The organism is Methylobacterium sp. J-048, assembly GCF_022829515.1.
Lineage (GTDB): Bacteria > Pseudomonadota > Alphaproteobacteria > Rhizobiales > Beijerinckiaceae > Methylobacterium.
The window spans coordinates 55968-98725 of sequence record NZ_JAKSYL010000084.1; the positions used below are offsets into that span (position 1 = coordinate 55968).

General features: G+C 67.7%; 42 protein-coding genes and 1 tRNA gene (1 of these 43 only partly in view). 22 read left to right on the top strand and 21 right to left on the bottom strand.

The window, feature by feature from the left end:
• On the top strand, positions 1 to 12 hold the 3' portion of the coding sequence (locus MKL09_RS05740) for a mechanosensitive ion channel family protein (protein ID WP_244018789.1). The gene continues 1113 nt to the left of window position 1, outside the view; only the last 12 of its 1125 coding nucleotides appear in the window; its start codon lies off the left edge, out of view; its stop codon occupies positions 10 to 12.
• 130 nt (positions 13 to 142) lie between these two features.
• Here the strand turns inward: MKL09_RS05740 and rlmN are convergent, their stop codons facing one another.
• From rlmN to recQ, 7 genes are all read right to left on the bottom strand, one after another.
• The gene (gene rlmN / locus MKL09_RS05745) at positions 143 to 1417 is read right to left on the bottom strand and encodes a 23S rRNA (adenine(2503)-C(2))-methyltransferase RlmN (protein ID WP_244018791.1); all 1275 of its coding nucleotides are present in this window, start codon (positions 1415 to 1417) and stop codon (positions 143 to 145) included.
• A 165-nt stretch (positions 1418 to 1582) separates the two neighbouring features.
• Positions 1583 to 1921, bottom strand: a complete 339-nt coding sequence (grxD, locus tag MKL09_RS05750) for a Grx4 family monothiol glutaredoxin (protein WP_243939722.1) — start codon at positions 1919 to 1921, stop codon at positions 1583 to 1585.
• Positions 1922 to 1963: 42 nt separating this feature from the next.
• A complete protein-coding gene (locus MKL09_RS05755; RefSeq protein WP_244018794.1) occupies positions 1964 to 2458 on the bottom strand; it encodes a DUF29 domain-containing protein in 495 nt (164 codons plus the stop codon).
• A 24-nt stretch (positions 2459 to 2482) separates the two neighbouring features.
• The gene (locus MKL09_RS05760) at positions 2483 to 2719 is read right to left on the bottom strand and encodes a BolA family protein (protein WP_007568343.1); all 237 of its coding nucleotides are present in this window, start codon (positions 2717 to 2719) and stop codon (positions 2483 to 2485) included.
• Between the two features lie 27 nt (positions 2720 to 2746).
• Positions 2747 to 4972: a phosphoribosylformylglycinamidine synthase subunit PurL gene (purL, locus tag MKL09_RS05765; RefSeq protein ID WP_244018796.1), complete on the bottom strand. Its 2226-nt coding sequence runs from the start codon at positions 4970 to 4972 to the stop codon at positions 2747 to 2749.
• A gap of 139 nt (positions 4973 to 5111) precedes the next feature.
• Positions 5112 to 6266 (bottom strand): hydrolase, encoded by a 1155-nt coding sequence (locus MKL09_RS05770; protein ID WP_244018865.1) that lies wholly within the window; start codon positions 6264 to 6266, stop codon positions 5112 to 5114.
• A gap of 211 nt (positions 6267 to 6477) precedes the next feature.
• Entirely contained in the window at positions 6478 to 8319 is a 1842-nt protein-coding gene (recQ, locus tag MKL09_RS05775) for a DNA helicase RecQ (protein ID WP_244018798.1), read from the bottom strand.
• Between the two features lie 83 nt (positions 8320 to 8402).
• On the opposite strand from recQ, the gene MKL09_RS05780 reads away from it, so the two are divergent.
• Both MKL09_RS05780 and MKL09_RS05785 read left to right on the top strand, forming a co-directional pair.
• Positions 8403 to 8639, top strand: a complete 237-nt coding sequence (locus tag MKL09_RS05780; protein ID WP_058193523.1) for a type II toxin-antitoxin system VapB family antitoxin — start codon at positions 8403 to 8405, stop codon at positions 8637 to 8639.
• Positions 8639 to 9040, top strand: a complete 402-nt coding sequence (locus tag MKL09_RS05785; RefSeq protein ID WP_244018800.1) for a type II toxin-antitoxin system VapC family toxin — start codon at positions 8639 to 8641, stop codon at positions 9038 to 9040. The genes MKL09_RS05780 and MKL09_RS05785 overlap by 1 nt, the downstream gene beginning before the upstream one ends.
• A 3-nt stretch (positions 9041 to 9043) precedes the next feature.
• Here the strand turns inward: MKL09_RS05785 and denD are convergent, their stop codons facing one another.
• From denD to MKL09_RS05810, 5 genes are all read right to left on the bottom strand, one after another.
• On the bottom strand, positions 9044 to 10021 hold the full coding sequence (gene denD / locus MKL09_RS05790) for a D-erythronate dehydrogenase (protein ID WP_244018802.1): 978 nt from the start codon (positions 10019 to 10021) through the stop codon (positions 9044 to 9046).
• Positions 10022 to 10048: 27 nt separating this feature from the next.
• Complete coding sequence (gene otnK / locus MKL09_RS05795) at positions 10049 to 11323, bottom strand: 3-oxo-tetronate kinase (RefSeq protein ID WP_244018804.1); 1275 nt, start codon at positions 11321 to 11323, stop codon at positions 10049 to 10051.
• The gene (gene otnI, locus MKL09_RS05800) at positions 11320 to 12102 is read right to left on the bottom strand and encodes a 2-oxo-tetronate isomerase (protein ID WP_244018806.1); all 783 of its coding nucleotides are present in this window, start codon (positions 12100 to 12102) and stop codon (positions 11320 to 11322) included. The genes otnK and otnI overlap by 4 nt, the downstream gene beginning before the upstream one ends.
• Before the next feature lie 29 nt (positions 12103 to 12131).
• Positions 12132 to 13046, bottom strand: coding sequence for an L-threonate dehydrogenase (gene ltnD / locus MKL09_RS05805; protein ID WP_244018808.1), 915 nt, complete (start codon positions 13044 to 13046; stop codon positions 12132 to 12134).
• Between the two features lie 107 nt (positions 13047 to 13153).
• Positions 13154 to 14473, bottom strand: a complete 1320-nt coding sequence (locus MKL09_RS05810) for an MFS transporter (RefSeq protein ID WP_244018810.1) — start codon at positions 14471 to 14473, stop codon at positions 13154 to 13156.
• A gap of 343 nt (positions 14474 to 14816) precedes the next feature.
• Here MKL09_RS05810 and MKL09_RS05815 point away from each other — a divergent pair, with 343 nt between their 5' ends.
• Together MKL09_RS05815 and MKL09_RS05820 are read left to right on the top strand one after the other, a co-directional pair.
• Positions 14817 to 15824: a LacI family DNA-binding transcriptional regulator gene (locus MKL09_RS05815; protein ID WP_244018812.1), complete on the top strand. Its 1008-nt coding sequence runs from the start codon at positions 14817 to 14819 to the stop codon at positions 15822 to 15824.
• A complete protein-coding gene (locus MKL09_RS05820) occupies positions 15821 to 16501 on the top strand; it encodes an aldolase (RefSeq protein ID WP_244018814.1) in 681 nt (226 codons plus the stop codon). Before MKL09_RS05815 ends, MKL09_RS05820 begins: the two co-directional genes overlap by 4 nt.
• 320 nt (positions 16502 to 16821) lie before the next feature.
• Here the strand turns inward: MKL09_RS05820 and glyS are convergent, their stop codons facing one another.
• The 4 genes from glyS to MKL09_RS05840 all read right to left on the bottom strand — a co-directional run bounded on the left by glyS (position 16822) and on the right by MKL09_RS05840 (position 21794).
• Positions 16822 to 19011, bottom strand: coding sequence for a glycine--tRNA ligase subunit beta (gene glyS, locus MKL09_RS05825; RefSeq protein ID WP_244018816.1), 2190 nt, complete (start codon positions 19009 to 19011; stop codon positions 16822 to 16824).
• A gap of 58 nt (positions 19012 to 19069) precedes the next feature.
• Positions 19070 to 19513, bottom strand: a complete 444-nt coding sequence (locus MKL09_RS05830; protein ID WP_244018818.1) for a hypothetical protein — start codon at positions 19511 to 19513, stop codon at positions 19070 to 19072.
• Positions 19514 to 19616: 103 nt separating this feature from the next.
• Complete coding sequence (locus MKL09_RS05835; RefSeq protein WP_244018820.1) at positions 19617 to 20789, bottom strand: Fic family protein; 1173 nt, start codon at positions 20787 to 20789, stop codon at positions 19617 to 19619.
• 96 nt (positions 20790 to 20885) lie between these two features.
• Positions 20886 to 21794 (bottom strand): glycine--tRNA ligase subunit alpha, encoded by a 909-nt coding sequence (locus MKL09_RS05840; protein ID WP_244018822.1) that lies wholly within the window; start codon positions 21792 to 21794, stop codon positions 20886 to 20888.
• A gap of 147 nt (positions 21795 to 21941) precedes the next feature.
• On the opposite strand from MKL09_RS05840, the gene MKL09_RS05845 reads away from it, so the two are divergent.
• Both MKL09_RS05845 and MKL09_RS05850 read left to right on the top strand, forming a co-directional pair.
• Positions 21942 to 22400, top strand: a complete 459-nt coding sequence (locus tag MKL09_RS05845; RefSeq protein WP_244018824.1) for a GNAT family N-acetyltransferase — start codon at positions 21942 to 21944, stop codon at positions 22398 to 22400.
• Between the two features lie 143 nt (positions 22401 to 22543).
• Positions 22544 to 22819 carry a hypothetical protein gene (locus tag MKL09_RS05850; protein ID WP_244018826.1) on the top strand — a complete coding sequence of 92 codons (276 nt, stop codon included), beginning with the start codon at positions 22544 to 22546 and terminating at the stop codon, positions 22817 to 22819.
• A 99-nt stretch (positions 22820 to 22918) separates the two neighbouring features.
• Here MKL09_RS05850 and MKL09_RS05855 read toward each other — a convergent pair whose 3' ends face one another.
• The 3 genes from MKL09_RS05855 to MKL09_RS05865 form a co-directional block, all read right to left on the bottom strand.
• Entirely contained in the window at positions 22919 to 23425 is a 507-nt protein-coding gene (locus tag MKL09_RS05855; protein ID WP_279605692.1) for an MmcB family DNA repair protein, read from the bottom strand.
• A 120-nt stretch (positions 23426 to 23545) separates the two neighbouring features.
• On the bottom strand, positions 23546 to 24331 hold the full coding sequence (locus MKL09_RS05860; protein ID WP_244018828.1) for a cobalamin-binding protein: 786 nt from the start codon (positions 24329 to 24331) through the stop codon (positions 23546 to 23548).
• Positions 24332 to 24353: 22 nt separating this feature from the next.
• On the bottom strand, positions 24354 to 24875 hold the full coding sequence (locus MKL09_RS05865) for a DedA family protein (protein ID WP_244018830.1): 522 nt from the start codon (positions 24873 to 24875) through the stop codon (positions 24354 to 24356).
• 541 nt (positions 24876 to 25416) lie between these two features.
• Between MKL09_RS05865 and MKL09_RS05870 the strand changes: the two genes are divergently transcribed.
• From MKL09_RS05870 to pdxY, 3 genes are all read left to right on the top strand, one after another.
• Positions 25417 to 26727, top strand: coding sequence for a KGGVGR-motif variant AAA ATPase (locus MKL09_RS05870; protein WP_244018832.1), 1311 nt, complete (start codon positions 25417 to 25419; stop codon positions 26725 to 26727).
• Positions 26724 to 28184 carry an ATP-binding protein gene (locus tag MKL09_RS05875; protein WP_244018834.1) on the top strand — a complete coding sequence of 487 codons (1461 nt, stop codon included), beginning with the start codon at positions 26724 to 26726 and terminating at the stop codon, positions 28182 to 28184. The genes MKL09_RS05870 and MKL09_RS05875 overlap by 4 nt, the downstream gene beginning before the upstream one ends.
• Before the next feature lie 433 nt (positions 28185 to 28617).
• The gene (gene pdxY, locus MKL09_RS05880; RefSeq protein WP_244018836.1) at positions 28618 to 29466 is read left to right on the top strand and encodes a pyridoxal kinase PdxY; all 849 of its coding nucleotides are present in this window, start codon (positions 28618 to 28620) and stop codon (positions 29464 to 29466) included.
• A gap of 169 nt (positions 29467 to 29635) precedes the next feature.
• On the opposite strand, the gene MKL09_RS05885 is transcribed toward pdxY, so the two are convergent.
• Entirely contained in the window at positions 29636 to 30115 is a 480-nt protein-coding gene (locus tag MKL09_RS05885; protein ID WP_244018838.1) for an OsmC family protein, read from the bottom strand.
• A gap of 160 nt (positions 30116 to 30275) precedes the next feature.
• Between MKL09_RS05885 and MKL09_RS05890 the strand changes: the two genes are divergently transcribed.
• The 12 genes from MKL09_RS05890 (at position 30276) to MKL09_RS05940 (ending at position 42207) form a co-directional block, all read left to right on the top strand.
• Positions 30276 to 31160, top strand: coding sequence for a PhzF family phenazine biosynthesis protein (locus MKL09_RS05890; protein ID WP_244018839.1), 885 nt, complete (start codon positions 30276 to 30278; stop codon positions 31158 to 31160).
• On the top strand, positions 31153 to 31857 hold the full coding sequence (locus MKL09_RS05895; protein ID WP_244018841.1) for an NUDIX hydrolase: 705 nt from the start codon (positions 31153 to 31155) through the stop codon (positions 31855 to 31857). The genes MKL09_RS05890 and MKL09_RS05895 overlap by 8 nt, the downstream gene beginning before the upstream one ends.
• A gap of 373 nt (positions 31858 to 32230) precedes the next feature.
• On the top strand, positions 32231 to 33202 hold the full coding sequence (locus tag MKL09_RS05900) for an ABC transporter substrate-binding protein (RefSeq protein ID WP_244018843.1): 972 nt from the start codon (positions 32231 to 32233) through the stop codon (positions 33200 to 33202).
• Between the two features lie 260 nt (positions 33203 to 33462).
• On the top strand, positions 33463 to 33702 hold the full coding sequence (locus tag MKL09_RS05905; RefSeq protein ID WP_244018845.1) for a DUF4926 domain-containing protein: 240 nt from the start codon (positions 33463 to 33465) through the stop codon (positions 33700 to 33702).
• 32 nt (positions 33703 to 33734) lie between these two features.
• A complete protein-coding gene (locus tag MKL09_RS05910) occupies positions 33735 to 34046 on the top strand; it encodes a DUF6883 domain-containing protein (RefSeq protein ID WP_244018847.1) in 312 nt (103 codons plus the stop codon).
• A gap of 257 nt (positions 34047 to 34303) precedes the next feature.
• Positions 34304 to 36571: a glycogen debranching protein GlgX gene (gene glgX, locus MKL09_RS05915; RefSeq protein WP_244018848.1), complete on the top strand. Its 2268-nt coding sequence runs from the start codon at positions 34304 to 34306 to the stop codon at positions 36569 to 36571.
• 137 nt (positions 36572 to 36708) lie between these two features.
• A tRNA-Ser gene (locus MKL09_RS05920) sits at positions 36709 to 36798 on the top strand.
• 142 nt (positions 36799 to 36940) lie between these two features.
• On the top strand, positions 36941 to 38122 hold the full coding sequence (locus MKL09_RS05925) for a tyrosine-type recombinase/integrase (protein WP_244018869.1): 1182 nt from the start codon (positions 36941 to 36943) through the stop codon (positions 38120 to 38122).
• Positions 38123 to 38130: 8 nt separating this feature from the next.
• Complete coding sequence (locus MKL09_RS05930; RefSeq protein ID WP_244018850.1) at positions 38131 to 38739, top strand: hypothetical protein; 609 nt, start codon at positions 38131 to 38133, stop codon at positions 38737 to 38739.
• 94 nt (positions 38740 to 38833) lie between these two features.
• On the top strand, positions 38834 to 39061 hold the full coding sequence (locus MKL09_RS05935) for a helix-turn-helix domain-containing protein (RefSeq protein WP_244018852.1): 228 nt from the start codon (positions 38834 to 38836) through the stop codon (positions 39059 to 39061).
• Positions 39062 to 39259: 198 nt separating this feature from the next.
• Positions 39260 to 39505, top strand: coding sequence for a transcriptional coactivator p15/PC4 family protein (locus tag MKL09_RS32300; RefSeq protein WP_409566901.1), 246 nt, complete (start codon positions 39260 to 39262; stop codon positions 39503 to 39505).
• A 245-nt stretch (positions 39506 to 39750) separates the two neighbouring features.
• The gene (locus tag MKL09_RS05940) at positions 39751 to 42207 is read left to right on the top strand and encodes a DUF927 domain-containing protein (protein WP_409566903.1); all 2457 of its coding nucleotides are present in this window, start codon (positions 39751 to 39753) and stop codon (positions 42205 to 42207) included.
• 256 nt (positions 42208 to 42463) lie between these two features.
• Here the strand turns inward: MKL09_RS05940 and MKL09_RS05945 are convergent.
• Positions 42464 to 42758 (bottom strand): hypothetical protein (locus tag MKL09_RS05945; RefSeq protein WP_244018855.1); only part of this gene is annotated, 295 nt, incomplete at its 5' end.

Genomic DNA, 42758 nt, shown 5'->3' on the forward strand with positions numbered 1-42758 from the left:
ATCGCGGCGTGATCCCGGGATTCCAAAGGGCCATGCCCTTTGGTGGGTCGTCAGGGCGGAGCCCGACATCGGGCGAAGCCCGGCAGCTGGGCTTTGCCCTGCACCCACGAAAGGTCTCGGACCTTTCGAAACCGGACCTGCGTCAGTCGTCGAGGCCGGCGTAAAATCCCTCGGCGCCGATGCCTTCCTCCTGCATCAGCCGGGCCCGGGCGCGCAGTTTTTCCGTCTCGCTCTTGAGCTGGCCGCAGGCGGCCAGGATGTCCCGGCCCCGGGGCGTGCGCACCGGCGAGGCGTAGCCGGCGTTGAACACGATCTCGGAGAAGCGCTCGATCCGGTCCCAGTCCGAGCATTCGTAGCGGCTGCCGGGCCAGGGATTGAACGGGATCAGGTTGATCTTGGCCGGGATGCCCTTGAGCAGGCGGACCAGCTCGCGCGCATCCGCGTCGGAATCGTTGACGCCCTTCAGCATCACGTACTCGAAGGTGATGCGGCGCGCGTTGCTCACGCCCGGATAGGTCCGGCACGCATCGAGCAGTTGGGCGATCGGGTATTTGCGGTTGAGCGGCACCAGCTCGTTGCGCAGATCGTCGCGCACGGCATGGAGCGAGATCGCCAGCATGGCGTTGGCCGCCTCGCCGAGGCGGGGAATCTGCGGCACCACCCCGGAGGTCGAGACCGTGATCCGCCGCCGGGACAGGCCGAGCCCCTCCTGATCCGAGATCACGCCGACCGCGTCGATCACGGCGTCGAGATTGTACAGGGGCTCGCCCATGCCCATGAACACGATGTTGGTGACCAGCCGTCCGACCTCGCCGGCCCCGGAGGCGTCGCGGCTGGGCATCTGGCCGGCCCAGTCGCCGAGCTCGTCCCGGGCGACCACGAGCTGCTGCACGATCTCAGCCGACGAGAGGTTGCGCACGAGGCGCTGCGTGCCGGTGTGGCAGAACGAGCAGGTGAGGGTGCAGCCAACCTGGCTCGACACGCAGAGCGTGCCGCGGTCCGGGCCCGGGATGTAGACGCACTCGATCTCGGCGCCGCGATTGTGTTCCTGCGGGTTGGTGGGCGCCATGCGCAGCAGCCACTTGCGGGTGCCGTCGCGGGAGACCTGGCGGCTCGCCACCTCGGGCCGCTCCAGGGTGAAGTGCCGCGCGAGCTCGGCCTTGAGCGCCTTGCCGACATTGGTCATCGCGGCGAAGTCGGTCGCCCCGCGGAAATTGACCCAGTGCCAGATCTGGCCCGCCCGCATGCGGCTCTCGCGCTCGGGCACGCCCATGCCGATGAGCTGTGCCTTCAGCGCATCCCGGGTCAGCCCGACCAGCGACGGCGGCCGCCCGGGGAGCAGCGCGGGTTGGAAATCGGGCACCTTCTCGATCGCGGGTTCGGCCGCGCGGGCGCTGTCGAGCGACGGCGTCGCCATGATGATCGGTCTATCCATAGCTGTGGAACGGTTCTGATATAGGCGATCGTGCCGGCGAACGCGAATGCGCCCCGCCCACGGGTGACCCGACCGGGCGCGATGGCAGCCGGACATGAAAAAGGGCGCCCGCGGGCGCCCTGATCCATCCTATGAAGTCCGAAAAAATCAGGCAGCGGCGGTCTTCACCGGCACGCCCTTCTCGGCCAGGAAGGTCTGCAGCTCGCCCGACTGGAACATCTCCCGGGTGATGTCGCAGCCGCCGACGAACTCGCCCTTCACGTAGATCTGCGGGATGGTCGGCCAGTTCGAGAACGCCTTGATGCCCTCGCGGATGCCCTGATCGGCGAGCACGTTCACGCCCTTGAACGGCACTTCGAGGTAGTTGAGGATCTGCACCACCTGGCCCGAGAAGCCGCATTGCGGCATCTGCGGCGTGCCCTTCATGAACACCACCACGTCCTGGGAGGCGATCTCGTTCTGGATGGTCGTGTTGGCGTCGGTCATCACTCTATCCTCGGTTATTCGATCTCGTATGTGCGGTCTCGATCAGCGGCGCGCAACCGAGGCGGCGATCACACGAAGCGACTGATCGATATCAAAGCGTTCGATCAAAAGGTCCTCGGCCGCGATCGGGCACGCCTTCGGTAGTCCCGGAAGAATCTGGTTCCCAAAGGCGCCGAGACCAGCCTCTGCGGCCGTGACCGCGGATTTCCAGATCCTGGGCCAGTTCAACCTCTGCCGCATCGACGACTCGTACGCGTTCCAAGCCGTGATCTGGAATGTCGCGATCTCCTCGCGCCAATGCAAGCTTGACGGGGCGAGGGGTGCGGAGGCGCGCTTCAGGAGGTGGGCGAGCGTCTGGATCAGCAGGCCCTCGACCGCCCGCAAATGGGATCGCCCCACGCTCTCGATCTCCTCCGCGACGTTCGCCCAGTCGACCGCATTCGACAGGTCGCTGCGGGTTCCGAGCGCGCGCAGAGCCGCAGCCTGCTCCTCGGCCCAGGTGACGATGTCGTCGTCGTAGAGACTCGGTCGGTCCATCGGGACGACTCTCGCGAACGGGCGCTAATCTTGAGGGACGCCCGTGGTCAGCGCAAGGGCGTGCAGCACGCCGCCCATTCGGCCCTGGAGCGCGCCGTAGACCATCTGGTGCTGGGCGACCCGGGTCTTGCCCTTGAAGGCCGCGGACAGGACGGTGGCGGCGTAATGGTCGCCGTCGCCGGCGAGGTCGCGGATCTCGACCTGCGCGTCGGGCAGCGCTTCGCGGATCATGCGCTCGATCTCGCCCGCATCCATCGGCATCGGGAAACTCCTGGGCGTAAGGGGGGTTCAGGCAGCGGGTGCGGCCGGCTGGCTCGCCATGTAGTTCGGCAGCCAGCCCTCATGGGCCGCACTCAGCTCGGACAGGGATATGGTCTCGCCGCCCGGCAGGGTCAAACGGTCGGAGCCGGTAACCCCGACCACAGCGGCATCGATGCCCTGGGCCGAGGCGCTGTAGAGCAGGTCGGTGGCCGCCTCCGGATCGACCGCCAGCAGGTAGCGGGCCTGGTCCTCGCCGAACAGGTAGGCATGGGCCGGCAGGTCCACCGGCACCTCCGGCAGGGCCGCGCCGATACCGCCGGCCATCGCCATCTCGGCGAGCGCCACGGCGAGACCGCCATCGGACAGGTCGTGGACGGTGTCGACCGTGCCGGAGAGGATCAAGGCGCGCACGAAGTCACCGTTGCGGCGCTCGACCGAGAGGTCGACGGGGGGCGGGGCGCCCTCTTCCCGGCCCTCGATCACCGCGAGATAGGACGACTGGCCGAGCCAGCCCTCGCCGGAGCCGACCAGCACCAGCACGTCACCCTCGCGCTTGAGCGCGATGGTGGCGTGGCGCTCCACGTCGTCGAGCACGCCGACGCCCCCGATGGTCGGGGTCGGCAGGATGCCGACGCCGTTGGTCTCGTTGTAGAGGGAGACGTTGCCGGACACGACCGGGAAGTCGAGGGCCCGGCAGGCCTCGCCGATGCCCTGGAGGCAGCCGACGAGCTGGCCCATCACCTCGGGCTTCTCCGGGTTGCCGAAGTTGAGGTTGTCGGTGATGGCGAGCGGGCGGGCGCCCACCGCGGTGATGTTGCGCCACGCCTCGGCCACCGCCTGCCGACCGCCCTCGACCGGGTCGGCCTCGCAGTAGCGCGGGGTGACGTCACAGGTGATTGCCAGCCCCTTCGGCCCGTCCTCGACCCGGACGATGGCGGCGTCGCCGCCGGGCTTCTGCACCGTGTTGCCGAGGATGAAGTGGTCGTACTGCTCGTAGACCCAGCGCTTCGAGGCGAGGTCAGGCGAGCCGACCAGGCGCTTGAGTGCGTCGGTGAGCGAGGCCGGCGCCGGCACCGTGGCGGCGGCGATCACCGGCTGGTGGGTGTTGGCCAGGTGCGGCCGGTCGTAGAGCGGCGCCTCGTCGCCCAACTCCTTGATCGGCAGATCGGCCACGGTCTCACCGTGCCACTTGACGACGAAGCGCAGCGTGTCGGTGGTCCGGCCGATCACCGCGAAGTCGAGCCCCCACTTCACGAAGATGCTTTCCGCCTCCGCCTCCATGCCGGGCTTGAGCACCATGAGCATGCGCTCCTGGCTCTCGGACAGCATCATCTCATAGGGGGTCATGCCGGCCTCGCGGGCCGGCACCTTCTCGATGTCCAGCTCGACGCCGAGGTCGCCCTTGGCGCCCATCTCGACCGCCGAGCAGGTCAGCCCCGCCGCGCCCATATCCTGGATGGCGATCACCGCGCCCGAGGCCATCAGCTCCAGACAGGCTTCGAGCAGCAGCTTCTCGGCAAAGGGATCGCCGACCTGCACGGTCGGGCGCTTCGACTCGGAGGCCTCGTCGAACTCCGCCGACGCCATGGTGGCGCCGTGGATGCCGTCGCGACCGGTCTTGGAGCCGAGATAGACGATCGGGTTCCCGACGCCGGTGGCCGCCGCGTAGAAGATCGCGTCGGTGCGGGCGAGCCCCACCGCCATGGCGTTGACCAGGTTGTTGCCGTCGTAGCGGCGATGGAATCCTGTCAGGCCGCCGACGGTCGGCACGCCGAAGGAATTGCCGTAGCCGCCGACGCCCGCCACCACGCCCGAGACCAGGCCGCGGGTGCGCGGGTGGTCGGGCGAGCCGAAGCGCAGGGCGTTGAGCGCCGCGATCGGCCGGGCGCCCATGGTGAACACGTCCCGCAGGATGCCGCCGACGCCGGTCGCCGCGCCCTGGTAGGGCTCGATGTAGCTCGGGTGGTTGTGGCTCTCCATCTTGAAGACGCAGGCAAGCCCGTCGCCGATATCGATGACGCCGGCATTCTCGCCCGGACCCTGGATCACGTGAGGGCCCGACGTCGGAAGCCCCTTCAGGTGCTTGCGCGACGACTTGTACGAGCAGTGCTCGTTCCACATCGCCGAGACGATGCCGAGTTCGGTGAGCGTCGGGTCGCGCCCGATCAGGCCGCGGAAGCGCTCGTACTCCTCCGGCGTGAGGCCGTGCTGGGCCACGAGCTCGGGGGTGATCGGAACGTCGTTGCGGAACATGCGAAGGTCTCGGCAGAGAGCGGCCCGTCCCGGAGGACGCGTACCGCGGCGAACCCGAACCGGGCTGAGATCTCAGGCTGCCCCGGCTCTAAAGCGGAAGCGCCCGCGCTGGCAACATCCGCCGGCGCGGGGCTGGGGGTCAGCGCCTGGTCTCGCCGACCAGATCCGCGGGCGGCCCGTCCTCCCGGCAGCGGGCGACCAGGACGTGCACTGGCTCCGGCCCGGTGACCACGTCGAGATAATCGAAGCCGCTGTCGCGCTGGCTCGCCATGAGCAGCTGGAAGTGCATCTGGAACAGGTTCCACTGGCGCCGCCCGACATCGGCGCTGGTGATCAGCTCGTGGATCGCCACCCAGAGCACGGCCGGGCGGCCGGGATCGGGCGGGGTGAGGCCGCAGGCGGCGATCGGGTTGTTCTTGTGGATCGACAGCCAGTCCCAGGTGGCGCGCACGTCGAGCCAGCGGATCTGCGCGGCCCGCCCGAAGCGCAGGAGGCTGTCGCGGAAGCCCTGGGCGGCCGGGTCGAGGCCAAGCCAGGGGATGACGCTGCCGATGCTGACGAACGAGACCGGCGTGCCGCGCCCGCCGAAGCCGGGATCCCGGGCGAGCACAAGGTCCAGCGCCTCGATGCCCAGGAAGCTCGACGAGGAATGGCCGACCACCACCACCTCGTCGGCCTCGCCCTCGGCGGCATGGATGCGCGCCGCGAAGGCGTCGAGCCGGGGGCCCATCTCAGGCGCCTCGCCGGCCGCGTAGGCATGCGTGAAGGCGGTGTCGTCCACGAGGTGGGGGACGTAGAGCGGCTTGCCGCGGGTTGCCCGGATCAGCCCGGCCAGGATCGCGTAGGCGAGCGGCGGCACCGCCAGCAGGGTCCAGGGCTGGAGTTGCGCCGGTGCCAGGGTGGCGAGCCCTGCCGCCGCGGCGAGGCTGAGGAGCGCGAACGCGAGGTAGATGTAGTGGACGCAGAAGATCACCGTGGAGAAGCGCCAGCCCTCCCGGCGCAGGTTCGCCATGTAGCCCGTCCGCCACAGCCGCCAGAGCAGGGCCGGCACACCCCGGAGCCGCGTCCAGTCGGATTGCGGGAACCGGGCTCGGACGATGTCCTCCCAGCGCAGCAGGACGTAGCGGGTCGAGACCCCGCGCGATTCCGCCGTCCAGGCGAGTTCGAGCCCGTCCGCCGAGCGGACCGGATCGCCGACCGCGATCGCCGCACCCCGGCGCGCTGCGGTGAGCCGGGCCTCGCGGCGGAACAGCCCCCAGTAGGTCTCCGGATCGCGCGGGTCGAAGCCCGGCATGTAGAACACGATGCGGGAGGTCAGCGTCCGCGGCGCGTCACCGTCCGGATCTCCGGAGGTGCGCTGGGCCGGTGGGTCGGCGACGGGGGTGCGTGTCGAAATGACGGGTCCGATCGATTCGAGTTGGCGGCCTGCCTACATGAAGCGGTCGGGCGCGCCGAGGGTGAAACTGCGTGGGGCTTGCGCCGGACCGGCCGCCGAGGCGGCAGGCTCACGCCGCCGGCGGCTCAGCCAGAAACGTGCTGATCGCCGCCACGAACTTCTCGCCATAGGCCTCGCGCTTGCGCTCGCCGACCCCGTGGACTGCGCGCAGGGCCCAGAGGTCGACGGGCTTCTGCCGGGCCATCTCGATCAGGGTCCGGTCGGGGAACACCATGAAGGCGGCGATGCCCTCGGCCCGGGCCAGGGTGGCGCGCAGGCCGCGCAGGTGCTGGAACAGCGCCTCGTCGGTCTCGGAGAGCGCGATCTCGCCATCCTCGCGCGGCGCGGTGCGGCGGCGCTCGCGCGATTCGGCCTTCGGCTCCGGGTCGGGGCGCAGCTTGACCGGCTCCCGCCCGAACAGGATCGCCTCGCCCTTCTCGGTCATGGACAGGCCGCCGTAGCCGTCGGCGTTCTCGGCGATCGCCCCGGCGGCGAAGAGCTGGCGCAGGATCGCCCGCCAGGCGGCCACCGGCTTGTCCGACCCAACTCCGAAGGTCTTGAGGCCGGTATGGCCGTTGCGGCGGACCTGCTCGCTCTCCTTGCCGTGGACCACGTCGCAGATATAGGCCGCGCCGAAGCGCTGGCCGGTGCGCACGATCGCCGACAGGATCTTCTGCGCCGCCACGGTTCCGTCGACCAGGGTGACGCCGCCGCGGCAGAGGTCGCAGCGGCCGCAGGGCTCGCTCGCCTCGCCGAAATAGCCGAGCAGCGACTGGCGCCGACAGGTGGCGCCCTCGCACAGGGAGATCATCGCCTCGAGCTTGCGCCGCTCGACCCGGCGGCGCTCGTCCGAAATCTCCTTCTCGTCGATCTGCCGGCGGCGCAATGCCATGTCGTCGAGGCCGTAGAGGGTCAGCGTGTCGGCCGGCAGCCCGTCGCGTCCGGCGCGGCCGATCTCCTGGTAGTAGCCTTCGACGTTGTTGGGCATGTCGGCGTGGCAGACGAAGCGCACGTCGGGCTTGTTGATGCCCATGCCGAAGGCGATCGTGGCGGTCATCACCACGCCGTCCTCCTGGAGGAACCGGTCCTGGTTGCGCATCCGCGTGCCCTGGTCGAGCCCGGCATGGTAGGGCAGGGCGTCGAACCCGTCCTTCTTGAGGGTCTCGGCCAGCTGCTCGACGCGCTTGCGCGAGGAACAGTAGATGATCCCGCTCTCCGCCCGACGGTGCTTCAGGAACCGCTCGATCTGGCGGGCCGGGTTGTCCTTGGGCTGGAACGTCAGCCGGATGTTCGGCCGGTCGAACGAGTGGACAAAGATTTTCGGGCCGCGCCCCTGCGGGAACAGCCGCTCGGCGATCTCGGCCCGGGTGGCGGCATCGGCGGTGGCGGTCAGCGCCAGGGTCTGGACGTTGCCCAGCGCCTGCCGGGCCCGGGCGATCTCCCGGTATTCGGGTCGGAAATCGTGCCCCCATTGCGAGACGCAATGGGCTTCGTCCACCGCGAGCCGCCGGACCCCGACCCCGCGCAGGGCCTCGATGCAGCCCTCCATCAGCAGGCGCTCGGGGGAGACGAACAGCAGCCGCAATTCCCCGGAACGCAGGCTGCGCCAGGTCTCGCGGGACTCGACCTCGGTCACCGTCGAGTTGAGGGTGGCCGCCTCGACGCCGACGCTGCGCATCTGCTGCACCTGGTCGTGCATCAGCGCGATCAGGGGCGAGACCACCACGGTCAGGCCCGAATCGATGAGCGCCGGCAGCTGGTAGGTCATCGACTTGCCCGAGCCGGTGGGCATCACGGCGAACACGTCTTCACCGTCCAGAACCGCGCCGATCACCTCGTCCTGCCCGGGGCGGAAATCCTCGTACCCGAAGGTCTTCTTCAGCGCGGCGCGGGCCTCGTCGAGGCGGGTCATCGGGATCCTTGTTCGGGGTACGCGCCGCGCTTGCGGCTCAGGTGTGTAGGCACTAGCCTCCCTACGTCTACACGGAGGCTGTCGTGCCGCTCAACATCCGCAGCGAAGAGGTCAACCAATTGGCCGAGACGCTGGCATCGCGGGCCGGCGTGAGCAAGACCGAAGCCGTGCGAATCGCGCTCAAAAACGAGATCGCGCGGCGCAGCCGACGCGTGCCGCTCGCGGAACGCCTGAAACCCTTGCTCGACAAGATGGATGCCGTACCGCGCACGGGCCTGGAGGCCGACAAGGCGTTCTACGACAGCCTGAACGACGAGTGATGTTCGTCGACGCCTCGGCTCTCGTGGCGATCCTGACGGCCGAGCCGGAGCGTTCCGTCCTGCTGGACTGCCTCGATGGCGCGATGACGCCGCTCACATCGGGCATCGCCGTCTTCGAGACGGTGGTCGCGGTGGCGCGCAAGAAGGCGATCTCCGTGGCAGACGCCGAGACGGAGGTCGACGCGTTCATCCACATCGCTGGTCTGCGAATCGTGCCGATTTCGGCGGCGGAATCCGCCCTCGCCCTCACCGCCCATGCCCGTTTTGGCAAGGGCCGCCACCCCGCCCGCCTGAACCTCGGCGACTGCTTCGCCTATGCCTGCGCGCAGGTCCACGGCGTGCCCCTGCTCTATATCGGCGACGATTTCCCGCGGACTGACATCCGCTCCGCCCGCGGCTGAATCTCAGCCGCCGTGGAACTCGGCCACGTGCTGCGCCACGATCGCGTCGAAGGAGGCGTCCGCCCGGAAGCCGAGCGCGAGGGCCGCCTCCGGCTCGAACGCCTCCGGCCAGGACGAGACGATCCGGGCGATGGTCGCGTCCGGCTCACGCCGGATCAGCGCCACGGCCTTGTCGCCGGCCACGCGGCGCAAGGCCTCGATCTCCTCGGCCACCGTGGCCGAGACGCCCGGCATGGTCAGGCTGATCCGCGGGCCGATCGCCGTGAGGTCGAGCCCAGCCGCGTGGACCAGAAACCCCACCGCGGCGGCGGGGCTGGCGAACCAGTGGCGCACCGTCTCGGGCACCGGCAGCACGGCCTCCTGGCCGGCAAGCGGCTCGCGGATGATCCCCGAGAAGAAGCCCGAGGCCGCCTTGTTGGGCTTGCCCGGGCGCACGCAGATGGTCGGCAAGCGCAGACCGATCCCGTCGAGGAAGCCGCGGCGCGCGTAGTCGGCAAGCATCAGCTCGCCCATGGCCTTCTGCACGCCGTACGAGGAGGCCGGACGCAGGATGAAGTCGTCCGGGATCACCTTCGGGAAGGGCGGCCCGAACACCGCCAGCGACGAGGTGAAGACCAGATTCGGCCGGTAGCCGTCGGCGGCGTTGGCCCGGCGGATCGCGTCGAGCAGCAGCCGCGTGCCGTCGAGATTGACCCGGTAGCCGAGTTCCAGATTCGCCTCGGCCTCGCCCGAGACCACCGCGGCGAGGTGGAAGATCACCCCCGGGCGCTCGGCGATGGCGGCCTCCGCAGCACCGGGCGCGGTGAGATCCGCGGCCTCGGCCTTCACCGGGCCGGAGAAGCCCGCGGGTGCCGTGGGCGGCACGACGTCGAGCAGGGTGAGGGCGGTGAGGGGCGCGCCGCCGACCGTGCCGTCCGCGACCAGGGCATCGACGAGGCGGCGGCCGATCATGCCGGCGGCGCCGAGAATCAGGGCGTGCATGGGATACCTCTCATCTACGGGCGGTGGTCAGGCCATCATGTCCAAGGCGCGGCCAAAAAAGTCCGGGCCGCCGAAATTGCCGGATTTCAGGGCGAGCAGCATCGGCTCGGGCCGGCCGGCACTGCGCAGGATCGGCACGCCGGCGGCGATCTCGGGGCCGAGCAGGAACGCCCGGAGCCCGAGCCGATCGACCACGGCGCCCGAGGTCTCGCCCCCGGCCACCACGAGCCGGCGCACGCCGCGGGTGACCAGCCCCTCGGCGATGGCCGCCAGCGCGGTCTCGATGGCGTGGCCGACCGCGTCGACCCCGTGTTTTGCCTGGAGGGCGCGCACCGCTTCGGGGGTCGCCGAGGAGGCGATCAGCACCGGGCCGGCGGCCAGCTGCGCGTCGGCGAAGGCCAGGGCCTCGGCCACCGCGTCGGCACCGGCGAGCAGGGCCGACGTATCGAGGTGCAGAACCGGCATCTGCGCCTCCGCGGCTGCAATCTGCTGGAGGGTCGCCTGCGAGCAGCTGCCGGCGAGGCAGGCCGCGGCGCCGCCGACCGGCTCGCCCATGGCCGCACCGGCCGCATCCCGGGTGCCGCGCCCGTCGGCGACGAGGGCGCGGGCGAGGCCGAGCCCCAGCCCCGAGGCGCCCACCGAGAATTTTTTCGCGATGATCGCCCGGCCGAGGGTTTCGAGGTCGCTGTCGAAGATCGCGTCCGCGATCGCCGCCTGCTTGCCCTCCGCCGCGAGGGCGTCGAGCCGGGCCGCCACCGCCTCGGCGCCCCGGGCTACCGTCGCGGTGTCGACCAGCCCGACCGCGCCCGCGCTCTGGCGCGCCAGCACGCGCACGAGGTTGGCGTCGCGCATCGGGTTGAGCGGGTGGTCCTTGAGCGGGCTTTCGTTCAGCGGAACCGAGCCGACGAACAGGTTGCCCTGGTAGACGCTGCGTCCCGTCTCCGGGAAGGCGGGCGTGACCAGCGCGATATGCTCGCCGGCCGCGTCCCGCAGGGCGTCCATCACCGGGCCGATATTGCCGGCGTCGGTGGAGTCGAAGGTCGAGCAGACCTTGAACATCACGTGGGCCGCGCCCCGGGCCCGCAGCCAGCGTTCGGCCTCGCGGGACCGCGCCACGGCCTCGTCGGCCGGGATCGAGCGGCTCTTGAGCGCCACCACGACCGCGTCGGCCTCCGGCAGGGCGCGGTCATCCTCCGGCACGCCGATGGTCTGGATCGTGCGCAGGCCCGCCTTGGTCAGGGTGTTGGCGAGGTCCGAGGCGCCCGTGTAGTCGTCGGCGACGCATCCCAGTGCGAGGCTCATCGGGCTCTCCCTTGATAGGCGGCGAGCCAGCCGAGGCCGGCCACGGTGTCGGCGGCCGGGATGTACTCGCAGCCGACGAAGCCGGCGTAGCCGAGCCGGTCCAGCTCGTCGAACAGGAACACGTCGTTCATCTCGCCGGTACCGGGCTCGTGCCGCTCGGGCACGCTCGCGGTCTGGACATGGCCGACGATCGGCATCAGCGCGCGCAGCCGCAGGGTCACGTCGCCGTGCAGGATCTGGCAATGGTAGAGGTCGAACTGCAGCTTCAGGTTCGGCAGCGCCAAGTCGCGGATGAGATCGGCGGCCCGACCGAAATCGTTCAAAAAGTAGCCCGGCATGTTGCGGCCGTTGATCGGCTCGAGCACGAGGTCGAGGCCCGCCGCGCCCAGGCGTTCCGCCGTCCAGGCCACCGCCCGGCGATAGGCTTCGGCGGCGTGCGGATCATCGTGCGGGGCGAGGCCCGCCATCAGGTGCAGCCGGGCGACGCCGGTCGCCTCAGCGTAGCGGAGCGCCGTGTCGACGCCGGTCTTCAGTTCATCGAACCGCTCAGGAAACGCCGCCAAGCCGCGCTCACCCTTGGCGAAATCCCCCGGCGGCAGGTTGAACAGGGCCTGGGTCAGGCCGTTCGCCCGGAGCCGCTCGGCGATGGCCTCGGGCGGGTGCTCGTAGGGGAACAGGAACTCGACGGCGTCGAACCCGGCCCGGGCCGCCGCGTCGAAGCGGTCGAGGAACGGCACCTCGTTGAACATCAGGCTGAGATTGGCGGCAAAGCGCGGCATTTTCTTCGGACTCCCTGCGCGCGATCCAGTTACTTCTGCCCCGGCAGCTTCGCGCCCGAGACCTGCGCGTAGAGCCGCGCCACGGACGCATCGTCGTCCCGGCCCATGCCGGCGCCGGATGCCATCAAAAACATCTGGAGCGCCGCCGCGGCCACCGGGACCGGATATTTCTCCGCCCGGGCCATGTCCTGCACGATGCCGAGATCCTTGACGAAGATGTCGACCGCGCTCTTCGGCGCATAGTCGGCGTCGAGGATGTGGGGCACCCGGTTCTCGAACATCCAGGAATTGCCGGCCGATTTGGTGATCACCTCGTAGACGCGGGCTAGGTCGAGGCCCTGCTTGGCGGCAAAGCTCATCGCCTCGCAGGCGGCGGCGATGTGGACCCCGGCGAGCAACTGGTTGATCATTTTGAAGGCCGCGCCCTGGCCCGCCGCGTCGCCGAGCTCGTAGAGCGTGCCGGCCATGGCATTGAGGGCGGGGCGGGCCTTGGCGAAGGCGGCCGGCGAGCCCGAGGCCAGGAAGGTCAGGCCGCCATCGGCCGCGCGGGCGGCGCCGCCGCTCATCGGGGCGTCGAGATAATGGCGGCCGGTGGCCTCCAGCCGGGACGCCAGCGCCCGGGCGACGGCCGGATCCATGGTCGCCGAGGAGACGAAGACGGCGCCCTCGGGCATCGCCGCAGCGGCGCCGGTCTCGCCGAACAGCACCGCCTCGGTCTGGGCGGCGTTGACGACCACGCTCACGACCACGTCGGCGCCATCGGCGGCCTCCGCGGGATGGGCCGCGGCGGTCCCGCCCGCCGCCTGGAAGCGGGCGACGGCCTCCGGGTTCACGTCGCAGGCGGCGACGGAGAAGCCGGCCCGCAGGAGCGAGCCCGCCATGCCGGAGCCCATGGAGCCAAGGCCGATCACCGCGGCGCGGCCTGTCTGCGTGGTGGTGGCCATCGGGTTGGCTCCTGCTTTGAAGGTAACAGACTCGGCAGCAAGTGTTTGAAATACCGCGTTTTCCCCTCTCCCTTGTGGGGAGAAGAGGGCGTCGAGGCATACGCGCCTCAGCGGTTGACCATGTTGGCCGGCGTCACGAACACGCAGACCGAGCCAACCACCAGCATCACGGCCAGCGCGTACATGCCGGCCGCGGTGCTGCCGGTGGCGTCGCGCAGCGCCCCGATCACGTAGGGGCTGACGAAGCCCGCGAGGTTCCCCACCGAGTTGATCAGCGCGATGCCGGCCGCGGCACCCGCGCCGCTCAGGAAGGCGGTGGGCAGGGACCAGAACAGCGGCGAGCAGGTCAGCACGCCGGCCGCCGCCACCGAGAGCGCCGCCACGGCGATCGTGGTCGAGCCCGCGCTCGCCGAGACCACGAAGCCGACGGCGCCGATGAGCGCCGGGACGATCAGGTGCCAGCGGCGCTCGCGCATCCGGTCGGCGCTCAAGCCCAGCAGGACCATCACGACGGCCGCGCACAGGAACGGGATCGCGCTGATCAGGCCGATATTGAGGTTGCCCTGCACGCCGGACGCCTTGACGATCGTCGGCAGCCAGAAGGTCAGGCCGTACTGGCCGGTGACGAAGGCGAAGTAGATCAGGCTCATGAACCACACGCGGCCGTTGCGGAACACGGTGGCGATGGAGTGCGGGCTGGATTCCTTGCCGTGGTTGTCGGCGGCGATGTCGCGCTCGAGGACCTGCTTCTCGGCGTCGGTCAGCCACTTGGCCTCGGACGGGCGGTTGTCGAGGTAGAGGAACACGGCGACGCCGATCAGCACCGCCGGCACCGCCTCGACCAGGAACATCCATTGCCAGCCGGACAGGCCCTGGGCGCCGTTGAACGCGTCCATGATCCAGCCGGAGAGCGGGTTGCCGAAGATGCCGGAGATCGGGATCGCGGCCATGAACACCGCGATGACCTTGGCCCGGCGATGGGCCGGGAACCACTGCGTCGTGTACAGGATCACGCCCGGGTAGAACCCGGCCTCGGCCAAGCCGAGCAGGAAGCGCATCCCGTAGAAGGTCCATTCCGAGTTCACGAACACGAAGGCGCCGGAGATCACCCCCCAGGTGATCATGATCCGGGCGATCCAGACCCGGGCGCCGACCCGGTGCAGGATCACGTTCGACGGCACCTCGAACAGGAAGTAGCCCAGAAAGAAAATGCCGGCGCCGAGGCCGTAGACCGTCTCGGAGAACTTCAGCTCCTGGGACATCTGCAGCTTGGCGAAGCCGACATTCACCCGGTCGAGATACGCCACCACGTAGCAGAGCATCAGGAACGGCACGAGGCGCCAGAACACCTTCGCGTAGGTCCGGTCGACGAAGGATTTTTCCTCCGCGAGGGGAGCACCCCGCAGCGGGGCGGCTTGAACCGACATCGGCGTTCTCCCTGGTCCGCACCGCATGGAAGCGCGGGCGGATACTGATCTTCGCCGCTCGTTTCGGCAGCGCTGGCGGCGGCTGTAGCTGTTTTTGGCAGCGCTGCCAATCCTGTTGTGCGGAATAATGCAGGACGCTATGTCGGGGCATCAGGCGCTGCCAAACGCGAGACCTGCCTCCGATCCAACCCCCTCATCCTGAGGTGCGGCGAAGCCGCCTCGAAGGAGCCCCCCAGAGACCACTCCGACATCTGGAAGGCTTCTTCGAGGCCCGCTGGCGCGGGCACCTCAGGATGAGGGCACGGGTGGGAGGTGAGGCGGAGTCGCAAAAAAAGGCCGGGAGATGGACGGATTCCAGCCGCCGGGGCGGCTCGTGACGCTCACCGACGTTGCCCGCGAGGCGGGGGTCGGCGAGAGCACGGTCTCGCGGGTCCTGCGCAACCACGGTTCCTATTCGAAGCGGGCCGGGGAACGGGTCGCCGAGGCCGTGGCTCGGCTCGGCTACGTGCCGAACCGCCTCGCCGGCAGCCTCGCCGGCCCGGGGGCGAGTGCCCAGCTCGCCGGGGTGATCGTGCCCTCGCTCGCCAACGTGGTCTTCCCCGACCTGCTGCGCGGGCTGACCGGCGCGCTGGACGCCGCGGGTATTCGCTGCGTGATCGGGGTCAGCGACTACGATCCCGACCGGGAGGAGGCCCTGGCGGCCGCGCTGCTGTCGTGGCGCCCGGCCGCACTGCTGCTCACCGGTCTGGAGCACAATCCCGGGACGGTGGCTCTGGCGAAGGCCGGGGGCGTGCGCGTGGTCGAGATGATCGACACGGACGGGGCGGGGATCGACGCCGTGGTCGGCTTCTCCAACCGGGCGGTGGGGGCCGCGAGCGCCCGGCACCTCGTGGCCCGCGGATATCGGCGCATCGCCTATCTCGGCCATGACCTGCAGGTGGACCTGCGGGCGGCCAAGCGGCTGGCCGGGTTCGAGGCCGCCTTGGGCGAAGCCGGCCTGTCGCTCCAGGGCCAGGAAATCCGGTCCGGGCCGTCCTCGCCGGGTTCCGGGCGGGCCGGGCTGGAGGCGCTGCTGGCGCGCCATCCGGATCTCGACGCGGTGTATTTCTCCAACGACGACATGGCGCTCGGCGGCTACTTCGCCTGCCTGGCGGCGGGCTTGAGCGTGCCGGGGCGGATCGCTCTGTTCGGCTTCAACGGGCTCGACTTCGCGGCGGCGATGCCCCAGCCCCTGTCGACGGTGCGCACGCCGCGCCTGGAGATCGGCCGGCAGGCTGCGGCCTGCCTGATCGGTGAAGGCCCAAAAACAATCGATCTCGGATTCGAGCTGATCGAGGGAGCGACCGCATGAGCGACGAGAGCCGGCTGCGTGAGGAGATCTGCCGCTACGGCCGCTCGCTGTTCGAGCGCGGCCTGACCCCGGGCTCGTCCGGCAACATCTCGCTGCGCCTGCCCGACGGCGGCTGGCTGGTGACGCCGACCAACGCGTCGCTGGGCTTCCTCGACCCGGCCCGGATCTCGCGGCTGGACGCGGACGGCAGGCTGGTCTCGGGCGACAAGCCGACGAAAGAAATCCCGCTGCACACTGCGCTCTACGAGAGCCGGGGCGAGGCCAAGGCGATCGTGCACCTGCACTCGACCCACGCGGTGGCGGTCTCGATGCTGCCGGAGATCGACCCGCGCCAGGTTCTGCCGCCGCTGACGCCCTACTACCTGATGCGCACCGGCGGCACCGCGCTGGTGCCCTATTACCGCCCGGGCGACCCTGCGGTGGCGGACGCGATCCGGGGGCTCGCGGGCAAGTACAGCGCGGTACTGCTCGCCAATCACGGCCCGGTGGTGGCCGGCGACAGCCTGGAGGCGGCGGTCTTCGCCACCGAGGAGCTGGAGGAGACCGCCAAGCTTTATTTGCTCCTGCGCAACCTCAACCCGCGGCAGTTGAGCCCGGGGCAGGTGGCGGATCTCGTCAGCCATTTCGGGCTGACCCTGCCGGAGGTGGACGATCATGCCGGGCATGATCACGGGTGAGGCCACTTCCGGTCGAAGGGCTCGACCTCACCGTCATCACGAGCGCAGCGAAGTGACCCAGGACAGCGCGCCATTGGAGAACGCGGCGCCACGCTGGGTTGCTTCGCTGCGCTCGCAATGACGGGAGAAGCGCTCAGCGATCGCGTTGAAACCGCACGGCCTCCAACCAATCCCCCTCATCCTGAGGCGGCGGAGCGAAGCGGAGCCCTCGAAGGAGCCCTCCAGCCGGTCGCGCGATCCCTGGAGCCCTCCTTCGAGGCCCAACGATCTTCGATCGCCGGTCACCTCAGGATGAGGGGGGAGAAATGGGATGTCCGGCGCTACCCCTCGATCTTCGAGAAATCCGCCACCGCGCGCGTCGCGGCGCGCAGCGCGTTGAGCAGCAGCAGGCGGTTCTCGCGGAGCTTCGGGTCGGGGGCGTTGACTGTCACGTCCTGGAAGAAGGCGTCGACCGGCGCGCGCAGGGTCGAGAGCGCCCGCATCGCCCCGGCAAAGTCCTCGCTCGCGATGGCTTGCGATGCCGTCGCGGCGGCGCCCGCCAGGGCCTCGGCGAGCGCCTGTTCGGCCGGCTCGCCGGATGCAGCAAGCGCGGAATCGGGCGCGGCATCGTAGGCGCGGCCGTCCTTCTTCTCCTCGATCCGCAGGATGTTCGAGGCGCGCTTGACCCCGGCCAGCAGGTTTTTTCCGTCCTCGGTCTCCAGGAAAGCCTGCAGGGCCTCGACCCTGCGCACCACCATCAGCAGGTCGTCCTGGCCGGGCAGCGCGAAGACCGCGTCGATCAGGTCGTGCCGGGCGCCCTGGTCGCGCAGATAGACTTTGAGGCGGTCGGCGAAGAAGGCGAGGAGATCATCGATCCGCGGATCTGCAAACAGGTCAGTGTCGGGGGGCAGAGCAGCGAGCGCAGCCTCGACGCGCTCGGCCCCCGCCGAGAAATCAAGGATCACCGCTTGCTGGCCGGCGCGTTGCGCGTCGAATGCGTCGGGTAACACAGCCTCGGTGAGCGGCAGTCGGATCCGGTTCTCTAGGATCAGCCGAATCACGCCGAGGGCTGCCCGACGTAGGGCGTAGGGATCTTTGCTGCCGGTCGGCTTCTCGTCGATGGACCAAAAGCCGGCGAGCGTGTCGAGCTTGTCGGCCAGTGCCACCGCGATTGAGACCGGATCGCTCGGCACCCGGTCAGAGGGGCCGACCGGCTTGTAATGCTCCTCGATGGCGGCGCAGACGCTTCCGTGCTCACCCTGAAGCGCCGCATACTTCCGGCCCATCAGGCCCTGCAGCTCGGGGAACTCGCCGACCATCTCGGTGACGAGGTCGGCCTTGGCGAGGCGGGCAGCGCGCTCGGCCAGCACCGGATCGGCCCCGACCAGGGGCGCCAGCTCCTGCGCCAGGGCGGCGATGCGGGCGATCCGCTCGCCCTGGGTGCCGAGCTTTTCGTGGAAGACGATGCTGTCGAGCTTGGGCAGCCGGTCTTCCAGACGGATCGCCTTATCGGTCTCCCAGAAGAACTTTGCGTCCGACAGGCGCGCCCGGACCACCCGCTCGTTGCCGGCAGTGACCGCCAGCCCGCCGTCCGATGCCAAAAGATTCGAGACCAGGATGAAGGCGGGCGCCAGATCCTCCGAGCCGCTCTTGCGCAGGACGAAGCACTTCTGGTTCGCCCGGATGGTCGCCCGGATCGCCTCGGCCGGGATGTCGAGGAAGGCCGCGTCGAAGGAGCCCATCAGCACCACGGGCCATTCCACCAGGCCGGCCACCTCCTCCAGCAGGCCCTCGTCCTCCACGAGGTCGAGGCCGCGCGCGAAGGCGAGGTCGCGGGCGTCGTGCAGGATCACGTCCTTGCGCCGGTCGGCGTCGAGGATGACCTTCGCGCGCTCCAGGGCCTGGATGTAGTCGTCGAACCGGCGGACCTCGATCGGCCCCGGCGCCAGGAAGCGGTGCCCGTAGGTGACGGTCCCGGCCGCGATGCCGCCGACCGCGAACGGCACCACCTCGGGGGTCTCGGTTTCCGGCCCGAAGGTCGCGACGATCGATTGCAGCGGCCGCACCCAGCGCAGGGCGCCGGGCTGGGCCGAGGCCGTGCCCCAGCGCATCGCCTTCGGCCAGGGAAAGCTTTTGATGATCTCGGGCAGGAGCTCGGCGAGCACATCCAGGGTCGCGCGGCCGGGCCGCTCGATCACCGCGAGATAGAATTCCCCTTTCTTGGGGTCGCTGATTCTCTGGGCCTCGTCCAGACTCGCCAGGCCGGCGCCCTTCAAGAAACCCTGGATTGCGGCCTCGGGGGCGCCGACCCGCGGGCCGCGGCGCTCCTCGCGCACGGCCTCGCCCCGGGCGGGCAGGCCGGCGATGTGCAGGGCCAGGCGGCGCGGCGTCGAGAACGCCTTGGCGCCCTCGTACAGGAAGCCGCGCTCGACCAGCGCGTCGGTGACGAGCTTCTTCAGATCCTCCGCCGCGCGCCGCTGCATGCGGGCGGGGATCTCTTCCGAGCGGAGTTCGAGCAGGAGGTCGGGCATGGCGCGGCCATATCGCCGCGCCGCAGGCCTGTCGAGGGTCGAACGGCCGGGGCCGGATTTATTGCGCCTCGCCCTTCAGGATGGTGGAGAGCTGCCACTTGCGATCGCCGATCGCGTGAGCATCCGACACCCGCCAGGCGCCATCCTCGCGCACGAGGTCGTAGACGATGGATTTCGAGCCGTCGCCGCCCTTGCGCTCCACCGTGACCTTCGCTTGGTCCTTGCCCTCGGTAGCCTCCTTGAAGGTCAGGGCCTTCACGGTGTCGGGCTTCAGCGGCTCGCCGTTGAGGCGGTAGTCGAAATCGAGGCTGCCGGTGGCGCCGTTGGCCTGCTTGGCGTCGGCGTCGAACAGGCCCTGGAGGCGCTTGGTGTAGACGGTGGAGTGATTCGGGTGCGGCTCGGCGTAGAGCTTCTTGACCACAGCCTCCGGACCGGGATCGGCCGCGAGCGCCGGGCCGAGGCCGAACGCGAGGACGCCGAGGGCGAGGAGGGTCTGTTTCATCATTAAGATTCCCGCGTCTGCGGACGCGCCGGAGCGCGCCGGTTGGCGGGGGTTGCAACGCGCGAGGGCTCAAGGGGCTCCGTTGGGACGGCGGCCGGATCCGTCAGCGGTCACGATCGGGCGGCCGCTCGATGAGGTCACGGATCCCGCGGGCGATGAAGTATTTCGGGTTTGCGGTGCCGCTCATCTCGTCGAGGATGCCGGCGCGGACCAGCGCCTCTACATTAAGTTGTGCCGACCGGTATTGGACCTGAAGGTACTCGGCGACCTGCGGGATCGTCACCACCTGACGTTGGAACAGCAGGTCAAGGACGGCGACGAGGTTGGCGGACCGCCCCACCGCGCGGATGCGCGCCCGGTAGTCGGTCTGAAGCGCGAGCAGCGCGTCCGCCGTGGCGATCGTGGCCTCACAGGCCTCCGCGACGACATCGAGGAAGAACGCGACCCAGGCGTGCCAAGCTCCGGCGCGCGATACGTCGTACATGCGGTCGATGTACTCGTCCTTGCGGCGCTCGAAGACCGGGCTGAGATACAGGACCGGCTGCCGGATAACTTGTCGCATGAACAGGTGCAGGGTTATGAGCATGCGCCCGACCCGCCCGTTTCCATCCGAGAACGGATGGATCGCTTCGAACTGGTAGTGGATCAGGGCGGCATCCACGATATCGGGAATCAGGCCGCGCTCTTCCCGCTGGATATAGAGCTCCAGCGCCTCCAGGGTGCCCTGTGCCTCCATCGGCGGCGGCGGGACGAAGCGGGCGTCCGCGATCTCGTAGGCGCCGATGAAATTCTGGCTCCGTTTCAGCTCACCGGGCGCGGCCCGCGAACCGCGATGGCGAGCGACGCCGCTTAAGAGATCACGATGAGCGTTGCGTAAGGTGCGCAAGCACAGCGGCACCTCGTCCAGGCTCCGGATCGCCTCGGAGAGCGCCCGACGGTAGTTGCCGACCTCGCGCGTGTCACCGATGCCGCCGCGCTCCTCTGCGCCGGCTTCTAACAGGAGCAGGTCGTCAAGGGTCGTGAACGTGCCCTCCATGCTTGATGAAGTCAGCGCCTCGCGCACCTGCAGGGGGCGGATCAGAAGATACGGGTCCGGCAAGGTCCGGCTGATGCCGTTCAACTCGCCCAGTAGCTGCGAGACACGCGCGACCATGGCGGCGAGCCGGGCGAGATCGAGATCCGGCGGCGGCAACGGATCGGGCACGAAGGCCCATTGGCCTTGGACCGTCGGAACCAGACGGCCGCTCGATGATTCGAGGAAATCGGTGCGTTTCATGAAGTGCAATCCGCCTCCACCGGATTATCACAACAGGCGTGTTTGTGATAATCCGGTGGAGGCGGATTGTCGGTTCTGACAATCGGTTTCCGGCTGCTACGCCCCGCCGGCCGCCGTCCTGAGCCACGCCGCGCCGCAGGCCTTGGCGAGTTCCCGCACCCGCAGGATGTAGCTCTGACGCTCGGTGACCGAGATCACCCCGCGGGCGTCGAGCAGGTTGAAGACGTGGCTCGCCTTGATGCACTGGTCGTAGGCCGGCTGCGCCATGCGGTGCCGCTCGGTCTCAGCTGTGGGCGCACCCGCGTCGAGATAGGACCGGCAGGCGGATTCCGCGTCGGTGAACTGGCGGAACAGCATCGCCGTGTCGGCCGCCTCGAAATTGTGCCGGGAATATTCCTGCTCCGCCTGCAGGAACACGTCGCCGTAGGTGATCCGGTCGGGCCCCTCGGCGCCGTTGAAGTCGAGGTCGTAGACGTTCTCGACCCCCTGGACGTACATGGCGAGCCGCTCGAGACCGTAGGTCAGCTCGCCGGCCACCGGGGCGCATTCGAAGCCCGCCACCTGCTGGAAGTAGGTGAACTGGCTGACCTCCATCCCGTCGCACCAGCACTCCCAGCCGAGGCCCCAGGCGCCGAGCGTCGGGCTCTCCCAATCGTCCTCGACGAAGCGGATGTCGTGGAGCTTCAGGTCGACCCCGATGGCGTCCAGCGAGGCGAGGTAGAGCTCCTGCAGGTTGGGCGGGTTCGGCTTCAGGATCACCTGGAACTGGTAATAGTGCTGGAGTCGGTTGGGGTTCTCGCCGTAGCGGCCGTCCTTGGGCCGGCGCGACGGCTGGACATAGGCCGCCTTCCAGGGCTTGGGGCCCAGCGCCCGCAGCGTCGTCGCCGGATGAAACGTGCCGGCGCCGACCTCCATGTCGTAGGGCTGGAGGATCACGCAGCCCTGCGCCGCCCAGAACTCCTGCAGCGTCAGGATCAGCCCCTGGAACGATTTCTTTTGGGACATAGGCGGCGAAGGCTCGGCGATGCGGGTCGGGGTGTCGGCGGGCCGGTTTAGGTGCGGGCGGCGGGGGGTGCAAGACGAGGGCTTCCCTTGCGCCCGGGTGGCGGACGATGGTCAGCTTCCCCCGACGCAGCACGGGAGAGGCGGATCGTGACCACCAGTTCGGACAGAATCGAAATCCGCCCGATCGGTGCGGGGGACCGGGCGGCGTGGCTGCCGCTGTGGCGGGGCTACCAGGCGTTCTACAAGGTCGACCTCTCCGAGGCGGTCACGGAGAGCACCTGGGGCCGCCTCAACGATCCTACCGAGCCCGTCGACGGCGCCCTGGCCTGGCAAGACGGAGCGGCGGTGGGGCTCGTCCACCACATCCGCCACCGCTCGGCCTGGACGATCGGCGATTACTGCTACCTCCAGGATCTGTTCGTGGCGGATGCTGCCCGCGGCGCGGGAATCGGGCGCCGGCTGATCACGCATGTCTACGAGGCCGCGAAGGCCGCCGGGTGTTCGCGCGTCCACTGGCTGACCCACGAGACCAATACCGACGCGATGCTGCTCTACGACCGCATCGCGGAGCGGTCGGGCTTCGTCCAATACCGGAAAAGCCTCTGACATCATCGCCGGGTGTGCGGGCAAGCACGCAAGCCCGACTGTTTTCGGGGCATAGCGGGAACCGTCAAGTTCGCGGCCAAGTTATCGCCGCAAACAGGGGATTTCGGCAGCGTCAGCGCGCCGAACACGACGGACCACCGATCATGCAACAGGCTCGCACGCGTCACGATTTCGGCCGCAAGAACCTCGCCGTCCTGGCCGCCATCGCCGTCTCGGCCATGGCCGCAACCCCGTTCGTGATGAGCGCCAGCCACGCTCTCGCGACCCCGGAGGAGCCGACCATCACGGCGACCCTGCGGGTCGAGCCGGTGGAGGTCTCCCCCGTGGCGGCCCCCAAGGAAGCGGCCCCCTGCCTGCGCAAGGTGCGGGTCGTCTACAGCGGCTACGGCACCCCGTCGGACACCTGCGCCACCCGCTGAGGGCGCGGTCGTCCGGACAGAGTCGGGGGTTCACCCTGCAAGTCTCGGGGGCTCCACCCCCGAACCCCGCCGAAGGGCCCGGCCTTCGGGAACCCCGTTTTACAGCGCCCCTTCCCGCACCGCGCCCGGATCGGCCAGCGCGTGCAGGATGCGGGCGGCGCTGTGGGCGAAGCGGAGGGTGACGGCCTTGCGGCGGGGGCCGCTGAGCGCATGCTCGGGGGCTTCCCGCAGGATGCCGGCGCCGTAGCCGTCGGCGACGATCAGGCCGCATGCCTCCGGGATCAGGGATTCGGGCACGTCCTCGGGGATCGCGAAGAAGAACCGGTCGCAGAAGTCCTTGTAATCCGGCCACTTTCTGTCGGCGCGGAAATCCGCGACGCTCGACTTGATCTCCACGATGGTGAGCCGGCCGGCGCCGCACAGGGCGATCACGTCGGCCCGGCGGCCGTTGACCAGCGAGAATTCCGGCAGGGTGACGCAGCCCATCTCGGAGAACAGGCGGCGCACGCCGCGCTGGATCCGCAGGGCGGTGGGCGATTGCCGCCCGTCGGGGGGCAGGATCATGGCGCCCGCCTGGAGCGCGGGGAGGCCGAGGGATGCGGACATGCGGTTGCGGGATGCGCCTGTGTCGAATCGGGACATCCTGCCGAATCGCGGCCGATCCGTCACCTGCGGCGCGGCATCGCCCCCGGTCCGCGGCACAGAAATCCGTTTCCCACCAAACCCTTAACCCAAAAAACTCTGGATCGCGGCAAAGCCGTCGGTGAGCGCGGCGGGCCCCGGCTGAAGGATCAGCGGCGCCTTGATCTCGTGGATCCGGCCGTCGCGCACCGCCGGGATCGCGTCCCAGCCGGGGCGGGACCGGATGCGGTCGATGTTGACCTTCTTGCCGCACCAGGAGGCCAGGATCACGTCGGGGGCGGCGGCGATCACCTGGTCGGCGGTGACGATCCGGTCCTTGGCGGCCGGCTGCCGGCTGAGCTCCGGAAACACGTCCCGGCCCCCGGCATAGCCGATCAGGTCGGAAACCCAGCCGATTCCGGAGATCATCGGCGCGTCCCACTCTTCGAAATACACGCGCGGGCTGGGCGAACCCTGCGCGCCGCCCGCAGCCGCCGCGGCGTCCCTCAGCGTTCCCGCGAAGCTGTCGGCCAGCGCCGCGGCCCGCTCCGGAACCCCGACCAGCGCCCCCAGGGTGCGGATCATCGCCAGGCAGCCCGCCACATCCCTCTGGTTGAACAGGTGGACGGCGATACCCGCGCGCGCCAGGTCGGCGACGATCCCGGCCTGGAGGTCGGAAAACGCCAGGACGAGGTCCGGCGCCAGCGCCAGGATTTTTGGGATGTCGGCGCTGGTGAAGGCCGAGACCCGGGGCTTCTCCCGGCGGACCCGGGGCGGCCGCACCGCGTAGCCCGAGACGCCGACGATCCGGTCCTCCTCACCCAGCAGGTACAGGGTCTCGACGGTCTCCTCGGTGAGGCAGACGATGCGCTCCGGGGGGAAGCAACGCATCAGCGGGCGCGCCCGAAAACCATTATTGATCGAGCCAGGCGAGCAGCCCGGCCCCGGGGGCGAGCAGCACGAAGGCCCAGACCAGCGCCGAGGCGCCATTGGCCAGCTGGAACGGCAGCCGCGCCAGCCCGAGGGTGCCGGCCAAGAGCGGCACCAGAGCCCGGGCCGGCCCGAAGAAGCGCCCCAAAGCCACCGCGGCGATGCCCCAGCGGCCGATGAAGGTTTCCGCCTTGGCAACGAGATCGGGATAGCGCCGCAGCGGCCACTTGGTGCGGGCGCCCGGCCCGACCCAGCGCCCGACCTCGTAGGAGAGCCAATCCCCCAGGGCGGCGCCGAGCGCCGCCGCGCCGATCACCGGCCAGAGCGGGATGTCGGCCCCCCCGACCAGGGCGCCGATGCCGATCAGGATCACGGTGGCCGGCACGAACAGCGACAGGATCGCGATCGACTCGCAGAAGGCGAGCCCCCCGGCGATCAGCGGGGTCCAGACCTTGTGCGCCTCGACGAAGGCGAGGGTCGAGCTGCGCAGGGCTTCGATGTCCATCGGTCTCGGGGGGCGGCGGGGCGACCCGACCCATCTGAGGCGGGGGCGGGCGGGGGACAAGGGTTTGCGCCCTCGCCCGAGCCTCGTGAATTCCGTCGCTACTCCCGCCTTGACCTTCGCCATTCGCCCGAGGAGAAAGCCGAGGTGGAGATCTGTGCGTGCCCGAATTCTTTGACCAATCCGCCTTAAGGCATTTCGAAGACGCCGAGACGCTGACGAGCAGCGGCCGGTTCGACGGAGCAGGTCACCTATTGGGCTTCGCTGTCGAATGCGCGATCAAACACGCGGTAATGTCGCTGCGACCATCAACGGATGCTCCCCACGTCCATCTGCCGCAGCTCGTAGAGAAGGCAAAGAAAACAATCCAAGGCCGCCGGAAGCATTCTATCCACAAATTGTTAGAACGTCCTGACTTTATGTCTGGATGGGAGGTGGGCCACCGCTATTCAGCAGACGGCACTGTCAATGAGGTGCAATTGCGCGCATGGCGAGATGACGCCAGTCGGACGATTAGCGCAGCGGGCCTTCGGAGGACGAGCCGATGACCAAAGAATTGCGATACGACGATGCGCTGCCTCATTTTGCGGCCTTGGTTCAAAAGGCGATGGGGTCTGAAGCCCTCGCTCGAAACTGCTTTCTGCGCGATGCCAGTGGCCGCCTAACATTCGTAGCACTTGAACAAATCGATGCAGCGACGCTTACTGCCCTTGAACAGGACGCGAGGGCGCTTGCGCCATATGTAGAGCCCAACGGAGGGGCCATCTCCAGTCCGGACGATCTTTTTGACCCAAGCCTTGCTGATCCGAATACGGGCCTTCCCGAATGGATCGACAACGAAGTTTTCCGAGGCTTTGTCCGCCTCGTAGAGCGGCGCATAGTAGGTCAGGATTGGCTACAACCGCCCCGCGATCCCATCGAGGGCGTTCCGCCGATAACGGTGTTCGCAAGTCACAAGGGCGGCGTTGGCCGCTCGACCGCCCTTGCGGTTGCCTCGGCCGCCCTGTCTGATCAGGGGTTTAACATACTGGTGATCGACTTGGACCTCGAAGCCCCAGGGCTTGGAGAGATGCTACTAGACAATCCTCCGCGATTTGGAACTCTCGATTTCTTCGTGGAAGATGGGTTAGCGGATTTAGATGACGATTTCATTGAACAGATGGTCGCGGCCAGCCCGCTCTCTAAGAACGGCCTAGTTCATGTCGCACCAGCGGTAGGATCACTTGGAAACAAATATCCCGAAAATATTCTCGGAAAGATCGCGAGAGCGTATCTAGAGAAGACTGCCGCCGATGGCTCGACGATAACGTTCCTGGACCGCACAAGAGAGTTGGTTCGGCGTCTTTCTCAGCAGACCCGGTACGACGCGATCTTTGTGGATGCTCGTGCAGGGCTAAACGAAGCCACCGCAGCGGCGGTTCTCGGCCTGGGCGCCGATGTGCTTTTATTCGGCGTAGATACTCCGCAAACTTTTGCAGGCTACCGCTACTTCCTCTCGCATCTGCAACGCTTTAGACCGTCCGCATCGGGAGAGACTGACTGGCGATACCGACTTCGGATGGTGCACGCGAAAGCCTCTGCGGACGCCAAGAAGCAAGCTGATTTCCGAACTGAGACGTTCGAGGTATTTTCCGATACCCTTTACGATATCGAGGATGGGATAGAAGAAGAAGCCTTCAACTTCGATTACGACGACCCTCCGGCCCCTCACTATGCATGGCCGATTTTGAACGACATCAACTATGCGGAATTCGATCCGCTTTCATATCGAGATCAGTTCGCATCGCATATGTTTGATCGAACGTTCGGCAGTTTCATAGCGGCGCTGCGTGATAATTTGAGGTTGAAGCGATGAGAAATCCCAGCGCTACGCGGCACGCTATTTCAACTCTACGCGACACACTTGCAAGCCTGCCGCCGGGCTCCGCGCATCAAGCATCTATTCCACCCGATCCGGCTGCAATCTTTGCACCTCAACTCCATGCTTCTGCCTTGGATCCTCAACGCGTGCTTGTTATTGGCAACCGAGGAGTTGGCAAGAGTTTCTGGTCAGCAGTTCTGACACACAAGCAAACTAGAGATGCTGTGGCGCAGTATTATCCAAGGCTTGCCTTGCAGGATATTGAGGGCGTCTTAGGGTTTCACGAGGATGCAGGAAAAGACGAGGGGCCATCACCTTCTCCAGCTGTCCTCAAAAAACTTCTTAAAGCGGGAAACGATCCGCAGGACATTTGGCGTGCGGTGCTGCTCAAGGCCCTAAGCAGCATCATGCCTATCGATCTTCCGCCCTCACTGTCCGAGGTTATTCAGTGGTGTGCCGCTGACATCGATCGCATGGAACGCACGCTGCGTCAGGCCAACCGTCACTTCCAGCAGCAGAATAAAAGTTTTCTGCTCGTGTTCGATGCTCTTGATCGCCTGGGAGAAGATTGGGCTACCATTTCCCGGCTGACAGAGGGGATGCTGCGGCTTGCGCTCGACATGCGTGGTTATCGCTCGATGAGGGCTAAAATCTTCATCCGCACCGATCAAGCAAATGACGACACTCTTTTTAGGTTCGCAGACGCTTCTAAAATTCGAGCCGATGCTGTAAAGCTGTTCTGGAATCGAAGCGAGCTGTTCGGATTACTGCATAACTTCATCTTATCTCAGCCCGTCTCGAGAGACGCTTTCTTGGTTTTAAATAGAACATCTAGTGTGGACGATTTTGTAGAACAAATCCAGAATAACGATTTGCTTCAGGAGCAGGTGTTTTATCGCATCGCTGGGGAGTACATGGGCGCAGGCGCAAAACGCGGCAGAACTTATACTTGGATATACGATCATTTGGCAGACGCATTTGGCGAGACTAGCCCACGCAGTTTTCTGACGGCGATACAAAAAGCAGCTGTTTTCAGGCCGCCTCCGACTGACACAGTGATTGATCACAACGGTATTCGAGCAGGCGTCCAAGATGCCTCAGAAGTTCGCGTGCGGCAGCTAAAGGAAGATTACGATTGGATCGATGAAGTATTGAACGCACTAGCTGGTTTAGAAGTACCTTGCGAGCCCCAAGTGTTTATGGCTCGGTGGCACGAGAGAGGGACAGTTTCAAAAATACGGGCGGCATCTGAAAACTCCTCTCGGTTGCTGCCTTTGGAGCTTGAGAAAGCTCGCTCCGACCCAGAAGAGACGTTGCTTCAGGCCCTGAACAACATCGGCGTGGTTGAATACCGTAGTGAGACGAGGATCAACATGCCGGATATTTTCCGGGTAGAAGCGAGAATCAAACGGCGCGGTGGTGTGCGTCCTCCGAATACCAGGCGCAGTTGAGAACGTCGCGCTTGAGCCTATTATCCTGCTGTTACTGCCAAAACAAAACCATCCATACGGCATAGCCTGGCGTCCCGCGTCTCAAACGGGCTTGTCGCACTCCCATCGCGGGGCAGCAGTTCGACGTTTCATTGGACAAGGTTGCGAAAGCCAAACGCGCGGCGAAGGCAACTGCGAGCAAAGACACCCTAAAGTTTTGCGCTGCGGGCTCGAACGGGTAATTGAATTTCTTAAATCACTCAGGATCGCAGTGAGTGCGATGGGCGGCATCCGCTTTTTTCAACTGTCACTCGGAATCGGGCCGTCGCCAATCCACCCTTGCAGACCGTCCTTTTAGGCGCCAACCGTCTAACCTGCGCCCCCCCGCGCTTGCGCCCGCGCCCCGGATCGCCGACAGCTTCGGCTCTCCCCACGGAACCGGGAATCACCCGCGTTGAACGTCCTGTCGATCCAGTCCCACGTCGCCTACGGCCATGTCGGCAACGCGTCGGCGGTGTTCCCGATGCAGCGGCTCGGGGTCGAGGTCTGGCCGGTCCACACGGTGCAGTTCTCCAACCACACCGGCTACGGGGCGTGGCGCGGCCCGGTCTTCGAGGCGGGGATGATCCGCGACGTGGTCCGGGGCCTCGGCGAGCGCGGGGTGCTGGGCACCTGCGACGCGGTGCTCTCGGGCTATATGGGCTCGGCCGAGATCGGGGCTGCGATCCTGGAGGCGGTGGCCTCCGTGCGGGCGGCCAACCCCCGGGCGCTCTATGGCTGCGATCCGGTGATCGGCGACGTCGCCGGGGGCGTCTACGTGCGGCCGGGGATCGAGGCGTTCCTGCGCGAGCGCGCCGTGCCGGTGGCCGACATCCTCACCCCCAACCAGTTCGAGCTCGGCCTGCTCACCGGCCTGCCGAGCCGCACCCTGGCCGAGGCCGGGGCGGCGATCGCGGCGCTCCAGGCAAGGGGCCCCCGGGTGGTGCTGGTCACCTCGGCGCTCTGCGCGGACACGCCGGCCGACAGCCTCGACCTGCTGGCCGGGGCGGAGGGCCGGCTGTTCCGGGTCCGCACCCCGCGGCTCGCCATCGCGGTGAACGGCGCGGGTGACTGCATCGCGGCCCTGTTCCTGGTCCACTACGCCCGCACCGGCTCGGCCGCCGCGGCCTTGGGCGCCGCCGCCGCCTCGGTCTACGGCCTCCTGAAGCGCACCGCCGAAGCCGGCTCCCGGGAGATCCTCACCGTGGCCGCGCAGGAGGAGTACGTGACCCCGAGCGAGACGTTTGCGGTGGAGGCGGTGTGAGGGGCAGACTCCCTCTCCCGTGCGGGAGAGGGTTGGGGTGAGGGGTCAGGTTTCTCCGGAGAGGTCGCATCCCTCACCCTGTCCCTCTCCCGCACGGGAGGGGGGCCCGCGCCACATCCGGGGATGTGTGAACCCGCTCGCCCGCCCGGGACGCGGACGTCGCTTCCCCTCAATCCCCCGCCCGCACGATCGTCGGCTCGTGCGTCACCGCAAAATTCACCGAGCGGGCGATGAAGCACAGCGCGTGCGCCCGGTGGTGCAGCGCCAGGGCCTCTGCGGCGTCCGACTCCGCGGTGATCGTCACCCGGGGGCGCAGGGTGACGGCGGTGAACTGGCCGGCGCCGTCGGGCTCCTCGGTCATGCGGCCCTCGGCCGTGTCCGTGTAGGCCGTCACCACAATTCCCGCCTGGGCGCAGAGGCCGAGATACCAGAGCTTGTGGCAGGACGAGAGCGCGGCGACCAGCAGGTCCTCCGGGTTCCAGCGGGCCGGGTCGCCCTGGAAGGCCGGGTCCGACGAGCCCGGGATCACCGGCTTGCCCGGGGCCACGGCCTCGAAGGCGCGGTCGTAGCCGCGATAGGTCCGGGTGCCGGCCCCGGTGTTCCCGGTCCAGGTCACCATGACCACGTAGGTGTGCTCTTTGTCCGGCATGGCTCCCTCCCGGCTGTGCGGCCTGGGAAGCCGGACTGCACTCGGCTACGCTCGCTTGCCGCGCCGCCCGACCCGAGTCGATCAGGTGGCCGCGCAGCGTAGCAAAGCGGGCGCCTCGGCCGCCAGACGGCCGGGCGCGCGCGACTTGAGGACCGACACGATGGCGCGCCGCTTCGTCACCCTCGACGTGTTCACCGACCAAAAGCTCGCCGGCAATCCGCTGGCCGTGGTGCTCGACGCCGAGGGGCTCGACACGGGCGCGATGCAGGCGATCGCCGGGGAGTTCAACCTGTCCGAGACGGTGTTCGTGCTGCCGCCGAGCGATGCCCGCCACCGGGCGCGGCTGCGGATCTTCACGCCGCGGCACGAGCTGCCGTTCGCCGGCCACCCGACCGTGGGGAGCGCCGTGCTGCTGGCGCTGGAAGGGCCGTCGCAGGGGGATGCCCGGGCCTTCGGGTTGGAGGAGCCGATCGGGATCGTGCCCTGCGTGGTCGAGACCTTTTCTGACGGCAGCGGCGGGCGGGCGCGGTTCAAGCTGCCGGCCCTGCCCGAATATCTCGGCCCCGGGCCGGATCCGGGGGTGCTGGCGCCGCTCCTCGGGCTCACGCCCGGCGACATCGGCACCGGCCGGCACGTCCCGAGCCGCCACGGGGTCGGGCCGAGCTTTACCTGCGTGCCCATCGCCACGGTGGCGGCGCTGGACGCCGCCACGCCCGCCCAGGGCCCCGAGGCCGCGGACGGGCTCTACCTCTACGCCCCCGACCCGGAGGGCACCGGCCGGAGCTGGCGGGTGCGGATGTTCGCGCCGCATCTCGGCGTCGCGGAGGACCCGGCCACCGGCTCGGCGGCGGCCGCCTTCGCGGGGGTGCTGATGCAGTTCGAGACGCTGGGGGAGGGCACCCACGACGTGGCGATCCGCCAGGGCGAGGCCATGGGCCGGCCGAGCGACATCGCGCTCCAGCTCACGGTCGAATCCGGCGCCCTGCGTTCCGTGGAGATCGGCGGCTCGGCCGTGATCGTGTCGGACGGGCGCTTGCATGTCTGACGGCTTCCGGATCACCCGGCTGTCCGGCGTCATGGCCCGGCTCGTCGCCTACGACTGGCCGTTTCCCCGGGACAACGCCACGGCGATCGCCGCGCATTGGCAGGCGCGGCTGAGCCTGAGCCCCGGCCTGTTCGACGGCACCGTGCTGCTCGGCTGCGCCTGCGCGGTCGAGGCCGGGATCGCCCGGGTCGACCTGTTCGCCGCGCGCTATTCCAGCTTCATCGCCTACCGGGACCGGGGGCGGGCGGAGGGCGGCGTGGTCAACGCCTTCGCGGCGATCGTGCCCTGGAGCCAGGACGGCGCCGTGCTGCTCGGCGCGATGGGCGCCCACACCGCCAATGCCGGCCAGCTCTACTTCCCCTGCGGCACCCCGGACCTCGACGACGTGCGCGGCGACCACGTCGACCTCGCCGGCAGCGCCGCCCGGGAACTCGCCGAGGAGACCGGCCTGACCCTGCCGGAAGGAGCCGCGACGGAGTGGGTGATGCTCGAAGGGCAGGGCCAGCTCGCCTTCCTGCGGCCGGTGCGGTTTCCGGAACCCGCCGACGCGCTGTGCGCCCGCATCGAGGCCCATCGCCGCCGGGAGGCCGAGCCGGAACTCGCCGGGATCCATCTGGCGCGGGCGGCGGACGACCCCGAGGCGTCCCGGATGCCGGGCTTCGTGCGGGCGTATCTGGCGGAGGTTTTCGGGGGTTAGGGTGCCGAAGGCCGGCGGCAGCGAGGCTCTCGGGACGGTCCCAGGGCAAGGGTCTCTCTCACCCACCACCCTCATCCTGAGGTGCGTCCGCGCAGCGGAGGCCTCGAAGGAGCCCTCCAGCCGGCCGCGCGATCCCTGGAGGGCTCCTTCGAGGCTCGCTGCCCTCGCACCTCAGGATGAGGGGGTTGGGCGGGACGGGCGCCCTGCCGCGACGATGCCGATCTTCTCGCAGGGGCGGATCACGCAAAACACCATCACCCGATCCGCCTGCAATACAGATCACCGTTTCCTTGTACACGGCGGGTGCTCCCATAAACTTCGCCGCTCCGCTCGATCGCTCGCGCCTCGTGAGCCGAGCAACGAAACAGGCCATATGCGAATCCTCCCCGACGCCTCCTGCCTCACCCGCCGGCGCGCGGCCGCCTGGCTCGCCGCCGCCCTCGTGCTGGCGGCCGTCCCGTCCCGCGCGGCCGAGCCGATCGTGCTGCGGGTCGGCGACCAGAAGGGCGGCAACCGATCGCTGCTGGAGATCTCCGGCTACGGACAGGACCTGCCCTACACCATCGCCTGGGCGGAATTCCCCGCCGCCGCGCCGATCCTGGAGGCGCTCAATGCCGGCGCCCTCGATGTCGGCTATACCGGCGACCTGTCGCTGCTCACCGCCTACGCGGCCGGCGCCCCGATCAAGGCGATCGGCGGCACGAAGTCGGACCCGCGGAGCCAGGCGATCCTGGTGCGCCAGGATTCGCCGATCCGGTCGGCCGCCGACCTCAAGGGCAAGCGCCTGGCCGGCACCCGCGGCGGCTGGGGCCAGTTTTTGATCGACGCGACCTTGGAGACAGCGGGGATCAAGTTGGACGACGCCACCTTCGCGCCGCTCAACCCGGTAGACGCCAAGGTCGCCCTGGTCGCCGGCTCGGTCGATGCCTGGGCGGTGTGGGAGCCCTACGTCTCGTTCGCGGCCCTGAAGGACAAGGCCCGGGTGATCGCCGACGGCGAGGGGCTGACGCCGACCATCACGTTCATCGTCGCCTCGGAGAGCGCCATCGCCACCAAGCGGGCGGCCGTGCAGGACCTGCTGGAGCGCCTGAACAAGGCCCGGCTGTGGTCGCTCGACCATCTCGACACCTACGCCAAGAGCACCGCCGCGCTGACCCGCCTGCCCGAGGACGTGCTGCGCGCGGCCTATTCGGCGCAGCGGACCAGCCCGATCGGGATCGATGACGGCGTGGTCGCGGAGGTCCAGGAGGCCTCGGACCGCGCGACCCGCTACGGCATCCTGTCGAAGAGGCTCGACGTCGGCCAGGTTGTCGACCGGAGCTTCACGGCGGCGGGATCGAACTGAGGGGCCCCGCCTGCTCGCGTCGGGCCCGGTCCAGCGGCTTCCCGCGTCGGACTCGGCAAAACGGCCTCAGAACAAGGCCTCGGCCCCATCCGCGGCAACCGGATCCTCCACCATGTCCCTGTCCGAACGCGCCCGCGGAGCCTCCCCTCCGCTTGCCCGTCACCGCATCGGATCCCGGAGGCTCTCCCCGGCGGCAAACCTTCATCGGATTCCGGATCGCGAGGGTTGCGTCCAATCCGGCTTCACGGCAGGTTCGGCACATGTCCTTCGAGACGATGCACACCCTGCGCAAGGTACCGGAAGCCAAGCCGCTCTTCCCTGAGCTGAGCGTGGTCGCGACCCTGCACGAGGTGGTGACGGACGAGGGTCTCCCGGTGCCTGCCGGTTCGCGCGGGACCATCGTGGAGGTCTATGCCGGCGGCGAGGCCTACGAGGTTGAGTTCGCGAGCCCGGTTGTCGGCAACGCGACGATCTTGGCCGAAGCGCTTGCGGCTGCCTGACCCGGATGTCACGTCCCGGTGCACGGGTACCGGTGCCGCGCATCCCGGACGTCAAGATCCGCGGCTATCTCCTCGACACGGGTCATGTCGAAGGTGGGCCGAAAGCTGAGTTTTTTCTCGCCCGCGGCTTTACCCGGGAGGACCCCCGGCCATTCATTGCCGCGCTCCTCGATCACGGACGCAGCGATTATTTTTCCCGTGTCGCAGCGAATAAGTTTGTGACCAAGCACATATACGAAGGTAAGATGGAGATGCCCGACGGATCGAGTCATCAAGTCAGATCCGTCTGGAGGCTGATCGACGACGGTGCCTTCATGGCTCTCGTGACCGCATATCCGATCTGATACCGGACCTCACATCCGTCCAGGGCGAACCGCTCGAAAGCAGGCCGGCGCGACATGTGAGCCGTTGCGCCTGAAGCCGCCGCCCGCCCGCGCCCGCTGCGATGAAAGCGACATCGCCTATCGAAGCCGCATCGAGTCCTCAGGACGACACCGGCAGCGATTTTTGCGGCACCGCGGGAGCTTCGCAGTTGTCGGCACGTTCACTGGACGCTCCCCGCAGCGGCACGTGGCCGTGCGGGTCGCGTCCCGGAGTGTCCATGTCTGATTCCCGACGTCTCGCATCGCAGACCCGCGCGACCCGCACGCGCATCCAGGAAGGCCAGCCCTATCCCCTCGGCGCCACCTGGGACGGGCTGGGCGTCAACTTCGCCCTGTTCTCGGCCCATGCCACCAAGGTCGAGCTCTGCCTGTTCGACGACCAGGGCGAGCGCGAGATCGAGCGGATCGAGCTCCCCGAATACACCGACGAGATCTGGCACGGCTACCTGCCGGATGCCCGCCCGGGCACGATCTACGGCTACCGGGTCCACGGCCCCTACGAGCCCAAGGCCGGCCACCGGTTCAACCACAACAAGCTGCTGATCGACCCCTACGCCAAGGGTCTCGTCGGCTCGATCACCTGGAACCCGGCCCTGTTCGGCTACCAGATGGAATCGGGCGACGACCTGACCTTCGACGAGCGCGACAGCGCGCCGTTCAACCGCCGCTCGCGGGTGATCGACCCGGCCTTCACCTGGGGCCGGCACCGCAAGCCCAACGTGCCGTGGGAGAAGACGATCTTCTACGAGGCCCACGTGAAGGGCATGACCAAGCTCGATCCGCGGGTGCCGGAGAAGCTGCGCGGCACCTATGCCGGGCTCGGCACCCCGGACGTGCTCGACTACATCAAGAGCCTCGGCGTCACCTCGGTGGAGCTGCTGCCGGTCCATTCCTTCGTGCAGGACGATTACCTGCAGCAGAAGAACCTGGTGAATTACTGGGGCTACAACACGATCTCGTTCTTCACCCCCGCAAGGCGCTACGCGGCGGTGCCGGACTTCGCCTTCTCCGAGTTCAAGGAGATGGTCTCGCGCTTCCACGGCGCCGGCCTCGAGGTGATCCTCGACGTGGTCTACAACCACACCGCCGAGGGCAACGAGAAGGGCCCGACCCTGTCGTTCAAAGGCGTCGACAACGCCTCCTACTACCGGTTGATGCCGGGCGAGCCGCGCTACTACATCAACGACACCGGCACCGGGAACACCTTCAACCTGTCGCATCCGCGGGTGCTGCAGCTCGTGACCGATAGCCTGCGCTACTGGGCGACCGAGATGCGGGTCGACGGCTTCCGGTTCGACCTCGCCACCATCCTCGGCCGCGAGCCCTACGGCTTCGACGAGGGCGGCGGCTTCCTCGACACCTGCCGGCAGGACCCGGTGCTCAACGGTGTCAAGCTGATCGCCGAGCCGTGGGATTGCGGCCCCGGCGGCTATCAGGTCGGCGGCTTCCCGCCCGGCTGGGCCGAGTGGAACGACCGGTTCCGCGACGACGTGCGCGCCTATTGGCGGGGCGATCCCGGCCTGCTGCCGGACCTCGCCGCCCGGGTCTCGGGCTCGGCCGACAAGTTCGACAAGCGCGGCCGCAAGCCCTGGGCCTCGGTGAACTTCCTCACCGCCCATGACGGCTTCACCCTGCACGACTCGGTGGCGTACAACGAGAAGCACAACGACGCGAACGGCGAGGGCAACCGCGACGGCCACTCGCACAACCTCTCGTACAATTACGGCGTCGAGGGCCCGACCGAGGACCCGGAGATCAAGGCGGTGCGCCTGCGCCAGATGCGCAACATGCTGGCGACGCTGTTCCTGTCCCGCGGCACCCCGATGCTGCTGGCCGGCGACGAGTTCGCCCGCACCCAGAACGGCAACAACAACGCCTATTGCCAGGACAACGAAGTCTCCTGGCTCGACTGGGGGGCGATCGGCGACGAGCAGCGGGATCTGGCCGAGTTCACCCAGCGTCTAGTCATCCTGCGCAACGCCCTGCCGATCCTCAGCCGCGGACGCTTCCTCACCGGCCGCTACGACGAGGAATTCGGCGTCAAGGACGTGACGTGGCTGCGCCCGGACGGGGGCGAGATGGCCAGCGAGAACTGGTCGGAGGGGGAGGCGAAGGCCTTCGCGGTCCAGCTCGACGGCCGCGCCCAGGCCACCGGCCTGCACCGCCGCGGCGGCGACGCCACGCTGCTGATCATGTTCAACGCCCACCACGACCTGGTGACGTTCACCCTGCCCGAATCGGTGGGGGGGGCGGCCTGGACCCGGCTGCTCGACACCAACCTGCCCGACAGCCAGGACGTGGAGAGCTTTTCGTTCGGCACCGGTTACGCCGTGACCGGGCGCTCGCTGCTGATGTTCGTGCTGAAGCCCGAGGACACCCCGGGCGACGACGCCACCGAGATGGAGCGCTCCTACCAGCACGTGATGCAGGCTTTTGAGCGCGCCAACGTCGAGAGCGTGCACTTCCACCTCGACCCGGAGGCGTAAATCCGACGGGCGGGACGGTTTTCGTCCCGCCCGGGCACCATTGCCTTGCGCCCGGCGGCGCACCCGGCTAACAGCACCCCACCGCGCGGCCCTGGTCGCGCCCGGCGCTCTTGCGCCCGGGCGCCCTGTCCGCGGCCGGAGGGGTGGCCGAGTGGTTGAAGGCGCACGCCTGGAAAGTGTGTATACGGGAAACCGTATCGCGGGTTCGAATCCCGCTCCCTCCGCCAGATACCTGTTCGCCACCGTTCGCAGCAGCACTCTAAACCACTCAAATCGCTAGGTAATCCTAAGCTTGCCGTTCGCGGCAGGCCGCTGGCGTTCGCCCAAATTCGCGTTTACGATGTGGATAGCGTCGTGGGTGCGAATAGCATGCAGGGTAAGCTGACCGCGCTAGGTGTGACCCGTCTGAAGACCCCGGGCATGTACGGGGACGGCGGCGGCCTCTGGCTGCAGGTGTCCGGTAGGGGCGGGAAGAGCTGGGTCTTCCGCTACACCTTGAAGGGAAAGTCCCGGGAGATGGGGCTCGGCCCGGTGAGCACCTTCTCGCTGGCCGAGGCGCGAGACAAAGCGCTGACCTGCCGAAAGCTCTGCTACGAGGGCATCGACCCGATCGAGACGCGGCGCGAGCAGCGACAGGACGCCGCTGTAGAGGCAGCGAAGGCGATCACCTTCCGCACCTGCGCCGCCGGCTACATCGACGCTCACAAGGCCGGTTGGCGCAACGACAAGCACGCGGCGCAGTGGACCGCGACCCTGGAGACCTACGTCTACCCGGTGTTTGGCGACCTGCCGGTGCAGGCGGTCGATACCGGCCTGGTGATGCAGGCGCTGGGTCCGATCTGGGCGACAAAGCCCGAGACGGCGACCCGGGTGAGGGGACGGATCGAATCGATCCTGGATTGGGCGACGACCAACAGCTACCGGCGCGGCGAGAACCCAGCGCGCTGGAAAGGCCACCTCGCCAACCTGCTGCCGAAGCGGTCCAAGGTCCGGAAAGTCGAGCACCATGCCGCCCTGCCGTTCAAGCAGGTGCCAGTGTTCATGGCACTGGTCGCCGCTCAGCCTGGCACGGCGGCAAAGCTGATGGCCTTCACGATCCTGACGGCGGCCCGGACGGGCGAGGCGCTGGGCGCCCGGTGGTCCGAGATCGACATAGAGTCCGGCATCTGGACCGTGCCAGGCGAGCGGATGAAGGCCGGAGCCGAGCACAGGGTGCCGTTGTCGGCGGCGGCCCTGGCCATCCTCGGGGAGATGCAGGGTCTCGACGACACGTTCGTGTTCCCCGGTGGCCGGCGCGGCAAGCCGCTGTCCAACATGGCCATGCTGGTGTTGCTCCGGCGGATGGAGCGCACCGACCTGACGGTTCACGGCTTCCGCAGCTCGTTCCGAGACTGGGCCAGCGAGACCACGCACTTCCCGTCCGAGGTGGTTGAGATGGCGCTTGCGCACGCCATCGAGAGCAAGGTCGAAGCGGCGTATCGGCGTGGCGATCTGTTCGAGAAGCGGCGCGAGTTAATGGCCGCTTGGGCGGCAATGTGTTCTAGCCAATAGACCTTCACATGCCTTCGGACGCAGAACTCAAGCTAAGACTAGAGGCCACATTCCGGCAGTTGGTGCCACGCGCGGACGCCCCATCCGAGCACATCGAAATGACTATAAACAGCACCGTTGGCTTGCTTTGGAGATTAAGGGGCGCATCTTCGTCGAAGACGCCAGCACTATATATTAATGCAGATTTTGTAGCCGCAGAAAAAGAACGAATAAAAATTGCTAAGCTATCAAAAGATCTTGTGGCGGCACTGAGCAACATGCATGCTCCGACGTTTCAGTTATTTGCTGACAATGGCCTTATGAAAAATCATATCGAATCGACGATCAACGACCTTAATTTGTTAAAAGATAATTCGAGCAAATTGAAAATAAAAAAATCGATCACTGGCGCCACAAAAGGAAGGCCCAGGAACAATAAAAATCATATGATCAGAGCAATATTAGGAAAAACATTCCATGACGTAACCGGAAGGACTCCAAATAGAGGCAGTCCATTTAAAGAAATCTGCTATGCGGTAGCTGATATTCTAGAGCTGGACGTCGAGCCCGGCGGTTTCGCTAGACAGGCCTATAATGACTACCGGAATAAGCACAGAACACCCACCAAAATGGAATAAACGGCCACATCTTAGTTCTTTTTGTTCCAATCGCAGGACGCCATTGTTCCCTCGTGGCCGCTACAGCATTGGCGGCCTATAAAGGACAGCAGCCATGAACTTTCACAAGGTTCAGGCGCCGCAGGGAGACCTGCGCGCGTCAACGGGGAAGCTTTTGCATCGTGTGCCCGATGCCTGCAACATGCTCGCGATTGGAAAGACGTTGCTCTATCGCTTGATCGCGGACGGCAAGTTAACTGCCGTAAAGGTCGGCGACGGCACGCGTATCACCGACGAAAGCATTCGAGCATTTGCAGCGTCTCTGGTGCAGGAGGCCGCGTAGCCGCATGGTCTATCAAAATGAAGGCCGCGCGGCGGTGGCACGCCGGCGGCCCTCGGGATGTCTTTCTCGGCAGAATGACAATCATGAGGTAGCACTTAGCCCACTCGAAATCCAGACCGCTCGCCTCCGCGCCCGGTACGATTTCAGCCCCGCCCTTGCTGCGGTGGTCGCAGCCCATGCCTACGGCGTGGCGGATCGATGGGGGCGCCAGTGACCGCCTCCACCCTCATCGCGACTGTGGTGAAGAACAACGTGGAGGAGGTCAGGATCAGCCTGGCCACCTTCAATGGGTTCGACCTCGTCGACATCCGGACCTTCGCCCGGCTGATCGGTACCGACGGCGAGCCGATGCCAACCAAGCGCGGCGTGTGCCTCAGCCGCAATCGTCTCCCCGAACTCATCCAAGCTCTCATTCAGGCACAGGAGGGCGGCGCATCATGCTGAGCCTCGACAGTATCGCTCGCGCCCTCGGTGGCGAGGTTCGCGGGAATAAGGTTCGGGCGCCGGGACCGGGTCACTCGTCCGCCGATCGGTCTCTCACGGTTTGGCTCACCGACGATGGCTCCGACATCACGGTCGACAGCTTTGCCGATGACGGCAAACTCCTGTGCAAGGACTACGCGCGCTCAAAGATCGGCTTGCCGCCTTGGGAGCCGAAAAGCGCCAACGACGACTCCAGCATCAACCGCATGTCGGCGCGTGCGCACAAGCAGGATCCTGGCGGCACCGCGAAGTCCGCCCCGGCGAGCGAGTCTGCCTCGGAATCTATCGTCCTGCCGATCCCAGCCGGAAAGCTCCCGGGCCACTTCCGCTCACCGAAGCTCGGCGAGGCGGTGGCTGTCTATACCTACCGTGACGCCGAGGGCTGCGATCTCGGCTACATCGCACGCTTCGAGACCGCCGACGGCAAGCTGTTCCTGCCTACGACCCTGTGGCAGACGCCGAACGGGCTCTCTTGGCTCAACAAGTCCTGGCCGAAACCGCGACCGCTCTATGGCCTCGACCACCTCGCTGCACAGCCAAGGGCCTCCGTCATCGTCGCCGAGGGCGAGAAGGCTGCGGACGCTGCGCAGAAGGTGTTCCCGAACAGCGTCGCAGTGACCAGTCCTGGGGGAGCCAAGGCGGCGAAGTCCGCGGACTGGACGCCGCTCGCCGGCCGGCAGGTGATGATCTGGCCGGACAACGATGCGCCCGGCTTCGGCTATGCTCTCGATGTCGAGCGAGAACTGGCGGCGGTTGGCGCGGGCATCGTCACGACGGTAGATGCCATGCGGGTTGCTGCCTCGTTACCCTCGGGCGAGGCCCGGACACCGCCCGAAGGTTGGGACGCCGCCGCCGGCCTCGATGATGACGGCTGGCAGCCCGACGCTCTCCGCGCATTAGTCCTGCAGCATGTCGAGCGGGCCGAACCCACACCAAGTTACGTCTCCTTCGATCGATTCCGCATGAATAGCGATGGCCTGACGGCGGAGGTAACCAAGGGCCGAGGCGAGAGCGCGAGCGTCGAGAATTTGTGGATCTCGGCTCCGTTCGAGGTGATCGGCCGCGCCCGTGATCCCTACGGGCTCGGCTGGGCTCGTTGGCTTCGCTGGCGTGATCCGGACGGCAGGCGTCACGAGCATGCTGTGGCCGACGCGGCCCTTCACGGCGACATGGGCGCTCTCGCAGCCGACCTCGCCGCCCGCGGCCTGGTGGTCTCCCGTGCCGGCCGAGGGCCGCTTCTCGATTATCTCAACCAGGTTTCGGTGGAGGCACGCGTCACCACTGTGAACCGTACCGGTTGGCACATCATCGGCGAGCAGAGAGTGTTCGTGCTGCCCGATGCGGTGATCGGCCAGCCCGAGACTGAGACGGTGATCCTGACAGGCGCAACAGCCGCACCTTATTCGCGGAAGGGGACGCTTCAGGAATGGCGCGACAGCATCGGCCGGTTGACGGCCGGGCATAGCCGCCTCGTCCTCGCAGTATCGACCGCCTTCGCTGGTTCACTCGTCGATCTCGTCGGAGGCGAGGGTGGCGGGGTGAACCTCTACGGCCAGTCCAGTCGCGGGAAGACGACGGCGCTGAAGTCGGCGGCGAGCGTTTGGGGTCGTGGCGCCTCGGATCCGGGATTCGTCCGGTCCTGGCGGGCGACTGCCAACGCGCAGGAAGCGACCGCCGCTATAGTGACCGACACCCTGCTATGCCTCGACGAGATCGGCGTAGCCGAGGGGCGGGATGCGGCAGCGGCCGTCTACCAGTTGGCCTCCGGCGTTGGGAAAGGTCGCTCCGCCCGGGACGGTTCGATCCGGGCGCCAATGACGTGGCGGGTGCTGACGCTCTCGACCGGCGAGTTGCCGATGGCGGCCAAGATCGCCGAGGACAAGCAGCGCAAGGCCTACGCGGGTCAGGCGGTGCGCCTGCTCGATGTGCCCGCGGATGCCGGCCGCGGCTTCGGTCTGTTCGACAACGCCGGTCCTGACGGGGATCCCGCCCGCCTCGCCGAAGCACTGCAGAAGGCTGCGCTGTCCGCCTACGGCGAGGCCGGACCCGCGTTCGTCCGCGCCATGATGGACATGGGCCAGGAGGAAGCCCGGGCCCTGGTCGTCGATCTCGTGGAAAACTTCGTCGCGGAGCACGCACCGGCTGACTCGGACGGGCAGATCCGGCGTGCCGCCGCGCGGCTCGGTATGATCGCCGCCGCGGGTGAGCTGGCCCGGACCTTCAACATCGTGCCGTGGCAGGAAGGTGAGGCCGAGGCCGCTGCTGCGCGGGCCCTATCGGACTGGATCGGGTCGCGCGGCGGCACCGAGCCTGCCGAGGTCCGGGAGGCCATCGCTCAGGTCCGCCGGTTCTTCGAGGCGCACGGCGAGAGCCGTTTCGAGTCGGTGGACGACACCGACGCTCGTCCGGTGCCGAACCGCGCGGGCTGGCGCCGTGGCCACGGCGATGGCCGTGTTTGGCTCGTCTTGCCTGAGATGTGGAAGTCAGAAGTTTGCACGGGCCTCGACCCAGTAGCCACCGCTAAGATCCTGGCCGAGCGCGGGATGATGAAGCGTGATCCGAACGGCCGGTTGCAGCGGTCCGAACGTACCCCAGGCGGGGCGACTCTACGGGTCTACGTGATGACCTCAATGGTGTTCGACGGAGGCTCCGATGCGCCCTGATCTTCGCTTTCGCCTCCGCGAAATCACCAAGTCCCTCTCTACCGCCGAAAAACGCGTGACACGTGTGACACGTGTGACAGACCCCACTGGCCACACGCTGTCACACGTTGCCGTCACACGTTCTGCGCCTGAAAAACATCAACAAAATCAATCTGTCACACGCGTCACACGTGTCACACGTGCTGAAACGGCAGGTCGAGATTTTCGTCACACGTCACCGGGTGTGACGGAGGTGGTGACAGACCGTGTGACAGCCTCAGGCAATGATCAGGCGGATTGGTTCGCGCACTTCGAAGAGGGTGCTGCGATCCGGGAATACGAGGGCGGTTTCGACCGCGCCGAGGCCGAGCGACTGGCGTTGGCCGAGACGATTGCCGTGCTCGGGCCGCAGCCTGGCACTGTTCACTGAGATTACGGTGACGGTGCTTGTCACCGTCGTTCTGGCCGCCGAGCCGTGCGGATTTCCGGCATCACTCTGAACAAGGAATCGGACATGACCAACGTCACCAAGCTGCCGACTGCCATGGACCGGGCTGAGGCTTTGAAGGCCA

Bases quoted from the DNA above. Each gene is read 5' to 3' on its own strand.
- MKL09_RS05925 (WP_244018869.1), top strand. From the start codon at position 36,941: ATGCAGGGTAAGCTGACCGCGCTAGGTGTGACCCGTCTGAAGACCCCG.
- denD (WP_244018802.1), bottom strand. From the start codon at position 10,021: ATGCACGCCCTGATTCTCGGCGCCGCCGGCATGATCGGCCGCCGCCTC.
- MKL09_RS05935 (WP_244018852.1), top strand. From the start codon at position 38,834: ATGAACTTTCACAAGGTTCAGGCGCCGCAGGGAGACCTGCGCGCGTCA.
- MKL09_RS05930 (WP_244018850.1), top strand. From the start codon at position 38,131: ATGCCTTCGGACGCAGAACTCAAGCTAAGACTAGAGGCCACATTCCGG.
- glyS (WP_244018816.1), bottom strand. From the start codon at position 19,011: ATGCCCGACCTCCTGCTCGAACTCCGCTCGGAAGAGATCCCCGCCCGC.
- MKL09_RS05840 (WP_244018822.1), bottom strand. From the start codon at position 21,794: ATGTCCCAAAAGAAATCGTTCCAGGGGCTGATCCTGACGCTGCAGGAG.
- grxD (WP_243939722.1), bottom strand. From the start codon at position 1,921: ATGACCGACGCCAACACGACCATCCAGAACGAGATCGCCTCCCAGGAC.
- MKL09_RS05875 (WP_244018834.1), top strand. From the start codon at position 26,724: ATGAGAAATCCCAGCGCTACGCGGCACGCTATTTCAACTCTACGCGAC.
- MKL09_RS05885 (WP_244018838.1), bottom strand. From the start codon at position 30,115: ATGCCGGACAAAGAGCACACCTACGTGGTCATGGTGACCTGGACCGGG.
- MKL09_RS05760 (WP_007568343.1), bottom strand. From the start codon at position 2,719: ATGCCGATGGATGCGGGCGAGATCGAGCGCATGATCCGCGAAGCGCTG.
- MKL09_RS05890 (WP_244018839.1), top strand. From the start codon at position 30,276: ATGGCGCGCCGCTTCGTCACCCTCGACGTGTTCACCGACCAAAAGCTC.
- MKL09_RS05940 (WP_409566903.1), top strand. From the start codon at position 39,751: ATGTCGGCGCGTGCGCACAAGCAGGATCCTGGCGGCACCGCGAAGTCC.
- MKL09_RS05815 (WP_244018812.1), top strand. From the start codon at position 14,817: ATGGACGGATTCCAGCCGCCGGGGCGGCTCGTGACGCTCACCGACGTT.
- otnI (WP_244018806.1), bottom strand. From the start codon at position 12,102: ATGCCGCGCTTTGCCGCCAATCTCAGCCTGATGTTCAACGAGGTGCCG.
- MKL09_RS05850 (WP_244018826.1), top strand. From the start codon at position 22,544: ATGCAACAGGCTCGCACGCGTCACGATTTCGGCCGCAAGAACCTCGCC.
- ltnD (WP_244018808.1), bottom strand. From the start codon at position 13,046: ATGGCCACCACCACGCAGACAGGCCGCGCCGCGGTGATCGGCCTTGGC.
- purL (WP_244018796.1), bottom strand. From the start codon at position 4,972: ATGTTCCGCAACGACGTTCCGATCACCCCCGAGCTCGTGGCCCAGCAC.
- MKL09_RS05895 (WP_244018841.1), top strand. From the start codon at position 31,153: ATGTCTGACGGCTTCCGGATCACCCGGCTGTCCGGCGTCATGGCCCGG.
- MKL09_RS05855 (WP_279605692.1), bottom strand. From the start codon at position 23,425: ATGTCCGCATCCCTCGGCCTCCCCGCGCTCCAGGCGGGCGCCATGATC.
- MKL09_RS05860 (WP_244018828.1), bottom strand. From the start codon at position 24,331: ATGCGTTGCTTCCCCCCGGAGCGCATCGTCTGCCTCACCGAGGAGACC.
- MKL09_RS05755 (WP_244018794.1), bottom strand. From the start codon at position 2,458: ATGGACCGACCGAGTCTCTACGACGACGACATCGTCACCTGGGCCGAG.
- otnK (WP_244018804.1), bottom strand. From the start codon at position 11,323: ATGAGCCTCGCACTGGGATGCGTCGCCGACGACTACACGGGCGCCTCG.
- MKL09_RS05865 (WP_244018830.1), bottom strand. From the start codon at position 24,875: ATGGACATCGAAGCCCTGCGCAGCTCGACCCTCGCCTTCGTCGAGGCG.
- MKL09_RS05835 (WP_244018820.1), bottom strand. From the start codon at position 20,789: ATGAAACGCACCGATTTCCTCGAATCATCGAGCGGCCGTCTGGTTCCG.
- recQ (WP_244018798.1), bottom strand. From the start codon at position 8,319: ATGACCCGCCTCGACGAGGCCCGCGCCGCGCTGAAGAAGACCTTCGGG.
- MKL09_RS05820 (WP_244018814.1), top strand. From the start codon at position 15,821: ATGAGCGACGAGAGCCGGCTGCGTGAGGAGATCTGCCGCTACGGCCGC.
- MKL09_RS32300 (WP_409566901.1), top strand. From the start codon at position 39,260: ATGGGGGCGCCAGTGACCGCCTCCACCCTCATCGCGACTGTGGTGAAG.
- MKL09_RS05870 (WP_244018832.1), top strand. From the start codon at position 25,417: ATGACCAAAGAATTGCGATACGACGATGCGCTGCCTCATTTTGCGGCC.
- MKL09_RS05905 (WP_244018845.1), top strand. From the start codon at position 33,463: ATGTCCTTCGAGACGATGCACACCCTGCGCAAGGTACCGGAAGCCAAG.
- MKL09_RS05785 (WP_244018800.1), top strand. From the start codon at position 8,639: ATGTTCGTCGACGCCTCGGCTCTCGTGGCGATCCTGACGGCCGAGCCG.
- MKL09_RS05900 (WP_244018843.1), top strand. From the start codon at position 32,231: ATGCGAATCCTCCCCGACGCCTCCTGCCTCACCCGCCGGCGCGCGGCC.
- glgX (WP_244018848.1), top strand. From the start codon at position 34,304: ATGTCTGATTCCCGACGTCTCGCATCGCAGACCCGCGCGACCCGCACG.
- MKL09_RS05770 (WP_244018865.1), bottom strand. From the start codon at position 6,266: ATGCCGGGCTTCGACCCGCGCGATCCGGAGACCTACTGGGGGCTGTTC.
- MKL09_RS05830 (WP_244018818.1), bottom strand. From the start codon at position 19,513: ATGAAACAGACCCTCCTCGCCCTCGGCGTCCTCGCGTTCGGCCTCGGC.
- rlmN (WP_244018791.1), bottom strand. From the start codon at position 1,417: ATGGCGACGCCGTCGCTCGACAGCGCCCGCGCGGCCGAACCCGCGATC.
- MKL09_RS05810 (WP_244018810.1), bottom strand. From the start codon at position 14,473: ATGTCGGTTCAAGCCGCCCCGCTGCGGGGTGCTCCCCTCGCGGAGGAA.